Source organism: Streptomyces echinoruber (genome assembly GCF_014651135.1).
Lineage (GTDB): Bacteria > Actinomycetota > Actinomycetes > Streptomycetales > Streptomycetaceae > Streptomyces > Streptomyces echinoruber.
Genome location: NZ_BMWH01000008.1, coordinates 111544 through 169214, shown reverse-complemented (window position 1 = coordinate 169214; position 57671 = coordinate 111544). Strand labels below are relative to the sequence as shown.

Annotated in this window: 43 protein-coding genes and 3 pseudogenes (2 of these 46 only partly in view); 18 read left to right on the top strand and 28 right to left on the bottom strand. The window is 71.8% G+C overall.

Translation table 11 applies throughout. The annotated features are described in order from the left end of the window. Nucleotides 1-484: the 5' portion of a metal-dependent hydrolase gene (locus tag IE225_RS13370; protein ID WP_190057685.1), read on the bottom strand. It extends 311 nt beyond the left edge of the window; the window shows 484 of its 795 coding nt (coding positions 1-484); the start codon lies at nucleotides 482-484; its stop codon lies beyond the left edge, outside the window. 145 nt (nucleotides 485-629) lie between these two features. On the opposite strand from IE225_RS13370, the gene IE225_RS13365 reads away from it, so the two are divergent. After that, nucleotides 630-3146 carry a DEAD/DEAH box helicase gene (locus IE225_RS13365; RefSeq protein ID WP_190057684.1) on the top strand — a complete coding sequence of 839 codons (2517 nt, stop codon included), beginning with the start codon at nucleotides 630-632 and terminating at the stop codon, nucleotides 3144-3146. A gap of 19 nt (nucleotides 3147-3165) precedes the next feature. After that, complete coding sequence (locus IE225_RS13360) at nucleotides 3166-4032, top strand: acyl-CoA thioesterase (RefSeq protein ID WP_190057683.1); 867 nt, start codon at nucleotides 3166-3168, stop codon at nucleotides 4030-4032. Nucleotides 4033-4360: 328 nt separating this feature from the next. On the opposite strand, the gene IE225_RS13355 is transcribed toward IE225_RS13360, so the two are convergent. Then, the gene (locus IE225_RS13355) at nucleotides 4361-4774 is read right to left on the bottom strand and encodes a roadblock/LC7 domain-containing protein (RefSeq protein ID WP_190057682.1); all 414 of its coding nucleotides are present in this window, start codon (nucleotides 4772-4774) and stop codon (nucleotides 4361-4363) included. Between the two features lie 159 nt (nucleotides 4775-4933). On the opposite strand from IE225_RS13355, the gene IE225_RS13350 reads away from it, so the two are divergent. Continuing rightward, the gene (locus tag IE225_RS13350) at nucleotides 4934-5362 is read left to right on the top strand and encodes a PPOX class F420-dependent oxidoreductase (RefSeq protein WP_190057681.1); all 429 of its coding nucleotides are present in this window, start codon (nucleotides 4934-4936) and stop codon (nucleotides 5360-5362) included. A gap of 22 nt (nucleotides 5363-5384) precedes the next feature. Here the strand turns inward: IE225_RS13350 and IE225_RS13345 are convergent, their stop codons facing one another. Beyond that, nucleotides 5385-5990 carry a GTP-binding protein gene (locus IE225_RS13345; protein WP_190057680.1) on the bottom strand — a complete coding sequence of 202 codons (606 nt, stop codon included), beginning with the start codon at nucleotides 5988-5990 and terminating at the stop codon, nucleotides 5385-5387. Between the two features lie 739 nt (nucleotides 5991-6729). Between IE225_RS13345 and IE225_RS13340 the strand changes: the two genes are divergently transcribed. Then, on the top strand, nucleotides 6730-7329 hold the full coding sequence (locus tag IE225_RS13340) for a class I SAM-dependent methyltransferase (protein ID WP_190057679.1): 600 nt from the start codon (nucleotides 6730-6732) through the stop codon (nucleotides 7327-7329). 332 nt (nucleotides 7330-7661) lie between these two features. On the opposite strand, the gene IE225_RS13335 is transcribed toward IE225_RS13340, so the two are convergent. After that, nucleotides 7662-8567 carry an oxygenase MpaB family protein gene (locus IE225_RS13335; protein WP_190057704.1) on the bottom strand — a complete coding sequence of 302 codons (906 nt, stop codon included), beginning with the start codon at nucleotides 8565-8567 and terminating at the stop codon, nucleotides 7662-7664. 97 nt (nucleotides 8568-8664) lie between these two features. Between IE225_RS13335 and IE225_RS13330 the strand changes: the two genes are divergently transcribed. Further along, entirely contained in the window at nucleotides 8665-8961 is a 297-nt protein-coding gene (locus tag IE225_RS13330; RefSeq protein ID WP_190057678.1) for a hypothetical protein, read from the top strand. Nucleotides 8962-9096: 135 nt separating this feature from the next. Then, nucleotides 9097-9951, top strand: a complete 855-nt coding sequence (locus tag IE225_RS13325; RefSeq protein ID WP_190057677.1) for a hypothetical protein — start codon at nucleotides 9097-9099, stop codon at nucleotides 9949-9951. Nucleotides 9952-9996: 45 nt separating this feature from the next. Here the strand turns inward: IE225_RS13325 and IE225_RS13320 are convergent, their stop codons facing one another. Continuing rightward, complete coding sequence (locus IE225_RS13320; RefSeq protein WP_190057676.1) at nucleotides 9997-10179, bottom strand: tail-anchor membrane protein; 183 nt, start codon at nucleotides 10177-10179, stop codon at nucleotides 9997-9999. A 282-nt stretch (nucleotides 10180-10461) separates the two neighbouring features. Next, nucleotides 10462-11628 (bottom strand): xylose isomerase, encoded by a 1167-nt coding sequence (xylA, locus tag IE225_RS13315; protein WP_190057675.1) that lies wholly within the window; start codon nucleotides 11626-11628, stop codon nucleotides 10462-10464. Between the two features lie 140 nt (nucleotides 11629-11768). Between xylA and xylB the strand changes: the two genes are divergently transcribed. The 7 genes from xylB (at nucleotide 11769) to adh (ending at nucleotide 21175) form a co-directional block, all read left to right on the top strand. Beyond that, nucleotides 11769-13205, top strand: coding sequence for a xylulokinase (gene xylB, locus IE225_RS13310; protein ID WP_190057674.1), 1437 nt, complete (start codon nucleotides 11769-11771; stop codon nucleotides 13203-13205). 132 nt (nucleotides 13206-13337) lie between these two features. Further along, nucleotides 13338-14546, top strand: coding sequence for an ROK family transcriptional regulator (locus IE225_RS13305; protein ID WP_190057673.1), 1209 nt, complete (start codon nucleotides 13338-13340; stop codon nucleotides 14544-14546). Nucleotides 14547-14789: 243 nt separating this feature from the next. Beyond that, nucleotides 14790-16280, top strand: a complete 1491-nt coding sequence (locus IE225_RS13300) for an APC family permease (protein WP_190057672.1) — start codon at nucleotides 14790-14792, stop codon at nucleotides 16278-16280. After that, nucleotides 16277-17290 carry an acetamidase/formamidase family protein gene (locus IE225_RS13295; RefSeq protein WP_190057671.1) on the top strand — a complete coding sequence of 338 codons (1014 nt, stop codon included), beginning with the start codon at nucleotides 16277-16279 and terminating at the stop codon, nucleotides 17288-17290. The genes IE225_RS13300 and IE225_RS13295 overlap by 4 nt, the downstream gene beginning before the upstream one ends. A 169-nt stretch (nucleotides 17291-17459) precedes the next feature. Next, a complete protein-coding gene (locus IE225_RS13290; RefSeq protein ID WP_190057670.1) occupies nucleotides 17460-18095 on the top strand; it encodes an N-acetylmuramoyl-L-alanine amidase in 636 nt (211 codons plus the stop codon). 147 nt (nucleotides 18096-18242) lie between these two features. Beyond that, the gene (locus IE225_RS13285; protein ID WP_190057669.1) at nucleotides 18243-19520 is read left to right on the top strand and encodes a GAF domain-containing protein; all 1278 of its coding nucleotides are present in this window, start codon (nucleotides 18243-18245) and stop codon (nucleotides 19518-19520) included. A gap of 131 nt (nucleotides 19521-19651) precedes the next feature. After that, nucleotides 19652-21175, top strand: coding sequence for an aldehyde dehydrogenase (gene adh / locus IE225_RS13280; RefSeq protein WP_190057668.1), 1524 nt, complete (start codon nucleotides 19652-19654; stop codon nucleotides 21173-21175). Between the two features lie 94 nt (nucleotides 21176-21269). Here the strand turns inward: adh and IE225_RS33110 are convergent, their stop codons facing one another. From IE225_RS33110 to IE225_RS13260, 4 genes and pseudogenes are all read right to left on the bottom strand, one after another. Continuing rightward, the gene (locus tag IE225_RS33110) at nucleotides 21270-22667 is read right to left on the bottom strand and encodes an ISAs1 family transposase (RefSeq protein ID WP_229879495.1); all 1398 of its coding nucleotides are present in this window, start codon (nucleotides 22665-22667) and stop codon (nucleotides 21270-21272) included. Between the two features lie 115 nt (nucleotides 22668-22782). Beyond that, nucleotides 22783-22932, bottom strand: a pseudogene (locus IE225_RS33105) (ISAs1 family transposase); the annotation flags it as partial. A 589-nt stretch (nucleotides 22933-23521) separates the two neighbouring features. Then, nucleotides 23522-24621: pseudogene (locus tag IE225_RS13265) on the bottom strand (IS110 family RNA-guided transposase). Nucleotides 24622-25095: 474 nt separating this feature from the next. After that, nucleotides 25096-25614 carry an IS110 family transposase gene (locus tag IE225_RS13260; RefSeq protein ID WP_190057667.1) on the bottom strand — a complete coding sequence of 173 codons (519 nt, stop codon included), beginning with the start codon at nucleotides 25612-25614 and terminating at the stop codon, nucleotides 25096-25098. A gap of 300 nt (nucleotides 25615-25914) precedes the next feature. On the opposite strand from IE225_RS13260, the gene IE225_RS13255 reads away from it, so the two are divergent. After that, on the top strand, nucleotides 25915-26940 hold the full coding sequence (locus IE225_RS13255; RefSeq protein ID WP_190057666.1) for a beta-ketoacyl-ACP synthase III: 1026 nt from the start codon (nucleotides 25915-25917) through the stop codon (nucleotides 26938-26940). 19 nt (nucleotides 26941-26959) lie between these two features. Further along, nucleotides 26960-27178, top strand: coding sequence for an acyl carrier protein (locus tag IE225_RS13250; RefSeq protein ID WP_229879492.1), 219 nt, complete (start codon nucleotides 26960-26962; stop codon nucleotides 27176-27178). A gap of 75 nt (nucleotides 27179-27253) precedes the next feature. Here the strand turns inward: IE225_RS13250 and IE225_RS13245 are convergent, their stop codons facing one another. The 6 genes from IE225_RS13245 to IE225_RS13220 all read right to left on the bottom strand — a co-directional run bounded on the left by IE225_RS13245 (nucleotide 27254) and on the right by IE225_RS13220 (nucleotide 40853). Continuing rightward, the gene (locus tag IE225_RS13245) at nucleotides 27254-28087 is read right to left on the bottom strand and encodes a methyltransferase (RefSeq protein ID WP_190057664.1); all 834 of its coding nucleotides are present in this window, start codon (nucleotides 28085-28087) and stop codon (nucleotides 27254-27256) included. A 44-nt stretch (nucleotides 28088-28131) separates the two neighbouring features. Further along, nucleotides 28132-30675 carry an FAD-dependent monooxygenase gene (locus IE225_RS13240; RefSeq protein ID WP_190057663.1) on the bottom strand — a complete coding sequence of 848 codons (2544 nt, stop codon included), beginning with the start codon at nucleotides 30673-30675 and terminating at the stop codon, nucleotides 28132-28134. A 4-nt stretch (nucleotides 30676-30679) separates the two neighbouring features. Beyond that, nucleotides 30680-37870: a non-ribosomal peptide synthetase gene (locus IE225_RS13235; protein WP_229879491.1), complete on the bottom strand. Its 7191-nt coding sequence runs from the start codon at nucleotides 37868-37870 to the stop codon at nucleotides 30680-30682. Next, nucleotides 37867-39129: a cytochrome P450 family protein gene (locus tag IE225_RS13230; protein WP_190057662.1), complete on the bottom strand. Its 1263-nt coding sequence runs from the start codon at nucleotides 39127-39129 to the stop codon at nucleotides 37867-37869. The genes IE225_RS13235 and IE225_RS13230 overlap by 4 nt, the downstream gene beginning before the upstream one ends. 26 nt (nucleotides 39130-39155) lie before the next feature. Then, entirely contained in the window at nucleotides 39156-40088 is a 933-nt protein-coding gene (locus tag IE225_RS13225; RefSeq protein WP_190057661.1) for an SAM-dependent methyltransferase, read from the bottom strand. Nucleotides 40089-40301: 213 nt separating this feature from the next. Further along, nucleotides 40302-40853 (bottom strand): EF-hand domain-containing protein, encoded by a 552-nt coding sequence (locus IE225_RS13220; RefSeq protein WP_190057660.1) that lies wholly within the window; start codon nucleotides 40851-40853, stop codon nucleotides 40302-40304. A gap of 350 nt (nucleotides 40854-41203) precedes the next feature. Between IE225_RS13220 and IE225_RS13215 the strand changes: the two genes are divergently transcribed. Further along, entirely contained in the window at nucleotides 41204-42097 is an 894-nt protein-coding gene (locus IE225_RS13215; protein ID WP_190057659.1) for an SDR family oxidoreductase, read from the top strand. 734 nt (nucleotides 42098-42831) lie between these two features. Here the strand turns inward: IE225_RS13215 and IE225_RS13210 are convergent. From IE225_RS13210 to IE225_RS13190, 5 genes are all read right to left on the bottom strand, one after another. Beyond that, nucleotides 42832-43083: a hypothetical protein gene (locus IE225_RS13210; protein WP_190057658.1), complete on the bottom strand. Its 252-nt coding sequence runs from the start codon at nucleotides 43081-43083 to the stop codon at nucleotides 42832-42834. 213 nt (nucleotides 43084-43296) lie between these two features. Next, nucleotides 43297-43473: a hypothetical protein gene (locus IE225_RS13205; protein ID WP_190057657.1), complete on the bottom strand. Its 177-nt coding sequence runs from the start codon at nucleotides 43471-43473 to the stop codon at nucleotides 43297-43299. 442 nt (nucleotides 43474-43915) lie between these two features. Next, nucleotides 43916-44452: a hypothetical protein gene (locus tag IE225_RS13200; protein WP_190057656.1), complete on the bottom strand. Its 537-nt coding sequence runs from the start codon at nucleotides 44450-44452 to the stop codon at nucleotides 43916-43918. 708 nt (nucleotides 44453-45160) lie between these two features. Continuing rightward, complete coding sequence (locus tag IE225_RS13195) at nucleotides 45161-46162, bottom strand: peptidoglycan-binding protein (RefSeq protein ID WP_190057655.1); 1002 nt, start codon at nucleotides 46160-46162, stop codon at nucleotides 45161-45163. A 1-nt stretch (nucleotide 46163) separates the two neighbouring features. After that, nucleotides 46164-46310, bottom strand: a complete 147-nt coding sequence (locus IE225_RS13190; protein WP_190057654.1) for a hypothetical protein — start codon at nucleotides 46308-46310, stop codon at nucleotides 46164-46166. Nucleotides 46311-46832: 522 nt separating this feature from the next. Here IE225_RS13190 and IE225_RS13185 point away from each other — a divergent pair. Together IE225_RS13185 and IE225_RS13180 are read left to right on the top strand one after the other, a co-directional pair. Next, entirely contained in the window at nucleotides 46833-47519 is a 687-nt protein-coding gene (locus IE225_RS13185; protein ID WP_190057653.1) for a response regulator transcription factor, read from the top strand. Continuing rightward, nucleotides 47513-49327: a sensor histidine kinase gene (locus IE225_RS13180; protein WP_190057652.1), complete on the top strand. Its 1815-nt coding sequence runs from the start codon at nucleotides 47513-47515 to the stop codon at nucleotides 49325-49327. The genes IE225_RS13185 and IE225_RS13180 overlap by 7 nt, the downstream gene beginning before the upstream one ends. 73 nt (nucleotides 49328-49400) lie before the next feature. On the opposite strand, the gene IE225_RS13175 is transcribed toward IE225_RS13180, so the two are convergent. From IE225_RS13175 to IE225_RS13150, 7 genes and pseudogenes are all read right to left on the bottom strand, one after another. Beyond that, nucleotides 49401-49757 carry an integrase core domain-containing protein gene (locus tag IE225_RS13175; protein ID WP_190057651.1) on the bottom strand — a complete coding sequence of 119 codons (357 nt, stop codon included), beginning with the start codon at nucleotides 49755-49757 and terminating at the stop codon, nucleotides 49401-49403. After that, the gene (locus tag IE225_RS33100; RefSeq protein ID WP_229879512.1) at nucleotides 49754-49927 is read right to left on the bottom strand and encodes a hypothetical protein; all 174 of its coding nucleotides are present in this window, start codon (nucleotides 49925-49927) and stop codon (nucleotides 49754-49756) included. The genes IE225_RS13175 and IE225_RS33100 overlap by 4 nt, the downstream gene beginning before the upstream one ends. A gap of 141 nt (nucleotides 49928-50068) precedes the next feature. Continuing rightward, a pseudogene (locus IE225_RS33095) lies at nucleotides 50069-50209 on the bottom strand (transposase); the annotation flags it as partial. A 29-nt stretch (nucleotides 50210-50238) separates the two neighbouring features. Next, nucleotides 50239-52545 (bottom strand): hypothetical protein, encoded by a 2307-nt coding sequence (locus tag IE225_RS13165; protein ID WP_190057649.1) that lies wholly within the window; start codon nucleotides 52543-52545, stop codon nucleotides 50239-50241. Continuing rightward, entirely contained in the window at nucleotides 52542-54665 is a 2124-nt protein-coding gene (locus IE225_RS13160) for a protein kinase family protein (protein WP_229879487.1), read from the bottom strand. Before IE225_RS13160 ends, IE225_RS13165 begins: the two co-directional genes overlap by 4 nt. 70 nt (nucleotides 54666-54735) lie before the next feature. Continuing rightward, on the bottom strand, nucleotides 54736-57399 hold the full coding sequence (locus IE225_RS13155) for a hypothetical protein (protein WP_229879509.1): 2664 nt from the start codon (nucleotides 57397-57399) through the stop codon (nucleotides 54736-54738). Nucleotides 57400-57401: 2 nt separating this feature from the next. After that, nucleotides 57402-57671, bottom strand: the end of a protein-coding gene (locus IE225_RS13150; protein ID WP_190057647.1) for a tubulin-like doman-containing protein. 3471 nt of this gene lie beyond the right edge of the window; the window shows 270 of its 3741 coding nt (coding positions 3472-3741); its start codon lies beyond the right edge, outside the window; it ends in the stop codon at nucleotides 57402-57404.

Below are 57671 nucleotides of genomic sequence, written 5' to 3'. Positions count from 1 at the left end.
TCCACGCGGTCGTCGCGGCCAGCAGCCAGACCAGTACGTCGCTGCTGGAGCCGCGTGCCGCCCGCCACAGCAGGCCCTCGATGGCGAGCACCATGTGCACGAACAGCAGCGCCAGCACCGCCCAGCGCCCGCCGGTGACCGCCACCACCGAACTGCCCGCGCCGATCAGCACCGCCCACAGCCAGGTGTGCGTCAGGGTCCGGTGCCCGCCCGAGCGCCGCGGGTCGCCCTGCTTCTTCGTCGCCTTGTAGACGGCGTAGGAGAGCTTGTCGACGATCTCGCACAACCACTTCGACAGCGGCCCGAAGGAACGCGAGATGGTCGCGGCCTTGTGGTCGAGGTCGGGGGCGAGCGCGGCGCCGGCGCAGATCAGCGCCCCGGACAGCAGCACCGGCCAGGGCATCGGGTGCCCGGCCGCCGCGACCGCCGCGCCCACGCCGAGCCAGGCGGCCGCGCCCGACAGTGAGTGTGCTGGTCCCATCATGGCCGTATTCCGCCCCATTTCTCGTGTACCGTCGGCCGATTGCCCGCGCGCGCCTGCGCGGCGCCGGCGACACAGCGTAGCGTTCGCGATCTTCGGGTGGGGATCCGATTCCCGGATCAGGCAGGAGGCCAGGCAAGATGGGGGCGTGAGTCTCATCGATCAGCTGCCGCCGACCGCCGACCCCGACGCCCTGTACGAGGCCTTCGAGTCCTGGGCCCAGGAGCGCGGTCTCACGCTCTACCCGCACCAGGAGGAGGCGCTGATCGAGGTGGTCTCCGGTGCCAACGTGATCGTGTCCACGCCCACCGGCTCGGGCAAGAGCATGATCGCGGCGGGTGCGCACTTCGCCGCGCTGGCCCGGGACGAGGTCACCTTCTACACCGCCCCGATCAAGGCGCTGGTGTCGGAGAAGTTCTTCGAGCTGTGCAAACTCTTCGGCACCGAGAACGTCGGCATGCTCACCGGTGACGCGTCCGTCAACGCGGACGCGCCCGTCATCTGCTGCACCGCCGAGGTGCTGGCGTCGATCGCGTTGCGTGACGGCAAGGACGCGGACGTCGGCCAGGTCGTGATGGACGAGTTCCACTTCTACGCGGAGCCGGACCGCGGCTGGGCCTGGCAGATCCCGCTGCTGGAGCTGCCGCAGGCGCAGTTCGTGTTGATGTCGGCCACGCTCGGCGACGTCTCGTTCTTCGAGAAGGACCTCACGCGCCGCACCGGCCGCCCCACCGCAGTGGTCCGCTCGGCGACCCGCCCGGTGCCCCTGTCCTACGAGTACCGGCTCACCCCGCTCACGGACACCCTCACCGACCTGCTGCAGAACCAGAAAGCGCCGGTGTACATCGTCCACTTCACCCAGGCGCAGGCGGTGGAGCGGGCGCAGGCGCTCATGAGCATCAACATGTGCTCCCGTGAGGAGAAGGAGCAGATCGCCGACCTGATCGGCAACTTCCGCTTCACCAGCGGCTTCGGCCGCAACCTCTCCCGCTACGTGCGCCACGGCATCGGCGTCCACCACGCCGGCATGCTGCCGAAGTACCGGCGCCTGGTGGAGAAGCTCGCGCAGGCCGGCCTGCTGAAGGTGATCTGCGGCACCGACACCCTCGGCGTGGGTGTCAACGTGCCCATCCGCACGGTGCTGTTCACGGCGCTGACCAAGTACGACGGCAGCCGGGTGCGTACGCTGCGGGCTCGCGAGTTCCACCAGATCGCCGGCCGCGCGGGACGGGCGGGCTTCGACACGGCGGGCTACGTGGTGGCGCAGGCCCCCGAGCACGTCATCGAGAACGAGAAGGCGCTCGCCAAGGCCGGCGACGATCCGAAGAAGCGCCGCAAGGTCGTCCGCAAGAAGGCACCGGAGGGCTTCGTCGGGTGGACGGAGAAGACCTTCGAGAAGCTCATCGAGTCCGAACCGGAGCCGCTGACGTCCCGTTTCCGGGTGACGCACGCGATGCTGCTGTCGGTGATCGCCCGTCCCGGCAACGCCTTCGAGGCGATGCGGCACCTGCTGGAGGACAACCACGAGCCGCGCAAACAGCAGCTGCGGCACATCCGGCGCGCCATCGCCATCTACCGCTCGTTGCTGGACGGCGGCATCGTCGAGAAGCTCGACCGGCCGGACGCCGAGGGCCGCATCGTGCGCCTCACCGTCGACCTGCAGCAGGACTTCGCGCTCAACCAGCCGCTGTCCACCTTCGCCCTCGCCGCGTTCGAGCTGCTGGACCCGGAGTCGCCGTCCTACGCGCTGGACATGGTGTCGGTCGTCGAGTCGACGCTGGACGATCCGCGGCAGATCCTCGCCGCCCAGCAGAACAAGGCGCGTGCCGAGGCAGTGGCCGCGATGAAGGCGGACGGTGTCGAGTACGAGGAGCGCATGGAGCGCCTCCAGGACGTCACCTACCCCAAGCCCCTCGAGGAGCTGCTCCTGCACGCGTACCACACCTACCGCAGGAGCCATCCCTGGGTCGGCGACCATCCGCTGTCGCCGAAGTCGGTCGTACGCGACATGTACGAGCGGGCGCTGTCCTTCACCGAGCTGGTCTCCTTCTACGAGCTGGCCCGCAGCGAGGGCATCGTGCTGCGCTACCTCGCCAGCGCCTACAAGGCGCTGGAGCACACCGTCCCGGACGACCTGAAGTCCGACGACCTGCAGGACCTGATCGCCTGGCTCGGTGAGATGGTGCGCCAGGTCGACTCCAGCCTGCTGGACGAGTGGGAGCAGCTGGCCAACCCCGAGGAAGTCACCGCCGAGGAGGCACAGGAGCAGGCCGACCAGGTCAAGCCGGTCACCGCCAACCCGCGTGCCTTCCGCGTCCTGGTCCGCAACGCCATGTTCCGCCGGGTGGAGCTCGCCGCGCTCGACCAGGTGGAGGAACTGGGCGCGCTGGACGCCGAGTCCGGCTGGGACGCCGAGGCGTGGGGCGAGGCGATGGACAAGTACTGGGAGGAGTACGACGACCTCGGCACCGGTCCCGACGCCCGCGGCCCCAAGCTGCTGGTCATCAAGGAGGAACCGGAGAACGGGCTGTGGCGGGTGCGGCAGATCTTCGACGACCCGAACGGCGACCACGACTGGGGCATCAGTGCGGAGGTCGACCTCGCGGCCTCGGACGCCGAGGGCCGGGCGGTCGTGCGCGTCACCGATGTCGGCCCGCTGAGCTGAGCGCAGGAGAAACCCGGTCATGACGAACCCGGCCGAACGCCTCGTCGACCTGCTCGATCTGGAGCAGATCGAGGTCAACATCTTCCGCGGCCGCAGTCCGCAGGAGTCGCTGCAGCGCGTCTTCGGCGGCCAGGTGGCGGGCCAGGCCCTGGTCGCCGCCGGGCGCACCACTGACGGTGAGCGTCCGGTGCACTCGCTGCACGCGTACTTCCTGCGCCCGGGCCGGCCGGGCGTGCCCATCGTGTACCAGGTGGAGCGGGTGCGGGACGGGCGGTCGTTCACGACGCGCCGGGTCACCGCGGTGCAGCAGGGACGCACGATCTTCAATCTGACCGCCTCCTTCCACAAGCCTGAACAGGGGAGTTTCGAGCACCAGCTGCCGCCGGCCCGCCGGGTGCCGGACCCGGAGTCGCTGCCGACGGTCGTGGACGAGATCCGGGAGCATCTGGGCACGCTGCCGGAGCAGTTGGAGCGGATGGCGCGCCGCCAGCCCTTCGACATCCGCTATGTGGACCGGCTGCGCTGGAGTGCCGAGGAGATCAAGGGCGCCGAGCCGCGCAGCGCTGTGTGGATGCGCGCGGTCGGCCCGCTCGGCGACGATCCGCTCGTGCACACCTGCGCTCTGACGTACGCCAGCGACATGACCCTGCTGGACGCCGTCCGCATCCCGGTCGAGCCCCTGTGGGGGCCGCGGGGCTTCGACATGGCGTCGCTGGACCACGCCATGTGGTTCCACCGGCCGTTCCGCGCGGACGAGTGGCTGCTGTACGACCAGGAGTCACCGATCATGACGGGCGGCCGGGGCCTCGCCCGTGGACGCATCTACGACCGGCAGGGGCGTCTGCTGGTGTCGGTCGTGCAGGAGGGTCTTTTCAGGCCGCTGTGACCCCGTGGGCGGCCCCTGGGCAGCAGCCGGCCCGGCACAGGCTTCGGGGCCGCTCGGGGCTCGTCCGCGGCGGCGCGGACCGTACCGGTACTGCCCAGGTGCGCGGCGGGCTCCGGCTCGTGTCGCTTCGGCTCGGGTTCGTGCACCGCCCGGCTCGGTGCGTACGCGGCGGTCCGCGGCATGGTGATGGTGTCGCCCGGCATGGTCGGTCTCCCCCGTGGATCGGTGGCTCACGCCTGGTGCGCAAGCCGTGACAAGACCGTAGCCGCTTCGGCCGATTTCGTGGTGAGCCTGTGGAAAACTCCGCACGGCACGACGAATGCCCAGGTCAGAGGCCTGTCGACGGTGGGCGTTCCTGATGGCGGGGGTCCACTCCGAGGTGCTCTCCGACGCGCTTGACGAGGCGGGTCATCTCGTAGGCGATCCGGCCGGCGTCGGCCTCCGCGCCGCTGAGGACGCACAGGCAACTGCCGGAGCCGGCCGCGGTGACGAAGAGCATCGCGTCGTCGAACTCGACCACCGTCTGACGCACCCCGCCGGCCCCGAAGTGCCGTCCCGAGCCCTGCGCCAGGCTGTACAGCCCGCTGGAGACGGCGGCGAGGTGTTCCGCGTCCTCCCGGCGAAGTCCCGTGCTCGCACTCGTCACCAGCCCGTCGGTGGACAGGACCAGCGCGTGCCGCACGTGGTCGACCCGCTCGATCAGGTCGTCCAGCAGCCAGCCGAGTCCCTGGTTGCGCGCCATGATGCGGTCTCTCCCCGTGTTCCCCGTGATACCCCGTGTCCGCGTCTTGCCCCGTGCTTTCCGCGTGTTCGCCTGTGCATGACCCGCGGGTCCCCTCCCAGCGGGGGGACTCACGCCAGCCTTCCCCACCTCCGGCGTCCCGGCAAGCAGGATGAGGACATGGCACAGAAGATGACCGACGAGGAATGGCGGGCGTTCGTCTCGCACGGCACCCGCACCGGAAAACTGTCCACGGTCCGCGCCGACGGAAGCCCGCACGTGGCGCCGGTCTGGTTCCTGCTCGATGGAGACGAGGTGGTGTTCAACACCGGAAAGGAGAGCGTGAAGGGGCGCAATCTGACCCGCGACGGTCGGGTCGCCCTGTGCGTGGACGACGACCGGCCGCCGTTCGACTTCGTGGTACTGCAGGGCCGCGCCCGCATCTCGGAGGACCTGGACGAGATCAGGCACTGGGCCACCCGGATCGCGGCCCGGTACATGGGCGAGGACCGCGCCGAGGAGTTCGGCGCCCGTAACGGTGTCCCGGGCGAACTGCTGGTGCGGGTCGCCGTCGACAAGGTGCTCGCGCAGAAGGCCGTCGCCGGCTGAAGCAGGGGCTCCGGCCCGTTCCTCAGCTCACCGAGTCGAGCAGCCGGGCGGCGTGCATCCGCCCGGCGTACTCGACCAGCCGGACGAGCACCTCCTTGCACGAATCGCGGTTGCGGGCGTCGCACAGGACCACGGGCGTTCCGTGGTCGAGGTCCAGGGCGCGCTCGATGTCGGCCGTACCGTAGGCGCGCGCTCCGGCGAAGCAGTTGACGGCGACGACGAACGGGATGCGGCGGTGCTCGAAGTAGTCGACGGCGGGGAAGCAGTCCGCCAGTCGCCGGGTGTCCGCGAGGACCACGGCACCGAGGGCGCCCTGCGCCAACTCGTCCCAGAGGAACCAGAAGCGGTCCTGTCCGGGGATGCCGAAGAGGTACAGGGAGAGCCCGGAACGGATCGTGATGCGGCCGAAGTCCATGGCGACAGTCGTGGTGACCTTCCGGTCCACACCGTCGGTGTCGTCCACCAGCCGGCCGGCCTCGCTCAGCAGTTCCTCGGTGCGCAGCGGCTTGATCTCGCTGACGGCACCGACCAGGGTGGTCTTGCCGACACCGAATCCGCCGGCGACCAGTACCTTCAGCGCCAGGGCGTCCGTCTCGTCGCCCTGAGCGTCGGTGTGCTCGGTGACCATGGATCCCTTCTCTCGAAAGTGCCGCAACGGTTGGGTCGGGAACGGCCTGGTCGGGAACGGTTGGGTCGGGGACGGTTGGGTCGGGGACGGTCGGCGGCAGGAGGAACGGCCGGGCCGGGGCAACGGTCCGGTCCGGGGACAGCGGCCGGCTTCGGGAACGGACGGCCGTGCCGCGGCGCGCGGCCGGGTCGGGGTATGCGGACGGATCGGGGTGTGCGGACGGGACCTGCCCGTGGCTTCTCCGGAGTCAGCATGATGGCAACGGCGGGCTGTCCACCGGGCGCCGTGACCGGTATTGCCCGCTCTGATCGATCAGTGGTCGCGCGTGCCCGGTGGACGACGCAACGCGGTGCCGTGTCGGCCCGGATGCTTGCGCCGACCGCGCCGCATCGTCGACCGCCGCACCGCAACGCCCTTGGTTCCTCGGCCACTTCGCGCGGAATCCGTTCACGCGGGATCCGGTCGCCCGGAGGCCAGGCGGGCGGTACGGGCGGGTCAGGGTGGCGTGGTCCAAGCGCCCCATGGATCGAGGACGCCGTCCCCGGCGGGGACGCACGCGGGAGGGGCACGCTTCGGAACCTGCCGGGCCACGGCATCGAGATGTGCCGGAACGACCGCCTGCCACCCGAACGTGCGCGTGCCGGTTTCACCCGTGCCGGTGACGGCGTCACTTCGCCGGTACGCCCATCACTCCTCCCAGCGAGAGTGCGGTCCGCAGGAGCGGGGGATCATGCTAAACATGAGCGACGACCACACACGTGTCCGAGAGTTCTTCACCGCCCGCGCGGCCGACTGGGACAGCCGCTTCCCCGACGATGCGCCCTCCTACGCGGCCGCCGTCGGGGAGATGGGTCTGCGGGAGGGCGACCGGGTGCTCGACGCGGGATGCGGCACGGGGCGGGCGCTGGCTCCGCTGCGCGCGGCCGTGGGACGTTCGGGAGTGGTCGTCGGCGTCGACCTCACGCCGGCCATGCTGCAGGCCGCCGTGCGGGCCGGACGGCACCGTGAAGGGCTGCTGCTGCTCGCCGACGTCACCGCACTGCCGCTGCGGTCCCGGTCCCTCGACGCCGTGTTCGCGGCGGGCCTCGTCGCCCACCTGCCCCATCCGGACGAGAACCTGCGGGAGCTGGCGCGCGTGGTACGCCCCGGTGGCCGACTGGCGCTGTTCCACCCCGTCGGCCGCGCGGCCCTCGCGGCCCGCCAAGGGCGTCGGATCACCTCGGACGACCTGCGCGCAAAACCCAATCTCCGTCCGCTCCTTGCGGGTTCCGGATGGCGCATGACGTCGTACGTCGACGAGGACGACCGTTTTCTGGTGCTGGCGGTGCGCGAGGAGTGATCCCACCGCGCTGCGTCGGCCGCCCGCCCAACCGGCCGAGCACGGCATCACCGACGAGAACCACCGGTTCACGGCGTCGGCCTTTCTCAGGTGTCTGGCACACCTCAGGTGTCTGGTGACTCTCAAGTGTCCGGCGGCCCCGGCCGCCCGGGTGGCCGCTCCGCGGCGCCGGCTCCCTTCCTCGAGACACTCGCCGGCTTCTTCCACACCGCTGGTCGGCCGTCGCGTACCAGGGAGCCGGGCGTCCCTTTCGGGCGGGGCGTCCTGACGGTCGCCGCGCCAGGGCTCGGGCGAAGGTCAGCCGACCGCGGAACGCCGCCGACGCACCAGGCTCACTCGGCAGGGCGAGCTGCCGGCGCGTCCGTGGAGCGCACGGGGCAGCCTCGGACGCCGGGCACCGGGCGGGTGCCCAGATCGGCCAGCCGGTAGCCGTTCGGGTAACTCCTGATCTCCCAGTTCTGCCGGGCGAAGTGGGGCGCGCGCCGCGGCGGCAGCAGCCGGACCAGACGCCCGCGTGCCCGTACCGCGCGGTGCACCAGGGCACGGGTCATGGGGCCCGGCGGGTCGTAGCGGAAGGCCCGCTGCAGCGGCTCGTCGAGCAGGGCCACGGTCGCGGTGCGCAGCAGGGGGGCCAGGGGGCGCGGATACCAGGAGGTCATGAGCGCGAGCGTGGCGTCGGAGACCCGGCGCGCCTGCTCGTCCCAGCCGAAGTGGGCCTCCTCGTAGGCGTCGAGGACCGCCTCGAACTCCTCGTACGACTCGGGGATGTCCTTGATGCCCATGTGCCGGCCGAGCGTCCGGTAGTGGACGGTGGAGGCGACGACCTCGTGGCGGGACAGCCGTCGCCAACCGTAGGCGTCGATCCAGCGCTTCGGCATCACGACGAACGTGCACAGAACGTAGCGCATGTCGTCGTTGGTGATGTCGTAGCTGCGGTGCATCTGGTTGATGCGGCGGATCGCCGTGCGGCCCTGCTCGGACGCGAAGCCGTGCTCGACGACCGCGTCGAGGAGCAGAGCCGTGTCGTCGTAGCGTTTCTGCGTGCGGTCGGTCAGTTCCGCGGTCTCGGCGAGGAGCCGGCCGATGCTGGGTACCGCGTAGGTGCGGAACAGCGCCAGTTCCAGGGAGCGGGTGAAGTCCCAGGGGAACTCGTAGGCGACAGTGAGGCGGTAGATCTCCGCCGCGTCCGCCACCGGGTCCATTCCCAGGATGCGCTGGAGTCGCTCGAACCGCCGCACCGCACCGTCCCCCTTCTGCCGCCGGAACTCCAACTCTACGGTGAGTGGCAGCACGTGGACGCGTGGCGACCAGGAACCCGGCAGGAGGGTGATCCGGATGTTCGGAAGGCTTCGCAAGTCGTTCACCAGAGGCGTCTCCTTCCTGCGCGCGGAGCCGGGAGCCGGACGGAGCACACGGACGCCCAACCTGTTCGAGGCCGCGGCGGCCTACGTGTCGGCCTGCGCGGAGGACGACCAGGAGCGGATCGAGGAGGCCGCGGGCTGGGTGTCGCCGGAGGCGCTGTCGTTCGGCGTGCGGGAGCTCGCGTGCCGGGCCGTCATCGCCCTGGCGCGGGAACGCGGCGAGTCGCCGCGGACGGTGGCCCGGACGCTGCTGGGCCTGCCGACCGCCTGACTCGCCGGGCGACAGGTGGTGGTTTCGTCCCTCCCGGCGGAAAACCGCAGTTCCGGGTGCGGTTGAGGGTGGTGACAAGCGCCTTCCGTGCGCATTAGGGTGCGCGCCGTTGAAGCAACCGATGGGGAGGCTGGGATGGCCGGGACGGACGAGGACGCCGTCGCCGCCGCGGACGATGCGCTGTACGTGCTCACGGCGGTACTGCTGACGCCGGCGCAGTTCCCGAGTGTGCTGGGTGACGACTACCCGGAGGCGTGCGCCGCGCTCGGCCTGCTGCCGCGCGCCGAGGGCTACGGCCTGGTGCTCGGCCAGGACGGCGACGGAGCGCGGTGGACGGTCGTGATCGACGACGTCTCCCTGGTCGCGGTCGCCGTCGCGGCCTGGGACTGCGGCATGGAGCACGACCTGTCCCCCGACGAGAGCACGGTCATCACCGCTCTGCCGGGCTGGCCCCTCGCGGTGGCCGTCGCGGCTCCCGGCGTGCCCGCCCCGCACGACCCCGCTCCCGAGGTCACCGACCGTCCTCCGCTGGCCCCGCCGGACACCAGCACCTGGGGTCCCGCCCAGCGGCGGCTGGGCGCCGACGAGATCGCGCTGCAGTGGTCGACGTGGCGCGACCAGATCGACGACTCCCGTTTCGCGAGTCCGACGGCGGCCCCGGCCGCCGGTGACGCCGGCGATGACGCCGTTTCCGACGAGGCCGGTGACGAGCCGGGCGGGAGCCACAGCGGCCTGCGGCGGGCCCTGGCCGAGGCACGCGCTTACATCGACTCGCCGCCGCCGCTCGGACGCGTCCGGTCCTCGTTCGCGCCGGGCGACGCGCGGACCTTGCGCGCCGACGGCCCGGGCTGGTCGCTGGTCGCCCGCACGGACGACATCGCGTTCGTCCTGCTCGACGAACAGCCCGGTGAGGTCCTGCCGGTCGGTCGGGGCCCCCAGCTGCCCGGGCTGCTGGAAGCGCTGGACAAACTGGCCGTACGCCCGCTGTGAGGCGCCGGCCGGCGCCCACCGCCGGTGGGCCGGACCGTCAGCTCGTCAACGGCCCAGCTCCTTGCGCGTGACCCGGCGGAGCCTGCGCCGCTGCGACGGGTCCAGGGTGAGATACGCGGCGGTGGGCACTCCGAGGACGATCAGCAGCGCGGCCCACCAGGGCAGCCAGATCAGCAGGATGAGCCCGACCGCCACACCTCCCGCGGCGATTTTCGCGTTCCTCGACATCTCAGTCGCCTCCTTCGCGGCCCTTGCCGCTCTGGCTGAAGAACGGGCCCGCGCTTCCGGCGGTTCCGGCTCCTGCCCCTGAGACGTCCCGGAGACGCATCCCCTAGGGGCATCGGGCGTCCGGGGTACCGTCCGGCGACGGCCGGCGGGGCGGGGCCCGTCCCGCGCGGAAACCGGTACGGCGCCGTGCCGACGACCGTGCGTACGGTTCCGGCGGATCCCGCGCGGGGCCGCCGGAAGCACCCGCCGCACCGGTCGTGCGGCGCGGGCACGCGCCCGTGCTCAGCCGCGGGCGCCCAGGAGGTGGTCCATGGCGAGCTGGTCGAGACGCTCGAAGGCCATGCCGCGCGCGGCGGCCGCCTCCACGTCGAACTCCTCGAAGGCCGAGCGGTCCGCGAGCAGCGCCTCGAGGCCGTCCTCGGCGGTGGGCTGCGCCAGCTGGTCCAGCCGCGCGGCGCGCAGCGCCTCCTGCACCTCGGGGTCGGCGCGGAAGGCGGCCGCGCGCTCCTTGAGTATGAGGTAGTTGCGCATGCAGCCCGCCGCCGACGCCCACACGCCGTCGAGGTCCTCGGTCCGCGGCGGCTTGAAGTCGAAGTGGCGCGGCCCCTCGTAGCCGGCGCTCTCCAGCAGGTCGACCAGCCAGAACGCGGCGCGCAGGTCGCCGGCGCCGAAGCGCAGGTCCTGGTCGTACTTGATGCCGGACTGGCCGTTGAGGTCGATGTGGAAGAGTTTGCCCGCCCACAGGGCCTGGGCGATGCCGTGCGGGAAGTTCAGGCCGGCCATCTGCTCGTGGCCGACCTCGGGGTTGACGCCGAACAGCTCCGGACGCTCCAGACGCTCGATGAAGGCCAGCGCGTGACCGACGGTGGGCAGCAGGATGTCACCGCGGGGCTCGTTCGGCTTGGGCTCGATGGCGAAGCGGATGTCGTAGCCCTGGGAGGTGACGTACTCGGCGAGGAGGTCGAAGGCCTCCTTCATACGGTCCAGAGCCGCGCGCACGTCCTTGGCGGCACCGGACTCGGCGCCCTCGCGCCCGCCCCAGGCCACGTATGTCCTGGCACCCAGCTCCACCGCCAGGTCGATGTTGCGGATCGTCTTGCGCAGCGCGTAGCGGCGTACGTCGCGGTCGTTGGCGGTGAACGCGCCGTCCTTGAAGACGGGGTGGGTGAAGAGGTTGGTGGTGGCCATCGGCACGGTCATGCCGGTGGCGTCCAGCGCCTGGCGGAAGCGCTTGATGTGCGACTCGCGCTCGGTGTCCGAGGAGCCGAAGGGGATCAGGTCGTCGTCGTGGAAGGTCACCCCGTAGGCACCGAGCTCCGCCAGGCGCTGCACCGTCTCGACCGGGTCGAGAGCGCGGCGCGTGGCGTCGCCGAAGGGGTCCCTGCCCTGCCAGCCGACGGTCCACAGTCCGAAGGTGAACCTGTCCTCGGGGGTGGGCTGGTAGTTCATGCCGCGGCTCCTTGCTCGCTCAGCTCGCTGACGACTATTTCGTCATGGCGATTTACAAATTAGTATGCGAACGCATCCCTGGGAAGGGACCAGATGTATTCCCCGCGAGCCGCGGAGCAGGGGAAGAAGGGGAGAGCCCGATGTCAGCAGCCGAGGGTCCGCTCGTCGTCGGGGTGGACACATCCACCCAGTCCACCAAGGCGCTCGTCGTCGACGCGGCCACCGGCCGCGTCGTGGCGAGCGGGCAGGCGCCGCACACCGTCACCGGCGGTGCGGGCCGGGAGAGTGATCCGCGCCAGTGGTGGGACGCTCTGTGCGAGGCTCTGCGCCAGTGCGGGGACGCGGCGCGCGAGGCCGCGGCGGTCTCGATCGCCGGCCAGCAGCACGGCCTGGTCACCCTGGACGGGCACGGCGAGCCGGTGCGCCCGGCCCTGCTGTGGAACGACGTGCGCTCCGCGCCCCAGGCCCGCCGCCTCGTCGAGGAACTGGGCGGCCCGAAGGTCTGGGCGGAGCGCACCGGCAGCGTGCCGGGCGCGTCCTTCACGGTCACGAAGTGGGCCTGGCTGGCCGAGCGGGAACCGGACGCGGCACGGGCGACGAAGGCCGTGCGCCTGCCCCACGACTACCTCACCGAGCGTCTCACCGGGCAGGGCACGACCGACCGCGGCGACGCGTCCGGTACCGGCTGGTGGGCGTCGGCGACGGAGGCGTACGACGACGAGATCCTCACCCACGTGGGACTCGACCCGGCGCTGCTGCCCCGGGTGGCCCGCCCCGGTGAGGTCGTGGGCACCGTGCGCGACAGCCACGACCTGCCCTTCTCCAAGGGCACCCTGGTCGCGCCGGGCACCGGAGACAACGCCGCCGCCGCGCTCGGTCTCGGCCTGCGCCCGGGCACTCCGGTGCTCAGCCTGGGCACGTCGGGCACGGTGTACACCGTCTCGCAGCGCCGTCCCACCGACCCGACCGGTACGGTCGCCGGATTCGCCGACGCGCGTGGGGACTGGCTGCCGCTGGCCTGCACCCTGAACTGCACCCTGGCCGTCGACCGTGTCGCGGCCCTGCTCGGCCTGGACCGGGAGGCCGTCGAGCCGGGCACGACCGTGACGCTGCTGCCGTACCTGGACGGCGAACGCACCCCCGACCTGCCGCACGCGTCGGGTCTGCTGACCGGTCTGCGGCACGACACGACCCCCGGCCAGATTCTGCAGGCCGCCTACGACGGCGCCGTGCACGCCCTGCTCGACGCCTTGGAGAAAGTGCTCGACGAGGACGCGGACCGCACCGTGCCGCTGCTGCTGATCGGCGGCGGCGCGCGCGGCCGGGCCTGGCAGGAGACGGTACGTCGGCTGTCCGGCCGCCCGGTGCAGGTGCCCGAGGCCAGGGAGCTGGTCGCGCTGGGGGCGGCGGCGCAGGCGGCGGGCGTGCTCACCGGGGAGGACGCGGCCGCGGTCGCCCGGCGCTGGGACACCGCACGCGGCCCGGTGCTGGAGCCCGTGGAGCGGGACCGGGCGACGCTGGCCCGGATCGCCGGGGTACTCTCCGATGCGGCCCCGCTGCTCGAGCGGGGTATCTAGAACCGGGTCCCGCCTCCCGCCAGGCCGGTTCGGGAGGGCTGCGGCCCGCAGCGCCGCAGATCTGCGCGCCAGCCCCCACGGCCCCGCCGGGCGGGAGACGGGACGGAGCCCTAGACCAGGACGGACGGAGGCATGACCGCACCGCTGCACGAGGTCCACCCGGCGGGTCCGGGCCGGGCCCTGCCCGACACCCAGCAGGGCATGCGCCGCCGCAACCTGGGCCGCGTCCTGCACACCGTCAGCGCCGAGGGCCCGCTCTCGCGGGCCGCGGTCGCCTCCCGCATCGGGCTGACCCGCGCGGCGGTGTCGACACTCGTCGACGAGCTGATCCGCTTCGGTCTGCTGGAGGAGCTGGGGCCGGAGCGGCCCGGCAGGGTGGGCCGGCCCGGTTCCGCGCTCGCCGTCAGCGGCCGTGGCCCGGCCGGTGTCGGTGCCGAGGTCGGCGTCGACCACCTCGCGGTGTGCGCCATGGACCTGCGCGGCCGGGTGCGGGCTCGGGCGGTGCGGCACGTGGCCAACCGCGGCCGGTCCCCGAAGCCGGTCGCCGAGGAGCTCGCCGCCCTGGTGCGGCAGGTCGTCGCCGACGCCGAACAGCAGGAGCTGTGGCCCGCGGGGCTCGCGGTCGCCGTGCCCGGCCTCATCGCCCGCGACGGCCGTACGGTGGTCCGCGCGCCCAACCTCGGCTGGCACGACACCGACCTCGGGGCCCTGCTGCCCGGCGACCTGCCGTTGACGGTCGACAACGAGGCCAACTTCGGCGGCCTGGCGGAGTTGTGGCTCGGGGACGGTACGCCGCGGGACTTCCTGCACGTCTCGGCGGAGATCGGCATCGGCGCGGCGGTCGTGGTGGACGGACGGCTGCTGCGCGGAACGCGCGGCTTCGCGGGTGAGCTGGGGCACGTGCCGGTCGAACCGGACGGACCGGCCTGCGCGTGCGGCGGGCGCGGCTGCCTGGAGCAGTACGCCGGCGAGGAGGCCGTGCTGCGGGCGGCCGGCGTGGAGCAGGGCGAGGACCGGGTCGGGCTGCTCGCGGAGCGCGCGGCCGAGGGCGACGAGCGGGTACGGCGGGCGCTGCGCGACGCCGGCCGGGCGCTCGGCGTGGCGCTGACCGGAGCAGTGAACCTGCTCGATCCGCAGTTGGTGGTGCTCGGCGGTGCGCTCGCCGGTGTGGCGCCCTGGCTGCTGCCGTCTCTGGAGGCCGAGCTGGCGCGGCGCACGGCGGGACCGGCCTGCCCGGTGGCCGTCTCACGGCTGGGGCCGAAGGGCCCGCTGCTGGGTGCCGCGCACTCGGTGGTGCGTGCCGTTCTCGACGATCCCGCGGCAGTCGCCGAACGCGCCTGAGGGCGATCCCTCGGCAGTCACCGAACATGCCTGAGGGGAAGTCAGCAGGCCTTGCCACGAACCAAGTTCACTCGATCGAGTGAGCGAGTTCTCCACAGATCCGCCGTCGTCCACCATCGCACGCGGCACCCTTCTGCCCGCTCCACAAGCGCCGTACCGTGAATCACGCGACGCACATCCGCCGTGGCCCCGGCCGTGGCCGTAGGTGTCGCGGATCCATGAGGCGAAGGGGGGTGGCGGCCGATGCCGGGGGAGACGGTTGCGGTCGACGAGCTGCGGCGGGACGCGATCGGGCTGTGTGAGGTGCTGTTCCAGAGCGTCACGGCCATGGCGCCGGCCGCCGCGGTCGCCGCGTCCATTCCGTCCGGAGCGGCCCTGGCGGGCGGCAGCCTTCCGCTGTCGGTGCTGGTCGCGCTGGTGGCCTGCCTGTTCACCGCGTCCTGCGTGGCCGAGCTGGCGCGGGAGCTGCCCACCGCGGGCTCGGTCGCCACGTACGCGGCGCAGGGCCTGCACCCGGCCATCGGGTTCCTCGTGGGCTGGGGGTACGTGTTCGTGGAGGCGCTCGTGCCACCCCTGCTGCTGCTCCAGCTCGGGTTCACCACGGCGGGCACGCTGCACGAGGAGTGGGCGTCGTACCCGGCGGACCTGTGGTGGCCCTGGTCGCTCGCGGGTGGCGCGGTCATCGCGGTCAGCGGGTACCTCGGGGTGCGGGCCTCGGCCCGGTTCGGCACGGTCCTCGGCGTCTTCGAGGTTCTCGTCCTGCTGGTGTTCGCCGTCTGGCTGATCATCAGGGCCGGCGGGCACAACACCGTGACGGTGTTCGGCACGTCCCATACGCCCGCGGACCACCCCGGCGCCGGAGGAGTCTTCGCCGGGTCGGTCTACACCGTGCTCGCCTTCGCCGGCTTCGAGGCCGCGGCGCCGCTCGCCGAGGAGACCCGCGACCCACGCCGCACGATGCACCGCGCGGTGCTCGGCGCGGCCCTGGCGATCGGCCTGTTCTACGTGGTGACGACCTACGCCATGACCGTCTACCTCGGCCCGAACCGTTTCGCGGCCTTCGGTGCCTCCGGGGCGGCGTCCTGGGAGGGCGTGGCACGAGCCTCCTTCGGTCTGTTCTGGCTGCTCGTGTTCCTGGCCGTGGTCAACTCGACCATCGCCAACGCCAACGCGTGCGCGAACGTCTCCACTCGTACGGCCTTCGCCCTGGCCCGCATCCGGGTCCTGCCCCGCGTCCTCGCCACGCTGCACCCGCGCCACCGCTCCCCCGTCGCCGGGATCGCCGCGCAGACGGCCGTCGCGGTCGGGGCGGTGCTGGGGCTCGGCTTCGCCTACGACCCGGTGACGGCGTTCCTGCTGCTGGCCACGGTGATCGTCACGGTGGTGATCGGGGTCTACATCGTGGTCAACGCCGCCTGCGCGGGCTACTTCCTGCGCCGTGGCCGGCCGATGCTCAGGCCGGTGCGGCACCTGCTGTTCCCGCTGCTCGGCACGGCGGCGTTCGTACCGGCGCTGCTGACGGCGGCCGGACTGCCCGTCTTCTCGTTCGTCACCCGGCTGACCGCCCCGGTGTCGTACGCCGGAGCCGTCGTCGGCGTCTGGCTGGCGGCCGGGATCGTGGTCCTGCTCGTGCTGATACGCCGCCACCCCGGGCGCGTGGCCGAGACCGCCCGCGTCCACCTCGACGATCCCGCCCCCACCGGCCTTCGGCAGAACGGAGCCGTGCAGCGATGAGTGACCCCCGGATTCTGACGGTGCGGCCCGAACCGGGCCAGTACGCCTGGACCTTCGGCGGCGCACCGCCCGTCGCCCGCGTCCGGCCGGGCACGGTTGTCGACCTGTACACCGAGGACTGCTTCGCCGGGCGGGTGAGGTCGGAGAAGGATCTGGTGTCGCAGGTGTGCGAGTTCCCGTACCTCAACCCGCAGACGGGCCCGTTCCACGTCGAGGGCGCGGAGCCGGGTGACACGCTCGCCGTGCACTTCGTGTCGATCGAACCCGCGCGGGACTGGGCGGCCTCCACCACCGTGCCCCTGTTCGGGGCGCTCACCTCCACGCACACCACGGCCACGCTGCAGCCTCCGCTGCCGGAGACCGTGTGGATCTGGCAGCTGGACCGGGAGCGGCGCACCGCACTGTTCCGGGCCCGCGAGGGCGACATCGAAGTGGAGCTGCCCCTCGACCCCATGCACGGCACGGTGGGGGTCGCCCCCGCCAACCTGGAGGTGCGCTCGGCGCTCGTGCCCGACGCCCACGGAGGCAATATGGACACCCCCGAGATGCGGGCCGGTGTCACCTGCTACCTGGGGGTGAACGTCGAGGGCGCGCTGTTCAGCCTCGGTGACGGGCACGCCCGGCAGGGCGAGGGCGAGACGTGCGGGGTCGCCGTCGAGTGCGCGATGCACACCGTGGTGATCGTCGAGCTCCTCAAGGACGTGGCCACCCCCTGGCCCCGGCTGGAGTCCGACACGCACATCATGTCCACCGGCTCGGCGCGCCCGCTGGAGGACGCGTTCCGGATATCCCAGCTCGACCTGGTCCAGTGGCTGGTGCGCGACTTCGGATTCACCGAGTTGGACGCCTACCAGTTCGCAACCCAGGCCGTGGAATCCCCTTTGGCCAACGTGTGCGACACGAACTACACGTGCGTGGCCAAGCTCCGCAAGCAGTGGCTGCCGGCCCGCGAGACATACCGCGGCACGCACGCGCGGCTGCGCGAGACGGCGGCCGTGCTCCGGCGCTGACCCGGCCGGCCCCGCCCGGCCCCGCTTCTCGCCGGCCGCACTCCACCCCCACCCCGCCGGCCGCACCGGAGCACCGGGACACCGGGACACCGGCCACGCCCCGGTGTCGGCCCGACCCGAGCGGCACCACCCCACCTCCCCTCCCCCACCACCGAAAGGCGGCCCGCCCATGAACCGGTCACGCCTCTTCCCCACCAGACGCGGCCTGCTGAAGAGCGCTACTCTCACCGCCGTTCCCGGCGTCTTACTGCCCGGCGGACCGACCGACGCCCGCCCCCGGCGGACGCAGGCCGACGCCCGCCCCCGGCAGGCGCAGACCGCCGGCTACCCGCCGGTGGAATGGCAGCCGGCGAGCACCTCCAACTACACGGCGTCCAACCGGCCCACGGGCTACCCGATCGACCATGTGATCATCCACGTCACGCAGGAGACGTACGCCGACACCCTCGCGATCTTCCAGGACCCGCAGAAGAAGGTGTCCGCGCACTATCTCGTCCGGTCCGCCGACGGGCACGTGGCGCAGTGCGTGCGCGAGGCGGACATCGCCTGGCACGCGGGGAACTGGGACTACAACACACGCAGCATCGGCATCGAGCACGAGGGATGGGTCGACCAGCCCGCCTGCTTCACGAACGCGCTGTACGAGCAGTCGGCCCGGCTCACCGCCGCGGTCTGCGCCAAGTACGGCATCCCGAAGGACCGGGCGCACATCATCGGCCACTACGAGGTGCCGGGCACGGATCACACGGACCCCGGGCCCGACTGGGACTGGGTACGGTACATAAGGCTCGTCAACTTCTCTTGATGCCTCGGGCGAGCCCCGTCCCCGTTCCCCGGTGACCGCCGGCGCATCCTGCACGCACTCGTTCGGGCGAGCGACGTCGGAGAGGTTGTCCAGGCACGCACCCGGAGTGACGATGTCCCCCACCCCATTGTCGACCGGGAGGCCGAGGTGACCGATCCATTGGTGGCCCTGGAGCCGGGGACCGATCCCGTCGAGCGGGTCAGGATCCTGCGCCGTGCGCACGAGACGTTCGTCTCCGCGGGCACCGTGCCGCGACCGGTGCGCAAGGTGGTGGCCGACTCATGGCGGAGGTCGGCCCAGGCAGGCGTGGGTCCCGACGGCACCGCGCGCGTGGAGCTGGCGGACGGTGACCTCGGCACCTATCGGGCGGAGCACCCGCTGGCACGGGTCATGCCGCTCGTGCGGGAGCTGATGGGGACCTTCGCGGCCGACGGTGAGCACCTGTTCGCGGTGTGCGACGCGTACGGCAGGCTGCTGTGGGTCGAGGGGCACCCGGCGACGCGGCGGCGGGCGGACCGGATGAACTTCGTGCCCGGCGCGCGCTGGGCGGAGTCGGCGGTCGGCACGAACGCACCCGGCACCGCGGTCGCCGTGGACCGGCCGGTGCAGGTGTTCGCGGCCGAGCACTTCGTCCGCCGGGTGCAGCCCTGGACCTGTGCGGCGGCTCCCGTGCACGATCCGCACACCGGGCAGGTGCTCGGCGCCGTGGACATCACGGGCGGGGACGGGCTCGCGCACCCGCACAGCCTCGGCTTCGTGCAGGCCGTGGCGCGGGCCGCCGAATCCCACCTGGCGCTGCTCGCACCGCCGCGCCCCGCCACCGGCACGCTGCGGCTGACGGCCCTCGGCCGGGACGAGGCGCACCTGGTGACCGGCGACCGCCGGATCCGGCTCAGCCGGCGGCACAGCGAGATTCTGGTGCTGCTCTCCCGCCACCCGGAGGGGCTGACCGGTGACGAGCTGCTGTGCGCGCTGTACGAGGACGAGTCGGTGACGCCGGTGACGCTGCGCGCCGAACTCGCCCGGCTGCGCCGGGTCCTGGGCCCCGGCCTGCTCGCCTCGCGCCCCTACCGGCTGACCGTTCCCGTCGAGTCGGACGTCGCCGTCGTCGAGCGCCGGCTGGAGACCGGGGCGGTCACGGCGGCGGCGTCGGCGTACGCGGGTCCTGTGCTGCCCGCCTCCCAGGCCCCGGCGGTGGTGCGGCTGCGGCGCCGTCTCGCCGACGGACTGCGCACCGCGCTCATCGCCCGCCGCGATCCCGACCTGCTGGCCGACTGGGCGCACGCCCCGTGGGGCACGGACGACCTCGAGGTCTGGCGCGCGCTCGCCGCGCTCCGCCCGACGCCGCCGGTCCGCGCACGCCTGGCCGCCCTGGAGGCGGAACTGGCGGCACCGGCCGACTGGGCGCGCCCGCCGGCACGCTGACCGACGCTCCCTCGGTGCCGGGCGGAGGTCTCACCCGGCCACCGCAACGTCGTTGCAACCTCCGCTTTCCTAGCCTGCCGGCGAAAGAGCTGCCCAACGGCGGGCAGCGCTGTTCAGGGAGGCACATCAGGATGACCCGTTACGCGGCGCCCGGCACCGAGGGCGCGATCGTCTCCTACCAGGCGCGCTACGACCACTTCATCGGAGGCGAGTACGTGCCCCCGGCCCGCGGGCAGTACTTCGAGAACCCCTCACCGGTGAACGGTCAGCCGTTCACGGAGGTCGCGCGCGGCACCGCGGAGGACGTGGAGCGGGCGCTCGACGCGGCGCACGCGGCCGCGCCCGGCTGGGGGCGGACGTCGGTGGCCGAGCGCGCCGGCATCCTGCTGAAGATCGCCGACCGCATGGAGGAGCACCTGGAGTCCCTCGCGGTCGCCGAGACCTGGGAGAACGGCAAGCCGATCCGGGAGACGCTGGCGGCCGACATCCCGCTGGCCATCGACCACTTCCGCTACTTCGCCGGCGCCATCCGCGCCCAGGAGGGCTCGCTCGGCGAGATCGACGACGACACGGTCGCCTACCACTTCCACGAGCCGCTCGGCGTCGTCGCGCAGATCATCCCGTGGAACTTCCCGATCCTGATGGCCGCGTGGAAGCTGGCGCCGGCCCTCGCCGCGGGCAACGCCGTGGTGCTCAAGCCCGCCGAGCAGACCCCGGCCTCGATCCACTACTGGCTGAGCCTGGTGGCCGACCTGCTGCCGCCGGGTGTGCTCAACATCGTCAACGGCTTCGGTGTGGAGGCCGGCAAGCCGCTCGCGTCCAGCCCGCGGGTGGCGAAGGTGGCGTTCACGGGTGAGACCACGACAGGGCGGCTGATCATGCAGTACGCCTCCGAGAACATCAAGCCCGTCACCCTCGAACTGGGCGGCAAGTCGCCGAACATCTTCTTCGACGACGTGTCGGCGCACCGGGACGACTTCCTCGACAAGGCGCTGGAGGGCTTCACCTTGTTCGCCCTCAACCAGGGCGAGGTGTGCACCTGCCCGTCCCGCGCACTGATCCAGCGCGGTCACTACACCGATTTCCTCCAGGCCGCCGTCGCCCGCACCGAGCAGATCAAGACCGGTCACCCCCTCGACACGGACACGATGATCGGCGCCCAGGCCTCCAACGACCAGCTGGAGAAGATCCTCTCCTACCTCGACATCGGCCGCCAGGAGGGCGCCAAGGTCCTCACCGGTGGCGAACGCATCGAGTACGACGGCGAGTTGAAGGGCGGCTACTACGTCCAGCCGACCATCTTCGAAGGCGACAACCGCATGCGGATCTTCCAGGAGGAGATCTTCGGCCCGGTGGTGTCGGTGACGTCCTTCGACGACTTCGACGACGCCATGAAGATCGCCAACGACACGCTGTACGGCCTCGGCGCCGGCGTGTGGACCCGCGACATCAACACCGCCTACCGCGCCGGGCGCACCATCCAGGCGGGCCGCGTCTGGACCAACTGCTACCACGCCTACCCGGCGCATGCCGCGTTCGGCGGCTACAAGCAGTCCGGCATCGGCCGCGAGACCCACCGGATGATGCTGGACCACTACCAGCAGACCAAGAACCTCCTGGTGTCGTACTCGCCGAAGAAGCTCGGCTTCTTCTAGACACCGGGAAAAGGGCGCCTGACCAGGGCCAACGCCCGGCAGGTGCCCTTTTCGGGTGCCGCCTGGACCGCGAGTCGAAATGCGGCCCTACTCCCTATCCATTCCACCTGTATCCCACCTCTGACCAGCCGTTCCGGGGCATTTCCGGGCCGAGTCCCGGCCAACGCGCCCGTGGCGGCGCCTCGTGCTCGTCCCACCGCCGCATGGAGTCCTCGATGAGGCGGTTGGCGTGATGACGGGTTTCGGCGAGGAACTTGGCGTAGCAGCGGAAGAGAACCTCGATGCTCCGCCCTGCCCTGCGCGCGCACTCGGCCGGGTCGACCCTGGAGGCCGGCCAGAAGGAGATGCCGGCATGGCGCAGGTCGTACGGCCGCCTCGCCGGTTCCAGGGCGTGCTCGTCCACAGTGAGCGCCGCCTCGCGCGCCCGGCGCCACGTGATGCCGTACGCCGAGGTGTCGCTGCAGTTCCCGGCCGCGTTGCGAAACAGGCGCCCGTCCGGTGCCACGCCGAAGCGCTCCATGTGCTCGCGCGGCATGCGGACCAGGACGGGAGGGATCGGAACGGGTCGTGTGGCCTTGGCCGCGCGCCGCTTCAGGGAGTGGATCTCGTGGACGGCACCGTCGTCGGTCCCCTCCTTGCCGGCCGTCACAACGCCGCCTTTCAGGTTCAGCAGCCCCCATCCCGTGGCCAGGGCTTCGGCGAAGTGATGTGCCGTCCGTTTCGTGATCATGTGAGTCCGAGGAGAGCGAGCGGCCTTGCTGGCGTCGCGGGCGTTGCGCCGCAGGCTGGCGGCGATGTTGGTGCTCCCTGCGAGGCGAAGAGCGCCGATGGCGAGGTTGCGCCAGGTGGCCATGGCGCGGGGTGCGGCGCCGGTTTGGAGCTGGGAAGCGTCCTCGGCGAACGTCACGTCTCTGACGTGGTGCAGGGCCTCGATCTTCCAGTGGTCACGGATCAAGCTCGCGAGCTCGGCGGGCGTGGCGTGCTCGGCGGTGAGGCCGGCGACCGCGTAGACGGTCGTGGTGCTGATCCTCCCGGTCTTGCGGTCCACCCGGCGGCGCTTGAGCTGGACGGTCTGACGGGCCCCGGGAAAGAGCAAGTTGTTCACCGTGCACACCTTGATCCGGCGGATCCCGCCCCGGCCGTGCCCGGCGTCGCGGGTGCGTGACTGCAGCGGAATCTGCTTCCACGGAAGGGACTTGAGCTGCTTGCTGAGCTTCTTCTGACTACCCTTCACGATCACGATGTAGTGCGTGCCCCGGCCGGGCAGGTAGCCGGCGTGCTCGCGCCGGGTGTGCATCGCGTCGCTGGTCACGACCACGCCCGCCAGGTCGGCGACGGTATCCAGCAGCGGCTGGAAGCAGGTGATCTCGTTGGTCTTCCCGCCGGCGTCGGGCTGGGCCGTCACCAGGCCGCGGACGTGGTCGCAGGCGGCGAGCAGGTGGATCTTCCGGCCCTCCGTCCCTGGCCGCTCCGCGCAGGCTCCTGCCGTCAACCGCCAGTCCGCGCAGCCGGCCCTCGGTGCCGGAACGCCGGTCAGCCGGCCGGCGGCCCACCGCCCGGTCCAACGCGTCGCCGTCGATGCGGCCCAGCAGCCGTCGCACCGTCGTTTCCGCAGGCAGGCACCACTTCAGGAACGCCGGATCGGGCCGTACGCCAAGGCGTTCCAGGCCAGCGGGCGGAGCGTCGGCCATCCACTCGTCGGCCGCCGGCAGGGAGGTCGCCCCGGCCGGCACCGCGCACGCGGTCAGCGCGAGCACGACGACCAGAGCGTGCCGCACCCCACGCGGATCGCGCGGGTCGGGCACCTCGCCCCATCGCTCCAGCAGGCCCGGGCTCTCCTCGGGCACGGCCTCGCGATGCTCGCAAAGTCGGTCAAAGGCAGGCGGGATCAGCGATGATGCGTCGGCAGGCACGGTCTTCCCGTCGGATCACGGGGCGTAGAGAACTCCATGATCTTGGAAGTCGTGCCTGTCACGTTCCGAGAGCGCCGTCCAGCTGACAGACAGCCATGAACCGGGCGTCATACGACTACGCCGAAGCCCTGATCCCGTGGCAGGCAGGCGGCACTAGGACTTCTGCAGGTGGACGACCTCGGCCGGGCGCATCGCGGCGTAGTACATGCAGCCGAAGAAGGCGTACAGGTGCGGGCCTCGACCGGGAGTGCCTTGACCGCAGCGAGTAGGCGAGCAACCTGAGCCGGGTTCGGCACACAGTCCGGGTCGACCTCGTCGGCAACCTCGGGGGCACTCCAGCGAAGGCCGGCAAGTGTGTTCTGCCCGAAGTATTGAGCAGGAACTGTTGGGTTGCCCATGTGATCGTGTAGCGGACGTGATGCTCTTATGGATGTCAAGCAGCGGTTGCGAGGTGACTCGGGGCCGCTGCGGTGGCGTTCGTGGTGGTCAGGACGTGGTAGATCGCGCGGGCGACGAACCGCTTGAGGCAGCGGATGATCTCCTTCTTCGACAGGCCCTCCCTGGTTTGCCGCTCCATGTACTGCTTGGTGTGCTGGTCCCAGTGCAGGCGGCAGAGCACGATCCGGTAGAGGGCCGCGTTCGCGGCCCGGTCACCGCCCCGGTTGAGCCGGTGGCGGTGGGTGCGGCCGGATGACGCGGGCAGCGGGGCGACGCCGCAGGGCATGGCGAACGCCGCTTCCGAGCGGAGCCGGTCGGGATTGTCGCCCGCGGTGACCAGCAACTGGCCGGCGACGTCCGGGCCGACGCCGTTCAGCTCGGCCGGGGCCGGGTTGGTCTCCTGGGTGAGCGGGGCCATCAGCTCGTCCAGTTCGTCGATCTCCTGGCCCAGGTCGCGGTGGTGGCGGGCGAGCGAAGGGCGATCTTCGTCGCGGTGACCGGGTCGTCGGCCTGGTCCAGGCTCGGGCGGAAGCCCGCGCAGATGGTCAGCAGGTCCTTGTCCTTCAGGTGCCGCAGCATGGTGCGGACCCCCTCCGGCGCGGTGACGATCAGGTTCTTGATCTGTCGGGTGACGTCGGACCGCTGCTGGACCGCGCTGCGGCGGGCGCCCCGCAGGGCCCGCAGGGCCTCGACCCGGCCGTCACGGAACTTCGGGGTTCCGGTGCGGCGTTCGGCGAGTGCGGCCCGGGCCGCGGCCTCGGCGTCGACCAGGTCGGACTTGCCCTGCCAGCGGCGGGTCTTGCGGTCCGGGCGGTCGACCCCGACCACCGCCACGTCACATTCACGCAGGTAGCGGGCCAGGCCCGCGCCGTAGGCGCCGGTGCCCTCGACCCCGACCACCAGCAGGACCCCGAAGGACTTCAGCCAGGCCAGGAGCTTGCGGTAGCCGAGCGCAAAGGCGGGGAACTGGGCCGAGCCCAGGACCCGGCCCGCCGAGTCGATCGCGGCCGCGGTGTGGGTGCCCTTGTGGGTGTCGACGCCGCCGGTGACCTCGACCTCGTGCTGTGCCGTCGTTGGGTGTGCCGTCCTGTCCATTCGACCGGGTGGGATGGCACCCGTCGGCCGGGAGGGCGGACAAGACAGTGATGGGGCCTCCGGCCAGGCTCTTATGAAGTCACGTCCCCCGGCCTGACGGATGCGGACGAGCGTCCCCCGGACAGAGCCGACAGATCCCGTTGAGGACCCTGAGTCAGTCAGGCGTTGCGTCAGACCCCGCCGGAGAACGCTCACGTACATCCTCACTGTCAGGCGGCCTTCCAGGTCCTGGATCTCTTCGCTGAGCTGCCTGATGCGCCGGGCCAGCAGGCACAGGGTGGCGTAGAGCACCGCCCCCTGGCCGGCCTCGTGGTTCGGGCTGTCGTCGACGAGCCCTGCGCAGGTGCGGAGGAGCTGTGCGTTGCCCAGCCCGGCCAGTTCCTCCTCAGCTGCGGATCGGCACGGATGAGGACGGCCTTGAGCTGGTTGATCGCCTGGGTGCGGGCCTTGACCGCCGAGTCCTTGGCCGGCTTGCTAGATCCGGGCGATCTCCACCGGCCCATCGCCCGCCTTGGCCTGGGCGCGCGCCCGCCCGCTCAGCACCGCCCGGGCCGCGTTCTCGGCATCGAGCGGGTCCGACTTGCCGCGCCGACGGCGGTCGGCCCGGTCGAACCGATTCACATCGAAAACGGCCACGTTCTGGGTCGGCAGGTGGCGGGGCAGGGCCGCCCCGAAGGAACCGGTCCCTTCCACTCCGGCCCGCCGCACCGTACCCGACGCCCTGGCCCACCCCAGCAGGTCGCGGTATCCAGCCGCGGTGGCCGGGAACTCCTCGGTACCGATCACTTCCCCCACCAGGGAGAGCACAGCGGCCCCATGGGCATCCCGGTGCGTGTCCGCTCCCAGGATCACCTTCCCGCCGGCCGGCGCCGACGAGAACGCGAAGCGGAAGGTGTGCCGATCACGCTCGTTCCCTTTCAGGCCGACGGCTTGTCGCGTAGCCGGCACTGGGCCGTGCGGACGGTCGGAATCGTGATGACGCCTGTCCGGCAAGCCCCTATCGAGACACGCCCGATCAGCCCGAGACCAGCAACGCACCGTTCCCGGCCGGCGGGTCGGCACAGTGTGATCAGGACACCCCGGTCAGACATCTCAGGAGTGAGCCCCCGGCCCGGCGCTGCGAGTCGTTCGGACGGCTGGCCTGTTCGGCGTGATACGACAGTTCCTTATGGGGCAATTGCGCGCGTACGTGACTATGTGGGCTCTCGCCCGAGGGGTTTCCCGGGAACAGAGTGCGGCTGCCCCGACGCGGCTCCCGGTCCGTCGCCGAGGCCGAGGTCGAGAGCGGGGAAAGTGAGAGTTCAAAGAGTCCCGGCGGCCGTCCTGCTCGGGACCGGATCGTGTGTGCCACCACGTCGGGTGACCAATCAGGAGCCGGCCGAGCGTCTGGGACGATCACCCGAATGGATTTTCCAGCGTTCCGGCATCCGCGCCCGGCACATCGTGGAATCGGGCACTGCCAGCGGGGATTTGGCGGTCGCGGCCGGCCGCGAGGCGCTGGACCGGTCGGGGGTCGGCGAGGTCGCGGCCATCGTCGTCGCCACCACCTCGCCGGACAGGCCGTGCCCCGGCACCGCCCCGAGCGTCGCCTCGCGGCTGGGAATGGTCGGAGTGACCGCGCTGGACGTCCAGGCCGTGTGCGCCGGTTTCCTTTACGGTTTGGGGGTCGCGCAGGGCCTGATCGCCGCAGGCACGGCTGAGAGCGTTCTGGTGATCGGGGCGGACACGCTGTCGCTGAACGTCGCCCCGGACGACCCCACGAGCATGCTGTTCGGGGACGGTGCCGGCGCTGTCGTCCTGCGTTCGGGGCACGGCGAGGAACCCGGCGCCCTGGGCCCCTGCGTGCTGGGCAGTGATGGCGGTGGACGCGACCTGATCACCGTCCGCGGGGGCGGATCCGAGGAGCGTTCCGGGGTCGGCGGGGCATCGGTGGACCGGTATCTGCGCCTGGAGGGGCGGGAGGTGTTCCGGCGGGCCGTGCAGCACATGACGTCCGCCTCTCGCGCGGCGCTGGACGCCGCGCGGTGGACACCGCAGGACGTGGACCGGATCGTCGCCCATCAGGCGAACGCACGCATCCTGGCCGTGCTGGCGGAACGGCTGGGCGTCACCGCGGACCGCGCCCTGTCCAATATCGAGCAGGTCGGCAACACCTCGGCCGCCTCGATTCCGATCCTGCTGGACCAAGCCGCCCGCGCGGGGGACCTCAAGCCCGGACACCGCGTCCTCCTCACGGCCTTCGGCGGCGGCCTGACCTGGGGCGCCACCACTCTCATCTGGCCGCACCCGGTACGCCCACACCAACTCAGCCCGGAGTAAAGGCATGTACGACCTTTTGGTGAGCATCCTGACCGACAGATTCGAGGTGCGGCCCGAGCTGGTCTCTCCTCAGGCACGGTTGACGTCCCTCGGTTTGGACTCACTGTTCGTGGTGGAACTGTCCTTCGTCCTGGAAGGCGACCACGGCGTCGAGATCAGCCTCGACGAACTGGCGGGAGCGAGCACACTGTCGGAGATCGCGCAGCTGATGCAGGACAAGCAGGACGCGTCGCTCTGAAGGGTCCGGACGGGCCCGCCGGGACGTCCCGGCGGGCCCGTCCGGTGAAGGGTGGCGGGCGGGGCCGAAGCGACGTCAGCGGCCGGTGGCAGCCGCAGGACGCCGGAACATCAGGGCGTGCACGGTGAAGCGCGACCCGTCGAAATCCGCCTGGCCCGCCGCCCGCCGTTCCTTGAGCAGGGCCAGCATGGTCTCCTTGTGCTCGGCGTACGCCAGGAGCGGGATGTCCATCTCGAAAACCGCCAGCGTCTCGGACTCGTAACCGCGCGCGGTGAGTTCCGCGACGGTACGGGGCACGTCGGCGAGCGAGGAGTGGGCCATGAGCAGGGTGCCGCCCGGCGCGAGGAAGGAGTCCATGCGCTCGACGACGGAGTCGTACACCGCGCGGCCGCCCCGGCGGGCGACGAGAGCCGTCTCCAGCCCGTCTCCCGTCGCATAGCTCGGGTCGTGGGGCAGGTGCGGCGGATTGGTGATCACCAGATCGAACCGCACCTCGGGTGTGTACTCCTCCAGCGGCGAGGTGACGCAGGTCAGCCGTGTGCCGTCGAGACCGTTGGCCGTCACGTTGGACATGGTCTGGGCGGCGGAGGCGGGGTTGATGTCCAAAGCGGTCACCCGCTCGGCGCCGGCCGCAAGCAGGGCCACACTGTAGAGACCGGAACCGGCCCCGAGGTCCAAGGCGTTGACGCCCTCCAGTCCGGGAGCGTCGTCGCTGTCGAGGGCGCTGAGCAGGCTCAGCCCGCAGTCGGTGGGGAAAAGGACCTCCGTGGGGTCGTCCACCATGAGCCGCAGACGCATGCCGCGGAACTCGAAGATCCCGCACGAGGGCCGGGTCTCCCACAGCGAGCCGCTCTCGCCGACGGGCAGGACACGGCGCCGCGTCGGCGTCCGGATCGGGGAATCGGTCATCAGCACGGAACCTTTCGACGGGGAGGGAACAGCCGGCGGACCGGTCACTCGGCGATGGCGGACAGCACGGTGTGCACGGCGTCGTCGGCAATGCGCTGTGCGCGCAGTGCCGGGACCAGGTCGTCGACGTAGCTGAAGTTCCAGGCCAGTTGGTCGTGGCTGGTGGTCGCCGTCGCCACGACGGCGCCCATCACCGAGACGCCGGTGAGGAACTGGGCGTCGCCGACTCGCCACACGCCCACCCGGTCGGGGAACTCGTAGCGGCCGACGTTGGACAGACACAGGTTGATCGGCCCCTCCTCGTCCATGAAGCGCATGAACGACTCGCTGTCCGCCAGCGACTTCGGTCCCGCCCAGCGCGGGAGGCTGATCGTGGCCAGGTGCTCCCGGCGCCTCCGGCGCCGCACCAGGTCCCGGCTGATCGCCCGGGCCATCGGCCACAACGGCCCGCCGGGCTCGTAACGGACGCGGGAGGGGACCGTGGCCACATAAGTGCCGACCTCGTCGGGGGAGACGGCCGGTTCCAGATCACCACGGAAGTCGACCGGCGAACCGATCGAGAAATAAGTGGCCGCGGCGGCTCCCGCGTCACGGGCGACCGCCGTCACCATCGCGGCGGCGAGTGCCCCGTGGACCGTGGTGCCGTGCCGCCTGGCTGCGCGTACCAGGAGGTCCAACTGGGCCGGGGTCAGAGATCTGTGCACCATCCGGGTGCGCCGCTGCCCGAACGGAACCCGGCGGCTGGGAACGATCCGCTGTGCGGGGCGCCGCTGGGCGGCCCGCTGCTCCCGTCGCATCATGGCTCCGAACTCCGCGGCACCTGCCGCGCCGCGCAGGCGGCGCGGGAGCAGGTCGTCCGTCGCGGGCAGCACCCGTCGGGGGGCGGCCTGGGGCAGCACGCCCCGGTCCAGTTGCGCGGCTTGTTCGATCCACTCCCTCATCAGGGACAGGCACGTCTTGCCGTCGGCGATGATGTGCGAGGCCGTGAGCAGCAGGTCATGAACGTTCTCCTCCTCCGCGCCGTCCCGCCCCGCTGAGGTGATCACCACCGCGCGCAGCAGCGGCCCGGTGCGCCAGTCCATGCCTTCCACGAGCTCGCGCTCGTTGACCTCGCGTTGCCACCGGCTGTCGGCCGTGGGGTCGTCCGGCGGCACATGGACGTACCGCAGCGGGATCTGCTGCCCGTCCAGCGGGACGAAGGCGGGGTGCGCCCCGGTGCCGTCGTCGGTGATCGCGACGCGCAGCAGGGGGTGCCGGAGCTGGAGGGTGTCCAGGGCTCGGCGGTGCAGTGACGGGGGCAGGTGTCCGTGGACGCGGGCACGGGCGATGACGTTGAGCGGTGAGGTCCGGTCGGCGATCCAGTACAGGCGCTCCAAGGGGCTCAGTTCGCGCCGGACGCTGCCCGAAACGGTGGCCGGGCCGTCCGGGTGGGTGAGGAGCTCAGCGCTCTGCCGGAGGAGGACGCGACGGGGGACGAACCGGAAGTAGGCGTCGCGGAACAGGCGCCGGCGCAGGCCGGCCCCCTGGGTCAGCTCGCTCATCCTGCGGGACCCGGCCACCATCGCCCTGGTGCGGTCGCGGCGCCGCTCCTCGTAGGCGCGCAGGCCCTGCACCAGGTCGTCGCCGGCCGTCGGTCCGGCCAGTGTCCGGGCCAGCACGACGGCGTCCTCCATGGCCATGCCGGCTCCCTGGGCGAGCGTGGTCAGCATGGGGTGGGCGGCGTCGCCGAGCAGGGTCACCGGGCCGTCGCCCCATCGTTCCAGGAAAGGGCGGTCACGCGAAGGGACGGTGAGGATGTCCGGCTGCGGGGTGGCCTCGATCACCGCCCGCACCTCGTCGGCCCACCCCTCGTAGGCCCGCCTGAGGGCGTCCTTGACGTGGCCCGCCCCGGGCGCGTCGTCGGGGGTGCTCATCGCGGCCCACCAGTAGCAGCGGCCGCGACCGATGTCGATGAGGCCGAAGCGCTGTCCCCTGCCCCAGTAGTGGCGCACGGCGCCCGTGGTGAGACATGGGTGCGGGAAGGGGACGATGCCCAGCCGGAAGAGGTAGCCGCTGTCCCGTGCCGGCTCGGGGCCGACGAGGTGGCGCCGTACGACCGAGTGGAAGCCGTCGGCGCCGATCAGGATGTCCCCGCTCGCCGAGCGGCCGCCGGTGAAACGGGCGGTGACCGTCGCGCCCACGGTTTCGAAGCCGACGGCGGTCGCCCCCAGGTGGACGGGGCAGTCTCCGGCCTGCGCCAGCAGAGCCTCCTGGAGGTCGGCGCGGCTGATGCAATAGCTGGGCGCGCCCGCCCGGTCGCAGGCTTCCTTGAACGGCAGGTCTCTGATCCGCCGGCCGCGTCGGTCCATGTACCGGAACGACTCCACGGCCTGGCCGCGCTTGTCCAGGCCCAGGTCGATGCCGAAGCCGGCCAGGGCGCTGACCGCGTTGCTCATGACCGACAGACCGGAGCCGACGCTTCGCAGTTCGGTGGCGCGTTCGTACACCTCCACGTCGATGCCGACGCGCCTCAGCGCGATCGCGCACGTCAGACCGCCGATCCCGGCGCCGATGACGAGGGCTTTGGTGCGACGACGTTCCGTTGTCATGACGTCAGCTCTCCCGGCCGGTTCGGGCAAGGCCGCCGGTCAGCTCCGCGACGGTGCGGGCCAGGTGTGCCACGTGAGGTTCTTCCATGATCGTCAGATGGTCGCCGGGGACCGTGACGATCCGGAGCCGTCCGCCGGTCATGGCGCTCCAGCCGTTGCAGGGGTCCTGGTGACGGGTTCGGGCGGCGCTGTGCAGACCGGACAGGACGGCGGGCAACGGCTCCGCGGCGCGGATCAGGGTGAGGTCCTGCTGCTCGCGCGGGGGCCGGTAATCCAGTGTCGCCTGCCAGTTCGCCCGGTAGACGCCGAACAGCCGGCGGATGACGGCTCCGGAGCTGCCGCCCGGCAGAACACCCCGTTCGCTCGCGATGCGCGCGATGAACGCGAACTTCTCCTGTGCCGAACCGAGTCCGTCAGGGATGATGTGCGCCGGTGACGCGCCGCCGTCCCGCGGCCAGAGCAGTTCGTGGAAGAACCACTCCAGCAGGCCGTCGTCGTCGTGCGCGGCGCGCGGTCCCTGGTCCAGGGCGGTGGTGTCCAGCACCAGCAGGGCGGCCTGCTCGCCCGCCGCCCGCAGCCGACGGGCGATCTCGAAGGCGACGAAACCGCCGAAGGACCATCCACCGATGGTGTAGGGGCCGTGCGGCTGGACCGTTCGCAACGCGGTGAGGTAGCTGTCCGCCAGCTCCTCCACGCTGCGCAGCGGTGTGGTCCCGGGGTCGGCTCCGGCGGCCTGGAGCGCGTACAGCGGCTGATCGTCGGGCAGGTGCCGGGCGAAGGCGAGATAGCACAGCACGTTGCCGCCCATCGGGTGAACCATGAACAGCGGCGGGCGGGTGCCTTGCGGGCGGATCGGAACCAGGGGGTCGAACGCGGCGCTCGCCCCGCCGTCGCGCAGCCGTGCCGCGAGTCCGGCGGGGGTGGGTGCCGCGATGAACTCCGCGAGGGGGATGTACACCCGGTAGCGCTGTTCGATCCGGACCACCAAGCGCATCGCGGCCAGGGAGGTGCCTCCGAGGTCGAAGAGACTGTCGTGCACCCCCACCGTGTCCAGGCACAGCACGTCCGCCAGCATCTCGGTCAGGGCCTTCTCGTAGGCGTCGCGCGGCGCGGCGACGGGGGCGCGGCCGGGGACGGTCAGCGGCATGCGGCGCAGTGCGGCGTCGTCGCGCTTGCCGCTGGGGGTCAGCGGCCACTGGGAGACCCATTGCAGGTGCGAGGGGACCATGTAGTCGGGCAGGGTGGCGCGCAACCGCTCACGGACGTCGGCCACGTCCTCGTCCGTGCCCTCGCCGAGGAGGAAGGCGGCGAGGAAGGTCTCGCCGTCCGTCCGCCGGCGGGCCACCACCGCGGCGTCGCGCAGTCCCGGACACCGCGTCGCGAGACCGGTGACGGCCAGTTCCACCTCGGCCGGCTCCACGCGGAAACCCCGCACCTTGACCTGCGCGTCGTCGCGTCCGAGGAAGACGACGTCTCCGCCAGGCAGCACCATGCCGACGTCGCCGGTGTAGTAGAGTCTCCGCTCTCCGCCCGCGAAGGGATGCGGGAGGAAGCGCTCCTTGGTCAGGTCCGGGCGGCCCTCGTAACCGTCGGCCAGGCAGCCGCCGCCCAGGTAGACGTCGCCGCGCGCTCCGGTCGGCACCGGACGCATCCGTTTGTCCAGGACGTGCACCTCGGCCCCGTCGATGGCGACGCCGATCGGTGGCAGCGCGGGGAAGGCCGCAGGGTCGCCCGTCATGGTGAACGCGGTGACCACGTGGGTCTCGGTCGGACCGTACTGGTTCTCCAGCACCGCTCCCGGGAGCCGGGCGCACAGCGCGCGGATCTCCGGGGTGACACGCAACTGCTCGCCGCAGGTGATCATCACCCGCAGGGTGTGCGGGGTGATGCCCAGCGTGCCGGCGGCTTCGGCGAGTTGCTGGAGGGCCACCGGGGGGAGGAAGACCTGCTCGACGCGCTCGCGGTCGAGCAGGCGCAGCAGTGCGGGCATGTCGCGGCGTTCCGCGTCGCCGGCCAGGCACAGGGTGCCGCCGAAGCAGAGTGTGGAGAAGATCTCCTGGAAGGAGATGTCGAAGCTCAGCGGCGCGTACTGCAGCGTGACACCGCCCACGGCAGCGCTGGGCGCCCCGGCCTGCCAGGCCACCAGGGCGGCCAGGGTGCGGTGCGGCATGGCGACACCCTTGGGGGTCCCGGTGGAGCCCGAGGTGAACAGGACATACGCCGTGCTCCCCGCGTCGGTCCCGCCCCGCGCCCGGTGCGGCGGCGCGGGCGCGGCCACCGACTCGGCGGGCAGCAGCAGCGCCGGATCACCGGCGAGGTGGGCGTACGGGGCCTCGGCCACGACGCGGAAGGGCCGTGCCTGCTCCACCATCGTGGCCAGCCGGACGGCGGGGTAACCGACGTCCATCGGGACGACCGCGCAACCGGCCCGCATGACGCCCAGGAGCACCGCCATCGTCAGCGGGGACCGGTTCATGGCGATCCCGATCCGGGCGCCCGCCGGGGCACCGAGCGCCTCCAGCCGCCCGGCCACGTTCTCGGCGGCCTCGGCGAGCCGGGCGTAGCTCCACCGCTGCTCACCCATCACCACGGCGGTCGCGTCCGGGGTGCGCGCGGCCTGTTCGGCGAAGCGCGCCACGACCGTCGGGTGCTCCACGGGAGAGGCGAGGACGGGCCGGGGAGCGAGGAAGCCGAGGTCCGGCTCGCTGTGCGGCTGTTCCACCAGGCGGTGCAGGATGCGCAGGTAGCCGGCCGCGTAGAGGTCGCCCTGGTCGGCCGGAAACGTCGCACCGTCGCAGTCGAGCCGCAGCCACATGCCCGTACCGTCCGGTTCGACGACCGCGTTCACCAGGAGCCGGAAGTCGTTCTCCTCCCAGGTGCGGAACTTACTGAGGGTCAGGCCGGGCAGCCCTAGGACGGGGGCGAGCTGGTGGAAGTGCACGTAGTTGAAGGCGGTGTCCACGACGGGTCCGCCGTGGTCCTCCTGAACGGCGCTCAACGGGTAGCGACGATGGGGATGGCTCTCCTGCTCCTGGCGGAAGCTTTCACGCGCCACCTCCAGCCAGCTCTCCCGCGCGGTGTCCAGGCGCACGGGCACGGTGTTCAGGAAGAGCCCGGCAGTACGCTCCGCCCCGGCCAATTCGGGTCGGCCGTGGGTGATCAGACCGGTGGTGATCTCACGGGTCCCGGCGAACGCGGCCAGGGTCAGAGCGTGTGCCGCAAAGAGCACGGACTTCACCGGCAGGGCGTGTCCGGCCGCGAAGCGCCGCACCCGCTCGACCAGGGCGGCGGACAGGTCGATCCGCCGGGAGGCCGGCCGGCGGTCGGCGCCGGGCAGGTGGGGCGAGAACGACTCGATCGGCGGGGGCTCGCAGCCGGCCAGCTTGCCGCGCCAGTAGCGCCGGGTCTCCTCCGACCTCAGGGCGGCCTGCTCCAGCCGCGCGTGGGCCGCCGGTGAGGGCGGCGCCGTGCCCTCGACGGAGCCGATGCCCAGGCCGAGGCCGTGGGCGTAGTCCTGGAGCAGTTCCCGGAGCAGGGTGGCGACGCTGCCGCCGTCGAGCAGCGCGTGGTGGAAGCTGAGGACCAGGTCGACGGCGGCGGGCCGCACATGGGCGCGGAACAGGTACAACGGCGGCCGGTCGAACACATAGGGGTGGCGGCGGCGTGCCTCGATGTGCGCGCGCACCTCGGCCTCTGCGGCCGCGCCGTCGAGCGGACGCAGGTCGGCGATCTCCAGGCCGCCCTGCACCCCGGGGCGGACGACCTGCAGCGGTTCGGCGCCGGCCAGGTCGAACGCCGACCGCAGCACCGGGTGCCGTGCCGCCAGCCGGTTGAAGGCGCGGCGGAATTCGGCCTCGTTCCAGGGCATCTCCAGGGTGTACCGAAAGACGTCCCGGTACCTGGCCGAGGTCTCGTGCCTGCGGCTGTGGTAGAGCAGGCCGAGCTGGAGCCGGGTCAGCGGGTAGGCGTCCTCGGCGTCCCGCAGCCGGGCCCGGTCCACGTCGGCCATGAGGGCGAACGGCGCGGGAACGGCTTCGCCCCCGGTTGCGTCGCACTCCTGCGCGCACGGCGCGAGTCCGGCCACCGTCGGGTTGCGCAGGAGGTCGGTGAGCGAGAAGCGCAGGCCGCGGGCCTCCGCTTCGGCACGCACCCTGAGCATGGTGATCGAGTCGCCGCCGAGAGCGAAGTAGTCGTCGTGGACCCCCACGACGTCACGCCCCAGGACGCGGGCCCAGACCTCGGCGAGGACCGCCTCGATACGGTTGCGCGGCACCCCGGCCTCGGTGGCTCGGAGGGTGTCGTGCGGTGGGGGAAGCGCGCCGCGGTCGGCCTTGCCGTTGGGGGTCAGCGGAATGCCGTCGATCCGGGTGAAGGTCACCGGGACCATGAACGCCGGCAGTGTCCGTCCGAGCCGCTCGCGCAACAGCGTCGTGTCGATCGGGGCGTCGGCGACGTAGTAGCCGGCCAGGACGGTTCTCCGGTCGGCGGCGCTGTGGCCCACCACGAGGGCGTCGCGTACCCCGGGGACCGCGCGCAGGGCGGTGGCCACCTCGTCGGGCTCGACGCGGTGGCCTCGGATCTTGACCTGGTCGTCGATTCGTCCGAGGTACTCCAGGGTGCCGTCCGCGAGCCACCGGGCCAGGTCCCCGCTGCGGTAGAGACGGTCGCCCGGCACGAACGGGTCGCTGCCGAACTTCTCGGCGGTCAGCTCCGGACGGTCGAGATACCCACGGGCGACGCCGGCTCCGCCGATGCACAGCTCGCCGGCGACACCGACGGGTTGCGGCAGGTCGTCGGCGCCCAGCACGTACAGACCGGTGTTGTCGATCGGCCGGCCGATGGGCACCCGTGGGATGCCGTGGGCGGGATCGGCCGGGCAGTCGTAGAAGGAGACGTCGACCGTCGCCTCGGTCGGGCCGTACAGGTTCACGAGCCGTGCCGGCCGCTCGGCGCCGCTCTCCCGGCGCCACCGGTCGGCCAGGCGGTTGAACTGCTCGACCCGCGGGCCGGGCAGTGCCTCACCGCTGCAGAAGACGTTCCGCAGGGTTCCGATGGCCTCGCGTGCCGCCGCCGACTCCTCCAGCAGGTCGAGGAAGGGGCCGAGCATCGAGGGGACGAAGTGCACGGCGGTGACCCGGTGCTCGTGGATCGCCCGAAGAACCTCACGGGGGTCCCGCTGGCCGCCGGGCGGCAGCAGGGCCACGGCCGCCCCCTCGACGGCCCACCAGAACAGCTCCCACACCGAGACGTCGAAGGACACCGGGGTCTTCTGCAGGAGGACGTCCCCTTCTCCGATCGGGTAGCGGCGTTGCATCCAAGCGAGGCGGTTGACCACGCTGCGGTGCTCGACCATGACGCCCTTGGGATGTCCGGTCGAACCGGAGGTGTAGATGACATAGGCGAGGTCACGGGAGGTGGCGAGCGGTTCGACCGGGGCGCCGCTGCCGGTCAGCAGGTCGCCGACGCACCGCACCGTCACGTCCGTGTGGAGGCCGCCGGGAGCGCCGTCGTCGACGATCACCACCTTGGCCCGGCTGTCACGCAGCAGGAAGTCCACCCGCTCGGCCGGGTAGCCGGGGTCCACCGGTACGTAGGCGCCGCCGGACTTCAGAGTGCCGAGCAGCACGACCGGCAGCCGCGGCCCCCGCTCCATCATCACCGCGACACGGTCGTCCGGGCCGATGCCCTCCGCGCGCAGGGCCCGCGCGACACGGTTGGCGCGCTCGTCGAGTCCGGCGTAGGTCAGCGTCTCCCCGGACGCCGCGATGACCGCTGTCCGGTCCGGCCGACGGGCGGACTGCGCCTCGAACAACCCGTGCAGGGTGGCCTTCTCCGCGTAGGGGACGCGCGGGCCGTGGGCACGCCCGGCGGTGAGATCCTCGTACTCGGCCGGCGACAGCATGGGCACGTCGGACAGCGGCCTGTCCAGCAGGTCCACACCGTGCTCCAGGAGCGTGGTGAGGTGGCCCGCCACGGAGGTGATGGGAAGGTCCTCGTCGAAGACGTCCCGGGCGTAGTCCAGGTCGACACGGACGTCGGTCGTGTCGTCGAAGGCGGACACCAGGACACCCAGTGCGTCCCGGTCGTGCGAGGGGGCCATCAGGTGGGTCCGCCGCACGATTCCCGGAGTTTTGGGCCGGGACCAGTTCAGGTAGGAGAGCGTCACGTCGAAGAGCTGCCGTGGGCCCCGCGCCGCCGCGGGCGCTTCCCGCAGGATGTCGCCGAGCGAGAGCCGCTCGTGACGCCGCAGCTCGCGGGTCGTGCTCTGGATCCCGGTGAGCAGTTCCCGGAGCGTCAGCCCGCCGGGCGCCGCGACTCGGAGCGGCAGGGTGTTGGCGAGCTGGCCGAGGACGTCTCTGTGCCGCTCCGTCGGGCGGTTGAGGAAGGGGACGCCGAGGACCACCTCCCCGCTCCTGTGCAGACGCGTCAGGTAGATGCTGAGCATGGCCGCGACGTAGGTGAAGGGCCAGTGGCCTGCGGCGCGGACACGCTCGATGAGAGCACCGTCGATCACGAACGAGTGACGGCCGCGTTCACGTGGGCCGCCGTCCGTCCTGCGGGTGAAGAGCGCGGGGGCCGCGCCCAGGAGGTATTCCCGGTAGAAGGCACGGTCGCGCTCGCCGTCCGTCCCCGAGCAGTAGGCGGCGTCCTCTTCGACGAGCGCCAGGTAGGAGGGTGTCTCCCGGGCGCTCCCGCGCGGATCGCCGTCCGACTCCCGGGCGTACTCCTGGAGGATCTCGTGGCTCAGCCGGTCGAGTGACCAGCCGTCGGCGACGATGTGGTGTGCCTTGATGTGCAGGTGCGTGACGTCCGGGCTCTCCAGCAGGAGGGTCACTTCGGCCAGGGGGCCGCCGTCGAGCGGCAGGGCGTCGGCCAGCGACCTGCGCATCCACGCGGTGCAGGCGGTGTCCGGCTCGGACTCGTGCGAGAGGTCGAGCACGGCGACCGGCACCTTCTCCCGTGCCACCCACTGGAAGGGGACGCCGGCGCTGTGGGAGAACCGCAGCCGGAACGTCTCATGGCGGTACAGCACACGCTCCGCGCAGGCGGCAAACCTGCGATGGTCGACAACACCACGCAGAAGCTCATGGAGGACGCAGTTGAACTGCGGTGATTCCGGTTCCTGGGAGCCGACGGCCCACACGTCCCGCTGGTACGCCGTCAACTGGTGCCGCGCTTGAGGATGAGTGTTCAACTGTGGACGTTTCCTTCGAGCCGTACCGGGATCTCCCGGTGCCCGTTGAAGATGAGGGAAGGGAGCGGAGTCAGACAGTCGCGCCCGACGGCGAGTCCGAGGGTGGGGAACCGGGCGAAGAGTGCGGACAGTGCGACGCGCCCTTCGAGACGGGCGAGCTCGGCCCCCAGGCAGTAGGTGGGGCCGTGACTGAAAGCCAGGTGCTCGCGGGCGGTGGTGCGGGTGATGTCGAACAGATCGGCGTCCGCGCCGTGCACCCGGGGGTCTCGGCCGATCGCCGCATAGTTGATGACGAGGGCTTCACCCCGCGCGAACGTCAGCCCGGTCGGCTCGTCGTACAGGTCCTCGGTGGGAAAGCGCATCATGAAGCTGGCCACCGGAGCCTGGTGCCGCAGGGTCTCCTCCACGACCTGGTCCCAGCCGACCCGGCCCGACAGGGCAAGGTCCAGCTGATCAGGATGCGTGAGCAGGTTGACCACGGCGTGGTCGAGCAGGTTCGCCGTGGTCCCGTAGCCGGCGCCGAGCACCATCCAGATGTTGTCGGCCAGTTCCCGCTCGTCGATCAGACCCTCACGATGTGCGTCGACCAGAGCGCTGGCGATGTCGTCACCGGGCTGCTCGGTCTTGAGCACGATCAGGTCCGCGAGGAGCCGCGCGGCCTCGGCCGCGTTGGCGTCGGCCCGCTCCGCGCTCAGATCCGTGGTGAAGACGGTGTCGTTGACGGCCTGGAACCTGTCGTGCATGGCCTCCGGCAGACCGACCAGCGTGGTGACCGCCCGCCACGGCAGCCGCGAGGCGAAGTGCGTCCGCAGGTCCACGACTCCGTCGGGGGCGGCGGCAGCCGCCTTGGCGAGGTCGTCCAGCAGTGCGCCGGTGGTCTCCTCGATCCACGGGGCGAGTGCCCGTACGCGACGGGCGGTGAACGCGGGAACCAACGGATGACGCAGTCGGCTGTGGTCGGGCCCGTAGGCGGTCTGGACGGTACGGATGTCGACCCAGATCCGCAGCGGCCAGTCGGCGGGGAGGTCACCGTCGATGAAGGCGGGCCAGTGCCGGTGGGCGTCCTTGGAGATCCCGGGATGGACCAGCAGTCGCCGGGCGAGGCCCGGGTCGGTCACCGACCACGCCGGAACGCCACCGGGCAGCTCGACCCGGGCGGCAGGCCCGAGGGCACGCAGTGCCGCGGCTTCACCGTGGACGTCTGCGGCACCGCCGTCCAAGCGGTAGGGGCAGCGGTTCCGGGAGGGCAGGAAGGACATGACACCTCGACGGCAGGAGCGGGCACTCAGCGGCGGACGGCGGTCAGGAGTCCGTAACGGAGCTGCGGGACCTCGCAGAAGAACCACTCGCCAAGGTCGGCCGCCGTTTCCCAGTAGCGCGCCGCCTCCGTGCCGGAGTCGCGTGCGGCGTCCCGCCAGCCGCTGATCATGCTGTCGTAGCAACGCCGGACGTTGTCGGTGATGTCGGTGTGGTCCACCACCTCCAGTCCGGCCTTCCGCAGCAGTTCCCCGTACCTGTCGGTGCTCAGGGAGAACTTGAAGTACGCGTACGCCTCGGCCATGCGGGCCGCGTCGGGGCCGTCGAGTTCGCCTTCCAGGCCGTGCTCGGCGATGACCAGCCGCCCACCAGGACGCAGGACCCGTGCGATGTGTCCGAGGGCCGCCGCCTTGTCCTTCATGTGCATCAAGGACTCGATGGCGCACGCACCGTCGAACGTCCCGTCCGGGAAGGGGTTCTCCATGGCGTCGGCCAGCCGGAACGTGGCCCGTCCGGGAAGGCCCGGCGGCTGGGGGCGGCCGTTGGCCAGGTCCACTTGGTAGTCGCTGACGCTGATGCCGGTGATCCGCACGGCGTGGCGGGCGATGATGCGCGCCGCGGTGCTCCCGTGGCCGCAGCCCACGTCGAGCAGGTGCTGGCCCTCCTTTGGGGCGAGGCGTTCGGTGACGAGGTCCGTCAGACGGTCGGTGGCCACCTGCATCGAGCTGTCGTCCGCGTCGTCGTCCCAGTAGCCGACGTGGATGTTGCCGCCGAGCGCACGGTCGTACACATCGGTGTGACGGTCGTAGAAGGTTCCCACTTCGCCGGACGTATGGCGGTGGTGCGTCAGCATGGGCGGCCTTTCACGGTTGGTCGCGAGCCTCTTGCCGGGGCTGCGGACGGGAGCCGCCGACCTGCACGACTCGTCCTGCGGTGCGAGAGAGGTGAACGTATCGATCATGACCAGCGAGGCACCTCACACGGAGCGGACAGACCTCGGCTTCACCTCGTCGGCGGTACGGGCGTCACCCGTCTGCCGGAAAGACCCGTGCCGAGCGGCGGTTCACCGGTCGTGTCCGCCAGGACGAGCGCGGCAGCCGCGCTCCGAGCACCGCCGCCGGTCGGGCAGAGATGACTCGGAGTGCGGCTGCGGGATCGGCTCGCGCGGAGCCGCTCAGACACGCCCGAAGAACAGGCTGCCCGGTGCGTCGGGGTCGTTCGAGAGGAAGTGCTCACGGACCGCGCGGATGAACTCGTAGCGCGAGATCACGCCGTCCCCGTCGGTGTCCAGCTTGGTGAACATGTCCATTGCCTCGGGCGCCTCGGACTTCCACACGTCCCGCAGGAAGCGGGCGAACTCGTCCTTGCTGATCTCGTTGTCGCCGTCGACATCGATGACGTCGAAGATCGCGTGGCCACCGCCTTCGGTGACGTTCAGCCGGCTGGTGTCGATGACCGCGAGGCGGTTGGCCGTGACGAACTGGTCCTTCGTCAGCCGGTCCCCGTCCACGCCCGCGTGGCGCAGCAGCTCCAGCCAGTAGATCTGGCAGAAGCTCTGCAGCGCCCTGGCCCGGCGGTCGTCCTTGGAAAGGCCGTACGCCTGGATGTAGCGGTCGGCGAGCTTCTGGTAGTCCGTCCAGTCCAGGTAGCCGTCGTGGTCGGCATCCATGGTGTCGAAGGTACGTTCGAGCTTGACGGTGATGAGGTCCTGCACAGCAGCGGTCACGCGTCCTCCTTGGAGGCGAAGGGGGTCACGACAACCATTCCTTGACCGGTTGTGGAGCACACCTCTCGGAGACCGCCTGGCTCCGCCTTTCACCCCTTCGGCCGAACCGTGCACCCGCAGGAGTACGAAGCCTCCCGTCCCGGAGGGCACGGAACGGTTCTCCACGCGCGCCAGTCCGCGCCCGACCGGAAACGCCCTCTACTGTGTGGTGCGGCCGATATCCGTCATGAACAAACAAAACGGAAGCCGATCGCATTGTTGGGGCCATTACGGCACGTGGGCGGAGTGACTCGCCGACGGACGCCGGACACGGCCCTGTCCCCGTCCATGTCTCGAACTGGAGTGAGCACGTGTCGAAATCGTCGGGTCCGACGTCACCCGCGGGCCGGGCCGTACTGATCACCGGGGCCTCCTCCGGCCTGGGAGAAGCGTGCGCGCTCCACATGTCCCGGGTCGGGTATCACACCATCGCCGGAGTCCGCCGGTCCGAGGACGGAGAACGGCTGCGCGCGGCCGCCACCGGCCGGCTGACCCCGGTGATCATCGACGTGACGGATGAGAAGTCGATCCGGGCAGCCGTCCACGAGGTCACCGAGCTGACCGGTGAGGCCGGGCTGTGGGGGCTGGTCAACAACGCGGGTATCGCGGTCACGGCCCCTCTGGAGTGCGTACCGGTGGAGCTGCTGCGTCGGCAGCTCGACATCAATGTGATCGGTCAGGTGCAGGTGATCCAGGGGTTCCTGCCGCTGCTGCGAACCGGCGCCGGGCGGATCGTCAACGTGTCCTCGGGCCTCGGGAACGTCGCGCTCCCCTACCTCGGCGCCTATGCCGCCTCCCAGTTCGCCAAGGAGGCCCTCAGTGACGCCCTCCGCCGCGAGCTCGCCCCGCAGCGGATTCCTGTTGTGGTGGTCCAGCCGGGCGCCGTTCCGACCCCCCTCTGGGACAAGATGTCCGAGGCGGGCAATCGGGCACTGGAGAGCGTCCCGCAGCCGGTCCAAGAGCTCTACCGGAACGCGTTCCTGGGCTTTATGGAGGCCAACGAGACTTCCGCGCGCAGCAGCCGCACCACCCCCGGCGATGTCGCCCGGGTGGTCTTCCGTGCGCTGGTCGCCGAGCGGCCCAGGACCCGCTACACCGTCGGCCGGGACGCGGCCGGCAGTCGCGTCCTGTCGAGGCTGCTGCCGGACAGGGCGCTGGACCGGATCTTCGGCGGAACGTCGGTATGGACGAGCCTCAGGAGCTGAAGGGTGGCGGTCCGTGTCGAGCGGGGCCCGCCGACGGGCCCGCTCGACACGGCATTGAACTTCATACGCCCGTCCACGCTCACCTCCAGGTGCGTTCGCGCACGAACGCACCCACTCGGTCTGGACGGGCGCCGCCGTCGCGCTCGCCGACACCCCCGCAGATCGGTGACCGGCCGGACGACGCAACCGGGCGTGTGACGGCGCCGGCGGGCGACACGACGACCGCAACGATGTGAAACCCCGTGCAGGCCTTCGGAGCCAGCGCCATTCGAGCGTCAAGACCGTTCGCAAGCTGGTCATCCGCGATGCCCTTGAGATACCGCGCGTGTATGAAAGACACAGGTCAAAAAGCCCTCCGATTGCCCGGCCCGTTGCGCCTGTGGAAACAGGTCGGCCGGACCGGACCGATACTCGGAATCCTGACGGATCACCAGGTCAGAGGCTCTTCGCGGTGGGATCCAGGATCGCCACGCACTCCACGTGCGAGGTCATCGAAAACACGTCAGGAGGCACGGAGAGAGGAAAAGCACAGGTCAGAGAGCTCTTTGCGGTGTTCGCGGCGGCCGGCGAGGTACTGGAGCGTCACAAGGCGGCAGGCTTCTCCAGGCTCAAACCCGACAGGTCACCTGCACGAATGGCTGGTCTCAAACGCTCACGTTCGCGCGTGACACCCGAACGCGGGCCGTGCCTCGGACCGGGCCGGCATGACGGGCAGCCACTATGACGGGCAGCCACTATTCGGAGTCAGGGTGCATCTGCACCCACCGGCCGTTGATGAACTTCATCTCCACACCGTAGAACGGCTGGGGCGGGGGAACCGGCCGCTTGCCGCGGTGTGACGCTGTCGGCCGCTTGGGGCGGCCGGCGGGCTGCACCTTCGCGGCCCCCGGCTTCATTTTCGCGTCGCGCTTCCGCAACGCTTCGATTTTTCTGAGGAGTTCGGCGCGGCTGATGTCTTGAGAGATCGTTTTCTCCCGATGCCTCATCCCGGAATGCGCGTTTGATCCCGTGATGTCGGGTCATGCCAGCGGAACGGCCCAGACCGAACAGAACGTCGGTCCCCGTCACCTCGAGCAAGCGAGCCACCACCGGCGTTCTCACCCCAGTCAGTGGCGTTCTCACCCCAGTCAGTTCAAAGGCCGCACCCATCGCCTGGGCCCTGCTCGCGGGCCTGCAGCAGCACTCCCGGCCCCGAGCAGTCACAGAAGGTCACTCCCGAGAAATCCACCACGGCCCTGTTGCCCCCTTGTCAGACAGCCGCCGAAGACTTCACGCAGCTCGGCACTGCCCTTCAGGTCCAGCTCGCCGAACGCGAACGTCGTGACGGTGTCGCCCTCGTCCACGACCATCGCCTGGAAGCGCTGGAAGTCGGTCACCGATGACCTTCCGCATGAGCTGCGCGGTTGATGCGGGAACGCACCGTCTCATGCGGCAGCCCCACCAGCCGGCCGATCCGGCGCAGCCCCAGCCCCTGCCGAGCGGCAGCTGCCGTCGAGGCATCGACCGCCGCCCCTCACCATCTGTTCCAGCTCATCCCGCAACCGGGCAGCGGTCCGCAACCGCGCCTCCGGGGAGAGTCCCTCCGACTCTCCGCAGAACCTGTCCATCCCGACCATCGAAGAGCCGAAGCCGTGGAAACGAGTGTGCCGCACTGCAACGCGCGTGTGCCGCACCGGAACGACAGGCGGGACTGCTGCAGGGTTGGGTGACATCTGACCTGGCTCGCCGTCAGGCGGGCTGGAAGGATGGAGCAATGCCCAAGCCGTATCCCAAGGAGTGCCGGGGGGCGGCTCGTCATCCCGGTCACCGACCACCTGCCTACTTGATCAGTGCGTTCGCGATGATGATCGCCACGCCGATCAGCATGTCCAAGCTCCCCGCGCGACAGGAGGACGGCCATCCGTGCCCGGCCGCGCGGGCAGCCCAGGTGCCCCAGCCGAACAGGGCGGCAGTGTTGAACAGCAGAGCCGTGTTCACAGCCGTGGCCTCTGTCCACCACCCGGCTGCTGCGGCAAGGAGCATCCCGAAGGCGGGCAGCACGGCGGCCACCAGTGGCCACTCGGCGAGCGCCAATCGCCATCTGCTCATGGCGGCTGATCCATCGGCGGACGCCCGCTGGGCGATGACGTGCGCGTACCCATGGGCGGCGCTCGACGCCAGCGCCGTGAGCAGCACCCAGAGCGCGTCCGAACCGGGATCGGCCTTCTCACCCGTCGCGTCCAGTGCGGCCACCAAGGCGCTGGCCAGCACCAGTCCGTAGATGCCGCTGAACAGGGACTGCTCCGCCGGCCGGTGCCGGGGGATCCGTTTCGGCGCGGCGCTGTCGGGGCGGGCGCGGTCGGCGGGGTCGGGCATCGCATCCCCTCGGTGCGGGAAGAAGGCCGGGCCGGAGCATGCTCGCCCGTGCGGCACCGCAGGACGCGGCGCCACGCGCTGCTCGCACGACGGTTGTGCCATATGAGTGCGGCCCCGGTACGCCCGTACCGGGTGCCGTGCCAGTCGACAGGCGGGACGGCACCCGGTGCGGCAGCGGCAGCGGGTGGGTGAGGCGCGTGCTGGGTTTGTCGCCGACGCCGAGGGCGATGAGCACGGCGTCGGAGTGGGTGAGCGCGTGCTGGGTTTGCCCCTGGGCGACCTCGGGGGTCTGGGCGATCTCTCATCGCCGGTGACGTCGTACTCGCTCACTGCCTGCACCCCGGTGCGGGGCGAGAACCGGCTCAGGTCACCGACCGGTGCGGGGCGCTGTCCGCGCCGCGGGCCAGGTGCAGCGTGTGATGTGCCGGTTCGGTGTCAGTGGCGGGGTGTCAGTGAGGGTGCGTCAGGGATGAGCGTTCTCGCTGGTGGGGTGTCCGTGCCTGGGTGGGATCGCCGGCGTGGGATGGTACTTGCTGGTGATGTGGCGGTCGTGGGCCGGTGTACCGGGGGCGTGGCCCGCTGTCATGGAAACGGTACTTCTGATCCGTCCGGGGCCCCTCATTTCCCTGGCTGTCCGCGTCCTTCACGTCAACCGGGCTCCCTCGACCGCCCGTGCCGGGCCCCCCGCGGGGCCCGGCACGGGACGGGTCAGAAGGTGCCGGCGTTGAGGGCCTTCTGGAGTTGGGTGGTGGTGTGGGTGTCCCAGGTGTCCTGGGGTGTCAGGCCGAGGTGCTTGTTGAGGGCGGTGACGGTGTCGGGTCCGGTGATGCCGTCGGCGGTGACCTTCAGATAGGTCTGCAGGGCCTTGACGGTCAGGGGCCCGAAGGCGCCGTCGACGTCCAGGCCGGCGCCGGTTGTGGTGTTCAGGGCGCGCTGGAGGGCGGCGCAGGTGGCCGGCCCGAACTGCCCGTCGACCTCCAGCAGGGCGGGAGCGGGAAGGAGTGCCTTGGGCTTGATGACGCCGCTGTGGCCCTTGAGGGCGGCCTTCATCACGGCGGCGGTGTGCGGCCCGTACTCGCCGTCGACGGTCAGCTTGTGCTGGGCCTGGAAGGCGCGCAGGGCCTGGTCGGTGGCGGGCCCGAACTGTCCGTCGACGGTGAGGCCGGCGTGCTGGACGGTGTTGAGGTTCTTCTGCAGCGCCTTGACGGCCTTGCCGGTGGAGCCCTTGCGCAGGATGCCGTCGTGGGAGGGCAGCGGGGCGGCGCCGTCGTAGGCGGGCCGGCCGTAGCCCACCACGCAGGCCCCGTTGCGCAGGCGGCGGCGGAAGGCGTCGGAGGTGTTGCCCTCCAGGGTGGTGATCGTGCCGTTGGCGTGGACGGCCTCGACCAGGCCGACGTGGTCGATGCCGCTGATGGAGCGGCCGCCGGACCAGTCGAAGAAGACGACGTCCCCGGCGCGGATGCCGCCCAGGCCGTAGTGCCAGCGGCCGTGGTTCTGGAAGGCGCGGGCGTGGGCGGTGGTCAGGGCGAACTTGCCCATGACCGCGGCGAGGTTGCCGGAGTGGGCGGCCTCGTAGCTGATGGACATGTCGCACCACGGGCCGGCGAAGCCGTACCAGGAGGTGACGAGGTTGCGGTTGGAGCCGGGCGGGTGCTCGGTGGTGCCCAGCAGCTTGCGCGCGGCGGCGATCATGCCCTTGGCGGTTCCCATGTCACAGCTCCCAGTCGTCGTCGAGGGCCTCGATGTCGGAGGTGACCTCGTGGTTCGGGTCCTGGCTGACGCCGGCCTGGTCGGGGTCGACGTCGAAGACGCCGGCACCGGCTGCCGGGTAAGGGGGGACCTGCTCGCTCTCACTCATGAGTGCTTCTCCTGCTCTGTTTGGGTTGGGACGGTGGGCCGCCGCGCACCTCGCGGCCGTGGCCAGGCGCAGGGCGCACCGTCTGCCGCTGATGCCGGGAAGGTCGTGCCGGCCGCTTTGCACCACCGGGTCCGGCGGGCCGGGGATTGAACGGGCAGCCGGTCTGGCCACCTGGCCGCCGGCTGGACCGCTGGTCACGTGCGTGGCGTTGCCCCTCTGGCCGAAGAGCGCCCCTTCATGGGCCGGGGCGGCCAGGGCCGGGTAGGCCACGCGGTGTCGGTGGTCATCGCTGGTGCTACGCAGTTGGCGTCTTCACGTGATTCCTGTCGCCGCGGGAAAACGGCTCCGGGAGCGCCGGCCCTTGTTCCACCCGTGTGGCTGGTTCGGCCGGTGCCATATGACGACTGTGGCAGCAAGGGGCTGTGGGGAAGCTGAAGGTTCCTGAACGGACCCGTGCGCCAACTTCGAAGCGCTGTACGGTTCTTCAGGTTCGCCACAGATGGTCTGTCTCATGCTGGAGTCATGCGCGTACTGGTGGTTGAGGACGACCGGCGGATGGCGGAACTGCTGCGGCGCGGCCTGGTCGGTGAGGGATGGGCGGTGGACGTCGTGCACGACGGCCCGTCAGGACTTGAGCGGGCGGGCGAGAACCCGTATGACGCGATCGTGCTGGACGTGATGCTGCCGGGCCTGAACGGATACGCCGTGTGCGGCCGGTTGCGTGAGGCGGGCATCTGGGCGCCGGTGCTGATGCTGACCGCGATGGATGGGGAGTACGACGAGGCGGAAGGCTTGGATGTCGGGGCGGACGACTATGTGACCAAGCCGTTCTCGTTCGTGACGCTCCTGGCCCGACTGCGGGCGCTGATGCGGCGCGGGCAGCCGCAACGCCCTGCCGTGCTGCGCATCGGGGATCTGGAAGTGGATCCCGCGGCCCGGCAGTGCCGCCGCGGCACGGTGCCGGTGGCCCTGACGGCGCGGGAGTTCTCGGTCCTGGAGTACCTGGCGCGGCGTGGTGGTCAAACAGTCACGAAGACGGAGATCCTGGAGCACGTCTGGGACGACCGGTTCGACGGAGACGTCAACGTGGTGGAGGTCTACGTCAGCGTCCTGCGCCGCAAGATCGACACCCCCTTCGGGCGGCGGTCCATCCGCACCGTCCGGGGGGCCGGCTACCGGCTCGAAGTCTCGCCGGAGACGGCATGCTGAGGATTGGCCGGGCCGAGCGGACCGGGCGTGGCCCGCGCCCGGGCAGCGTGCGGCTGCGGCTGACACTGGCCGTGACCGCTGTCGCCGCCGTCCTGCTGACCCTGGTCGCCTCTGCCTCGGCCGTCGCGGTGCGCAACTCCCTACTCGTCTCGGCGTTCGAGCAGGCCGGTGACGGCGGCAAGGAGGACATGTCCACGGAGGAGTGCGTGCTCGGTGGCCGCGCCGGCTGGTCGTGCAAGACCATCTCCCGTCATTGGGACGCCGCTCCGCGTGACACGGTCCCTCTGATCCACGGCGAACGCCTGTCCCTGTGGCCGTGGACCGACCCGGACGACGCAACGCCCGTGCGGTTGATCCCGGCAGAAGGGCCGGGCCCCATCGACCTTTCCGATGGATGGACGGATCAGGAGCGGCTGAACACCGCTGTGCGGTGGCTGGCCGGCGGCACCCTGGTGTTCACCCTGCTCACTGCCGGCGGGGCATGGCTGGTCATCGGCCGCGCCCTGAAGCCGGTGGACGGGATCCGGACGCAGTTCGCCGCGCTGAGCCTGAGCCGCCTCGACCAGCGCATACCGGCTCCGCGCGGCGGCCGGGAGTTCACCCGACTGGTGGCGACGATGAACAGCGCCCTGGACCGCATCGATGCGGCGTACGCCCGGCAACGGCAGTTCACCTCCGACGTCGCCCACGAACTGCGCACCCCACTGGCCTGCTTGCGCGCCGAGCTCGAACTCACGCTCACCCCCTCCGGGACAGCCCACTGGCCCGACGCCGCCCTTGACGCCCTGAAGGACACCCTTCATCTCCAGGACATCACCACGAACTTGCTGCTCCTGGCCCGCCTTGACGCCCAAGCCGCACACAAGAAAACCCTCCCGACCCGGCAAGTCGACCTGCCCGCCCTGATCCGCGACATCGTCTCCGGCCGTGACGTGCCCGAACACCTGAGTCTCACCGTCACCGCACCGGACGAATCCGCAACCGTGACCGGCCACCGAGGCCTGCTCGCCCGCGTCCTGGCCAACCTCCTCGACAACGCCGAACGCCACGCGGCCACCACGATCACCGTCACGCTCGCCCTGGACCACGAACACCGGCAAGCCGTACTCGACGTGGCCAACGACGGCCCGTCCATCCCGCCCGAACACCAGGAGAAGATCTTCGAACGCTTCAGTCGGCTCGACGACGCCCGTACACGAGACGCCGGGGGCACCGGCCTCGGCCTGGCCATCGCCCGCCGCATCACCACACTCCACCACGGCACCCTCACCCTCGCCCCCGGCCGGGAAGACCAGGCGGGCGCCCGGTTCACCGTACGGCTGCCCCTCACCCGTGGGGACGCCCAGCCGCTGGTCACCGCACTTCTGCACGCTTGGGACCAGCCCGACGACATCCCCGTACTTCTCACCCACCACACCGCACACCGGCCCCTCGAAGACGTCGTGCCGGACCTGGCACGCGCCCTCATCACAGCCGGACGCGACCATCACCTGAACGCACTGCTCCGCCACGTCGCACGGCAGGCACCCGCCTGGGAGGTCACCGGCCTCGCCGACATCCTCCGGGACGAAGGCATGCCTGCCGCCGCCGCCGAACTGCTCGCCGCCCGCACAGCACAGCGCAGGCCCACGTCCACCAGCCGGCTTTTCGGCCGGTGGCGCGCTCAAGGCCGGCCGGCCGTGCGGACCGCCGTGCTCGAACGCCCCCACTCCGGCCGGATGAGCAAGCCCTCCACGGCACAGAGCACGGCGAACTCTCCCCGGCAGCGCAGGTTCTGGTTCCGCTCAGGTGGCTCCGACTCCGCGTAGCGGAGGATCCGCTGCTGATCCTGGTGCTGTCCTTCGCGGACTGAGTCCTCACCCAAGAGGTGAGGCGGCAGTGTCAATCCCCTCGAAGCGTGGAGACGATCCATGCGGCCAGTCCCTTGGTGAGGATGGCTCGGTACTCGCGTTCGCAGTCGATCGGGCTCTTGAAGCCGCACACGCTGTGCAGCCGCCTGGTGTTGCAGAAGCCGGTGATCCAGGTGGCGATCTTGATGCGGGCCCCGGTGGGGGTGCGGAAGGTGTGCCGGTGGACGTATTCGGCCCTGAGCGCGCTGTCGAACGCCTCGCTCACGGCGTTGTCAAAGCAAGATCCGGCTCTGCTCACCGGCTGCACGACGCCCAGCCTGCGGCAGGCCCGCTTGAACTTCCGGGCGCAATAGCAATATTCGCCGCCCCTGCCGGTGTGCGTGATCACGCCGCGGCCTCGCTGCCCCAAGTGGCCGCGGCCGTGTTGCGTGAGGCTGCCACGAGCTCGGCGTTGCGCGAGGCCGCCACAAACTCGGCGTCGTGCCGGGCGCCCGCCGCGTGGCCGAGCAGCCGACGGGAGAACAGATCGATCACCGCTGCCGGGTGCTGCCAGCGCATCTCCCGCCTGATCGGCGGCCGGTCGCGCCACGTGCAGTACCACGACTCCGGCACTCCCGGAGCCCGGCAGGCGGCACGATGCGGTATTCCCTCCTCGGCCTTGCATCTGCTGATCGCCCCGACCGCCACGGCCGGGTCCGCCTCGCGGTGCCCGTCGGCGTCGATGCCGAGCGTGGTCAGTGCGTGAACGCTGACGATGCGGCCGTCTTCGCGAACCTTCCGTGTGAGTGCGTCGATCCGGACGCACGCATACGGTCCGGCATCCGGAGGGTGGGTGCGGAAGGTGGACCTGTTCGTCCGGGGGCCGGGCCTCACACGAGCATCAGCAGGATCACGACGAGCACGGCGACGATCACGAACAGGCCGGTGCCGATTACGCAGCCCGGATCCGTCATCAGGTCGGCGAGCCGGCTCACAGGAGCGTGCAGCCTCCCACCGGCCGTGGAAGGCTGAGGTGGTGGTGGCTCGGGAGCCGGAGGCGTCAGCGTCGTGTGAGGCGCAGGGTACGGCCGCGAACGAGGGCGCACCTCCGAGTACTGGTGCGGCTGCGGCTGCGCGGGGGGTGTACCGGTCCGCATCGCCATCTCGTCCCGCAGGATCTGGCTCCACAACTCCGGCGGCAGGTCGGGAACCCGGCCGTCCGGTGGTCTGAGGAGCGTCCGCTCGCGCCAGTTGGCCGTGGTGACGCGGGTGTCCCCGCGCAAGAGGCGGAACCCTTCCTGGAGAAGGTGCCCGTAGTGTTTGTCCCGGGCCAGTGGTGCAACCGCCCAGTGAAAGACCCTGGCCGCCTGCTCGGCCTCCGCGAAGTCCGACCCGGCCGGTTTCCGCGGCGGAAAACACAAGCCCTGCTTGAGCACCTCCTCGCACAGCGCACGTCGCGTCTTCTCATCACGTACCTGGAGCCGATGCGGCTTGCCGAGTTCCTCCAGTACCAAACCGAGGGAGTGCGGCGGCAGTGCAGAGGACCGCACTTCGCCGAGGAGGAACGCGTCGGGCTGCCGGCTGAGTTCTTCCCTCAGGCGACCGCGCTGCGTGCCGTCCGCGGGCCGGAGGCCGCACAGCTCCTGGTGGAGGGGATGTGCCTCCCGGACGGCCGGCATGCTCGGGCCGGCCGCGGCGGAGCCGACGCCGGGAGCGGCCCCCACCGGCCCACCGGGCGCGTGGACGGATCCCTCATGCTCGATGTCCCGCCCCACGTCCCGCCCCACGTCCCGCTCCGGGTCTCGCCCGGGTCCGCGGCCCACACCACCGCCCAAGCCCCGCTCGGACTCCTGGCCCCCGTCCCACCCGAAGCCCCGCCCGAAGCCGAAGTCCCGGTCCGGGACCGGTGCCGGTACCGGCTCGAACTCCCGATCCCGGACCGGGTCCCGAGGGAAATTCCGCTCCCGGTCCGGCACAAGGTCCCGGCCCGGGCCCTGCTCCCCTCTCCACGCCAGGTCCCGGCCCGCGCCCTGCTCCCCTCCCCACGCCAGGTCCCGGCCCGCGCCCTGCTCCAAGTCCCGACCCGCACCCCGCTCCAAGTCCGGACCCGAATCCCGCTCCACGTCCGACCCCGCGCCCCGGCCCGGGTCCGGCCCCATGAACCCCGTCGGGGAGCGGCCCGTACCCGCATCGCTTCCCCCGGCCCTGTCCCGCCGAGCCGTCGGGTCCCCTTGCGCCGGGCGGGGTACGAGTGCTGCCGGGGGGCGCCCAGAAGGGGGGCCGTCGATGCCGAGGATGTCCCCGAGCCTGGCCCGCCGCCGCTCCCAGTCGAGGGCCACGCCGTCGGCCAGGTCCTCCACCAGCTGCGGCACGCCGGACTCCGCCTCCGGATGCTTGGGGAGCAGCTTCACCAGCTGGGCCGCCGCCGTGTGCTCGAACCCGTACTGGGCCCGCTGCCGGGCCTCGATGCGGGCGAGCGGACCGAACCCGCCGGTGTCCGGCTCCCAGCGCGGGACGGACATCAGCCGCAGCGGATGGGTGTCCACCGCGTCGTACGTCGCAAACGTCCACGGCCCCGGCAGCCAGTCCCCGAAGATCAGGAACAGCCCGAAGTAGACCAGCGGCACAGCGGCCCGGTCCGGCCAGCCGCGCGGGGTTTCCTCCTCCAGCAGCAGCGACACCCGCCGCGCCGGATCACGGAGCAGCTCCGCGGTGGCCAGGACGAGTGCGTGCCGGACGGTGGGCAGCCGTTCCGCCATGCGCGGCAGCCGCCTGCGTGCGATCGCGTCGAGTTCCGCGCAGTCGACGACGGGTTGCGGCCCGGACGCCTGCTCGGCCTTCTCCTGTCTGCACCAGCCGCGCCCCCACGCAAGGCCGAGGCACTGGCGTGTCTTCAGGGCGACGGGGTCACCGACGAGGACGTGGCTGACCGTGCTCGGCCGGCCGCCGGGGTCCGTGGTGGGCCAGCGCTGCACGAGCAGGACCTCGCCGTCGCGGGACAGGGTGCGCACCACGCTCGGCCGTGCCGCCGTACCGCGCAGCCACAGCAACGAGCCGAGTTCCTTGCCCAGTTCGTCGGCGCGCTCGGCCGAGCAGGAATGGGCGACGGCCTTCATGCCGGTGCCCTGGCGGTCCTGGTTGCCGTTCCAGCGGAAGACGACCTGGTGGACCGCGTCCCGGTCCTGGAAGCCGCTCACTGACCTTCCCCTCCCTCGGGTCCCGTCGACCCGTCGTCCGTCTCCTGCCACCGCACCGCCTCGCTCCCGGGTTCCTCTCCCACGGCCAGTGCCTCGGCGCGGCCTGGCACCTCGATCAGCCCGTGCAGCGCCAGCAGCACCAGCAGTGGCTCCAGCACCCGCCGGGGCCCGGCCCCCGCCGGATACCGGCCGTGGACCTCCTGTCCGCCGGTCGCGGACGCGATGTGCAGGGTGCACCGGCGGATCACATCGAACGGCCGCAGCCACGCGCGGCCCGCGTGCCGGCGCAGCAGCCCGTACACGTCCCGGCTCTCCTCCAGGGTCAGCGCGGGGTCGAGGACGGTCGCCGGCGGGCGGCTCAGCCACCGGTCGACGGGCGGCTGGAACCGGAGCAGGTCGGCCTTGCCGAGCACGATCGCGGCCGGTACCTCGAGATAGGGGCCGCTCCTCGGCAGCCGGTCCAGGACGGTGCCGAAGGCCAGGTCCCCCTCCCGGTTGACCTCCACGCCCCAGCGTTCCCGGACGTGGTCCAGCTGCGGCAGCGGCAGGGCCAGTGCCGGGTCGACGACGAAGATCAGGGCGTCGACGCCGAGCAGGAACCGCAGCCTCGCGTCCGTCCGCACGAGGTCCTCACCGCCCAGGTCGAAGAAGGCGACCGGGTGCACGTGCCCGCGCGCGTCGGTGATCAGCAGCGCCTCCACGAAGCGGGCGAAGTCGTCCAGGTCGAGTCCCGGCGTGTGGTCCAGGACCTTGCCGTTGCGCAGGGGCTGCAGCCGTTCCCGTACAAAACGCGCGTGCTGTTCGGGATTGACGGACTGCCACTTCAGGCCGAAGGGTTCCAGGCCGCCGTCGGTGATGGCCCCGATCATCTGGGTCAGCAGATGGCTCTTGCCGGTCGAGGACTGGCCGACCATCGCGACGGTCAGCGGACGGCCGTACGTCAGGTAGGGCACCGGGATGAAGTGCTCGGGGAATTCCGGATCCGCCGTGCACTTCTGGACGGCGCCGCGCATGACGTCGGGCTGGACCAGCGGGTTGTTCCTGCGGGAGACGTCCAACGGCCGGTACTGCATCCTGCTGTCGGGGACGAACAGCTTCGTCACGTCGAGCTGGATGGTCTCCAGGCAGTAAGGGCAGAGCACCTCGCGGTTGCCTCGCCCGTCCACCGCCCCGGAGTCGTCCCGCGCACGGGCGACCGGTGCCTTCCGCTTGAGCCGCAGTGCTTTCTCGAAGGCCTCCCGGTCCCCGCGTCCCTCGTCGGCGGGCAGGGCGAGCCGGACGCGGCGGGCGGCGCCGGGCGCCACGAGGTCGAGCACCTCGGCGGGCGTGGGCCGGTCGGCTGCCCGCGGGGCGAAGGCCTGCCGCAGCGTCCGGTCGAGCACCCGGTGTTCGGCGAGGTCCGCGGGCGGGCCGTCGGCGGGTCCGAGCCGCCCGGTCACCAGCCGGTACAGTACCTGGGCCGCGCTCCACACCGCGTCCCGCGCGTCCGCGAAGCCCTCGCCCCGGCGTTGTTCGGGCGAGCAGAACGGCGGCCGCCCCCAGGGGCCGCGTCGCTGTCCCGCCCGGGTCACCGCCTCCAGTCCCCACAGTTGTGCCCGGGCGCCGTCCCAGAGCACGGTGTACGGCGACACCCCGCGCGGCACCAGGCCCTGCTCGGCCAGCAGGCACAGGGCCAGCATCAGGTCCCGGGTGAAGCGCTGCTGGTCGCTGGCGGCCATCACATGGGTCCGTGCGGCGGGCATGCCGCGCGGTGCGGCGTACAGCAGGAACGGCTCGGCCGCGTCCAGCTCGTAACCGACGATCCGCGGGAACAGCGCCGCGTACTCGGTGTCCTCCAGCGCCCGGTGCAGCCGCACGGCGATGCCGGCCTCGGTGTCCAGCAGGGCGCGTGCCGCCGGGTGGGCCGCGTCGGCGGCGGTCAGCCGTACCTGTACGCACTGCTGTCCTTCGTCGTCCAGCAGGCAGTTGCGGATGAGCTGGGGCAGCGCCCGGTCGCGGCGGGACTCCTGGCCGAAGCGGGCAGGGCTGACACGGCGCCGGCCCGACGGCGTCGTGAACGCGAGCTTGTCCGGGGGCGTACCGGCGGGTCCGGTCCGCAGGGGATGCACGGAGCTGCTCACCGGAGGTCCTCTCCTTCGCGCGCGTGCGCCCCGCGATACCGCTGCGGGCGCAGGTGGTGCGGGGTACGGCTCACCAGTGCTCACCGTCCAGTCGGCCGTACGAAGCCGCCTGGTCGTCCCGCCGGCCGTACGGAGCCGTCCAGTCGTCGTCGGCCCCGGCTCCGCGGCGGGAGCGGACGGTGTCCACCACGCCCATGCGCAGCGGAGTGAGCCGCAGCAGGCCGGCGTACCGTCCCGACGACGTCCACAGGACCTCCTCCGGCGGGGCCACCCCGGTGGTGCGCCAGGCCTTCTCCACCTCGTCGCGCACGGCCCGCGGAGCGAACCTGATCCACACCGCGGCCGCCGGGTCGCGGCTGAGCAGCGCGCCCTGCTCGGGTGAGGACAGCTGGACGACGGCCTGTCGGTCGGCCTCCGCGCCGACCAGCTCGGCCGGCCGTTGCGGATCGGTGCCGAGCAGTTGCGCGGAGCCGGCCCGCACACGGCCGGCGGCGGCGAACGGGGGCGGGGCGAGCACTCCGTTCTGCCGAAGGTGGCGGCGGGCCGTGTACAGCAGTTCACGGACCCGTTCCTCGGTGCGCTGCACGGTGCGGGTGCCGATCCGGCCGCGTTCGACGGCACGCCAGTAGGAGTCCATCGCCACCAGCGCGGCGTCCCTCAGGTCCCCGGCCAGGGTGGCGACGAGTTCCGGCCCGCCCTCGCCGGTGTCCCGGTCGAGCCAGCGCGGCACGCCCTCGGCGCGCTCCTGCCAGAGGCCGGCCGGGTCCGTGGCCCGGTCCTCGTCCGCGGCCGGTTCCTCCCGCGGCGGCTCCTCCCGCCAGGCGTACTCGCTCGCCCAGTCGTCCTCCCCGTCGTCGGCGTCGGCGAAGGTGCCGTCCGCGTGCAGCGCGGAGGGGCGGGACAGCCAGTCGTCCCCGGCGGACGCGCCGCCGTCCTGATCCCCGGAATCCCCCGGCCCGCCGAAGTCGTCGGGCACGCCGAGGCCGCCGGGTGCCGTGGGTGTCCCGCGCCGCTCCGGCTCGGGCAGCGCCTCGGCCTCCGCCGCGTCCGCCGCCGCCCGCAGCATGCCGGCGGCGGACCGGGCGGCGTCGGCGCAGTACAGGCGCTCCTCGACGGCCCAGTGCTCCTGGACCGCCTCGGCCAGCAGGGCGTCGAGCCCGTCCAGGGTCCGGCGCAGCGCGGCCGTCGCGGCGCCCGGCGCCCAGGAGGCGGCCGCCGTGCGCCAGAGCCGGCGCGCCGTCTCCTCCGCGACGCCGAGAGCGAGGAGCAGACCGGCGCAGCTCATCCAGACCGGGGGCTCGGTGACGTGGGCGAGGGCCGCTCCGGCCACCGCACCGCCGAACGCCCCGATCCGGGGGGCCACCGCCCAGCGGCCGGGCCGTCCGGCATCCCGCAGCCGGGCCGCCCCGAGCACCGCCACACCGGTGAACAGCAGCGGGACGACCAGCGCCAGCGCGAGGTACCACCCGTGCCACAGCGCGCCGAGCAGTCCCGCCCCGGCCGCGGGTACGGCGGCCAGGGCCAGGAGGGATGACGCGGCGCCCTCCGTCCCGGGGGCGGCACCGTCCGCGTCTGCGCCGGGTCGGGGGTGGGGCAGGGCGGCCAGCCGGGGCAGCAACGCGGAACCGGGCACCGGCTCCACCCGGCCCGCCAGGCCGGTGAAGCGCTGGGCCACCGCGCGCAGCGGCAGCCCCTGTGCCAGCAGCTTCCCCGCGAACTCCTTCAGGCCCTCGCCGATCCGCTCGCCGACGCCCTCGGCCGACGGCACCCGCAGGCCGAGGGCGGTGAGCCGGGCGGCCGACTCGGCCGCGGTCGGTGCCGCGCCACCGCCGCCGCGCAGGGCCATGGCGACGACCTCGCGGTACGCGTCGAGGGCACGGCGGGCCTCGTCCACGTCCGCGTCGAACGCCTGTCGGCGTGCGGGCCGCAGCAGCCCCGGAAGCTGCCGCAGCCCGGCGAGCGAGTCCTCGGCGTGGTCCAGGGCGTCCGCGCAGTCCCGGTAGGCGGTGTCCGCCCTCCCGCCGGGCTCGCGGTGGGGCCGGTCCCGGCCGCGGAACGCCACCAGGGCACGCAGCGGCTCGGGGAGGCCGGCGCAGGACGAGACGGACGTCAGCACGTCCGGCGGGAGCTCGGTGTCCTCTCCCGCGAACCGGATGAGCGCATCACGCCAGGCCTGGTCGCGCACCTCCGCGGGCAGGTCCTGTTCCAGCAGGCGTATGCCGGGCGCGGCGACGGCCTCGGGCAGCGAGCCGATCGCCCGCAGCACCTCGAGATACAGGTCCGGGACGGACAGCAGGTCCACGAGGACCGCCAGCGCGTCGGGGTCGTCCGGCGCGGGCCGCTCCAGCGCGGTGCGGGCGGAGCGCAGATCACCGGCCCACAGCAGCCCGACGCCGGAGGCGCGCAGTACGGCGGGCCGTACCAGCCTGCGGTCGGGCCGGAACGCCTCGCCCTCGTCGGCGTACGAACCGGGCGCGCTTCCGACGAGCAGCACCAGGAGCCTGACCTCGCCCACGGCCCGGTAGCCGGTGAGCAGTTCGTACTGCTGCTGGTGATCGGTGAGCCCGGCCGGGGTGTCGACGACCAGGAACAGCGGGTCGTCGGGCTCCGGCAGACCGGCCCTGCCCAGCCGGCGGGCGACCCTGGCGCGCAGGGCCTGCGCGGTGTCGAGCTCGGCCGCTCCGGCGCGCAGATCCAGATGGATCACGGCGCCGGACTCCTGGGACGTGCGCATGCTCACTGGGCGTCACCGTCCCACGGGTTGCGACGGGACCGGTCCCGCTCGTCGTCGCCGTACGGCCCCGGGTCACCGGGTGCGTCCCAGGGCACCGGCGGCGGTTCCTCCTCCGGCGGCCGCCCGTCCGCGCCGTACCGGGAGGAGAAGCGGTCACCGCCGTCGTCTTCGTCGTGCTCCCGGCGCCGACCGGTCCAGCCGTCGGCGTCCTTCCGGGATGCGTCGTCGCGCCCGCGGTAGGACCTGCCGTAGTCCTCGCCGGGTTCGTCGCC

Coding starts and splice junctions, on each gene's coding strand:
- IE225_RS13320 (WP_190057676.1), bottom strand. CDS start 10,179: ATGTCGAGGAACGCGAAAATCGCCGCGGGAGGTGTGGCGGTCGGGCTC.
- IE225_RS13180 (WP_190057652.1), top strand. CDS start 47,513: ATGCTGAGGATTGGCCGGGCCGAGCGGACCGGGCGTGGCCCGCGCCCG.
- IE225_RS13190 (WP_190057654.1), bottom strand. CDS start 46,310: ATGAGTGAGAGCGAGCAGGTCCCCCCTTACCCGGCAGCCGGTGCCGGC.
- IE225_RS13200 (WP_190057656.1), bottom strand. CDS start 44,452: ATGCCCGACCCCGCCGACCGCGCCCGCCCCGACAGCGCCGCGCCGAAA.
- IE225_RS13245 (WP_190057664.1), bottom strand. CDS start 28,087: ATGACCGATTCCCCGATCCGGACGCCGACGCGGCGCCGTGTCCTGCCC.
- IE225_RS33100 (WP_229879512.1), bottom strand. CDS start 49,927: ATGCGCTGGCAGCACCCGGCAGCGGTGATCGATCTGTTCTCCCGTCGG.
- IE225_RS13345 (WP_190057680.1), bottom strand. CDS start 5,990: ATGGTCACCGAGCACACCGACGCTCAGGGCGACGAGACGGACGCCCTG.
- IE225_RS13325 (WP_190057677.1), top strand. CDS start 9,097: ATGGCCGGGACGGACGAGGACGCCGTCGCCGCCGCGGACGATGCGCTG.
- IE225_RS13350 (WP_190057681.1), top strand. CDS start 4,934: ATGGCACAGAAGATGACCGACGAGGAATGGCGGGCGTTCGTCTCGCAC.
- IE225_RS13330 (WP_190057678.1), top strand. CDS start 8,665: ATGTTCGGAAGGCTTCGCAAGTCGTTCACCAGAGGCGTCTCCTTCCTG.
- IE225_RS13230 (WP_190057662.1), bottom strand. CDS start 39,129: ATGTCCTTCCTGCCCTCCCGGAACCGCTGCCCCTACCGCTTGGACGGC.
- IE225_RS13225 (WP_190057661.1), bottom strand. CDS start 40,088: ATGATCGATACGTTCACCTCTCTCGCACCGCAGGACGAGTCGTGCAGG.
- IE225_RS13295 (WP_190057671.1), top strand. CDS start 16,277: ATGAGTGACCCCCGGATTCTGACGGTGCGGCCCGAACCGGGCCAGTAC.
- IE225_RS13290 (WP_190057670.1), top strand. CDS start 17,460: ATGAACCGGTCACGCCTCTTCCCCACCAGACGCGGCCTGCTGAAGAGC.
- IE225_RS13300 (WP_190057672.1), top strand. CDS start 14,790: ATGCCGGGGGAGACGGTTGCGGTCGACGAGCTGCGGCGGGACGCGATC.
- IE225_RS13355 (WP_190057682.1), bottom strand. CDS start 4,774: ATGGCGCGCAACCAGGGACTCGGCTGGCTGCTGGACGACCTGATCGAG.
- IE225_RS13240 (WP_190057663.1), bottom strand. CDS start 30,675: ATGACAACGGAACGTCGTCGCACCAAAGCCCTCGTCATCGGCGCCGGG.
- IE225_RS13195 (WP_190057655.1), bottom strand. CDS start 46,162: ATGGGAACCGCCAAGGGCATGATCGCCGCCGCGCGCAAGCTGCTGGGC.
- IE225_RS13185 (WP_190057653.1), top strand. CDS start 46,833: ATGCGCGTACTGGTGGTTGAGGACGACCGGCGGATGGCGGAACTGCTG.
- xylA (WP_190057675.1), bottom strand. CDS start 11,628: ATGAACTACCAGCCCACCCCCGAGGACAGGTTCACCTTCGGACTGTGG.
- IE225_RS13340 (WP_190057679.1), top strand. CDS start 6,730: ATGAGCGACGACCACACACGTGTCCGAGAGTTCTTCACCGCCCGCGCG.
- IE225_RS13360 (WP_190057683.1), top strand. CDS start 3,166: ATGACGAACCCGGCCGAACGCCTCGTCGACCTGCTCGATCTGGAGCAG.
- adh (WP_190057668.1), top strand. CDS start 19,652: ATGACCCGTTACGCGGCGCCCGGCACCGAGGGCGCGATCGTCTCCTAC.
- IE225_RS13155 (WP_229879509.1), bottom strand. CDS start 57,399: ATGCGCACGTCCCAGGAGTCCGGCGCCGTGATCCATCTGGATCTGCGC.
- IE225_RS13305 (WP_190057673.1), top strand. CDS start 13,338: ATGACCGCACCGCTGCACGAGGTCCACCCGGCGGGTCCGGGCCGGGCC.
- IE225_RS13210 (WP_190057658.1), bottom strand. CDS start 43,083: ATGAGGCATCGGGAGAAAACGATCTCTCAAGACATCAGCCGCGCCGAA.
- xylB (WP_190057674.1), top strand. CDS start 11,769: ATGTCAGCAGCCGAGGGTCCGCTCGTCGTCGGGGTGGACACATCCACC.